This is a genomic window from Fibrobacter sp. (genome assembly GCA_017503015.1).
Classification (GTDB): Bacteria; Fibrobacterota; Fibrobacteria; order Fibrobacterales; family Fibrobacteraceae; genus Fibrobacter.
On sequence record JAFVTX010000008.1, the window covers coordinates 1 to 53,669 of the forward strand.

The 53,669-nt window shown below is 54.5% G+C and carries 40 protein-coding genes; 13 read left to right on the forward strand and 27 right to left on the reverse strand.

Features of this window, described 5'->3' with window-relative positions:
* Positions 1–300: 300 nt before the first annotated feature.
* A complete protein-coding gene (locus IKB43_01615) occupies positions 301–1,863 on the reverse strand; it encodes a hypothetical protein (GenBank protein MBR2468841.1) in 1,563 nt (520 codons plus the stop codon).
* A 153-nt stretch (positions 1,864–2,016) separates the two neighbouring features.
* Between IKB43_01615 and IKB43_01620 the strand changes: the two genes are divergently transcribed.
* A complete protein-coding gene (locus IKB43_01620) occupies positions 2,017–3,099 on the forward strand; it encodes a glycoside hydrolase family 5 protein (protein MBR2468842.1) in 1,083 nt (360 codons plus the stop codon).
* 56 nt (positions 3,100–3,155) lie between these two features.
* Here the strand turns inward: IKB43_01620 and IKB43_01625 are convergent, their stop codons facing one another.
* The 5 genes from IKB43_01625 to IKB43_01645 all read right to left on the reverse strand — a co-directional run bounded on the left by IKB43_01625 (position 3,156) and on the right by IKB43_01645 (position 11,047).
* Positions 3,156–5,111, reverse strand: a complete 1,956-nt coding sequence (locus IKB43_01625; protein ID MBR2468843.1) for a Gfo/Idh/MocA family oxidoreductase — start codon at positions 5,109–5,111, stop codon at positions 3,156–3,158.
* Between the two features lie 126 nt (positions 5,112–5,237).
* Positions 5,238–6,707, reverse strand: coding sequence for a sodium:solute symporter (locus tag IKB43_01630; protein MBR2468844.1), 1,470 nt, complete (start codon positions 6,705–6,707; stop codon positions 5,238–5,240).
* A 23-nt stretch (positions 6,708–6,730) separates the two neighbouring features.
* Positions 6,731–8,548 carry a sensor domain-containing diguanylate cyclase gene (locus tag IKB43_01635; GenBank protein ID MBR2468845.1) on the reverse strand — a complete coding sequence of 606 codons (1,818 nt, stop codon included), beginning with the start codon at positions 8,546–8,548 and terminating at the stop codon, positions 6,731–6,733.
* Between the two features lie 10 nt (positions 8,549–8,558).
* Positions 8,559–9,650: an LptF/LptG family permease gene (locus IKB43_01640; protein ID MBR2468846.1), complete on the reverse strand. Its 1,092-nt coding sequence runs from the start codon at positions 9,648–9,650 to the stop codon at positions 8,559–8,561.
* On the reverse strand, positions 9,647–11,047 hold the full coding sequence (locus IKB43_01645; GenBank protein ID MBR2468847.1) for an LptF/LptG family permease: 1,401 nt from the start codon (positions 11,045–11,047) through the stop codon (positions 9,647–9,649). Before IKB43_01645 ends, IKB43_01640 begins: the two co-directional genes overlap by 4 nt.
* Positions 11,048–11,111: 64 nt before the next feature.
* Here IKB43_01645 and bamD point away from each other — a divergent pair, with 64 nt between their 5' ends.
* Genes bamD through IKB43_01660 form a run of 3 tightly spaced genes read left to right on the forward strand, consistent with a single transcriptional unit; the run spans position 11,112 to position 14,718 of the window.
* The gene (gene bamD, locus IKB43_01650) at positions 11,112–11,960 is read left to right on the forward strand and encodes an outer membrane protein assembly factor BamD (GenBank protein ID MBR2468848.1); all 849 of its coding nucleotides are present in this window, start codon (positions 11,112–11,114) and stop codon (positions 11,958–11,960) included.
* 4 nt (positions 11,961–11,964) lie between these two features.
* Positions 11,965–13,095, forward strand: coding sequence for a hypothetical protein (locus IKB43_01655; GenBank protein MBR2468849.1), 1,131 nt, complete (start codon positions 11,965–11,967; stop codon positions 13,093–13,095).
* Between the two features lie 3 nt (positions 13,096–13,098).
* Positions 13,099–14,718 (forward strand): PHP domain-containing protein, encoded by a 1,620-nt coding sequence (locus IKB43_01660; protein ID MBR2468850.1) that lies wholly within the window; start codon positions 13,099–13,101, stop codon positions 14,716–14,718.
* Between the two features lie 29 nt (positions 14,719–14,747).
* Here the strand turns inward: IKB43_01660 and IKB43_01665 are convergent, their stop codons facing one another.
* From IKB43_01665 to IKB43_01675, 3 genes are all read right to left on the reverse strand, one after another.
* Positions 14,748–15,764: an SDR family oxidoreductase gene (locus IKB43_01665; GenBank protein ID MBR2468851.1), complete on the reverse strand. Its 1,017-nt coding sequence runs from the start codon at positions 15,762–15,764 to the stop codon at positions 14,748–14,750.
* A gap of 206 nt (positions 15,765–15,970) precedes the next feature.
* The gene (locus IKB43_01670; protein MBR2468852.1) at positions 15,971–17,146 is read right to left on the reverse strand and encodes an iron-containing alcohol dehydrogenase; all 1,176 of its coding nucleotides are present in this window, start codon (positions 17,144–17,146) and stop codon (positions 15,971–15,973) included.
* A 140-nt stretch (positions 17,147–17,286) separates the two neighbouring features.
* The gene (locus tag IKB43_01675; protein MBR2468853.1) at positions 17,287–18,201 is read right to left on the reverse strand and encodes an Rpn family recombination-promoting nuclease/putative transposase; all 915 of its coding nucleotides are present in this window, start codon (positions 18,199–18,201) and stop codon (positions 17,287–17,289) included.
* Positions 18,202–18,706: 505 nt separating this feature from the next.
* On the opposite strand from IKB43_01675, the gene IKB43_01680 reads away from it, so the two are divergent.
* Genes IKB43_01680 through IKB43_01690 form a run of 3 tightly spaced genes read left to right on the forward strand, consistent with a single transcriptional unit; the run spans position 18,707 to position 22,680 of the window.
* On the forward strand, positions 18,707–20,848 hold the full coding sequence (locus IKB43_01680) for an ATP-dependent RecD-like DNA helicase (GenBank protein ID MBR2468854.1): 2,142 nt from the start codon (positions 18,707–18,709) through the stop codon (positions 20,846–20,848).
* A 60-nt stretch (positions 20,849–20,908) separates the two neighbouring features.
* Complete coding sequence (locus IKB43_01685; GenBank protein MBR2468855.1) at positions 20,909–21,916, forward strand: MCE family protein; 1,008 nt, start codon at positions 20,909–20,911, stop codon at positions 21,914–21,916.
* Positions 21,910–22,680: a hypothetical protein gene (locus IKB43_01690; protein MBR2468856.1), complete on the forward strand. Its 771-nt coding sequence runs from the start codon at positions 21,910–21,912 to the stop codon at positions 22,678–22,680. The genes IKB43_01685 and IKB43_01690 overlap by 7 nt, the downstream gene beginning before the upstream one ends.
* Positions 22,681–22,744: 64 nt before the next feature.
* Here the strand turns inward: IKB43_01690 and IKB43_01695 are convergent, their stop codons facing one another.
* Genes IKB43_01695 through IKB43_01715 form a run of 5 tightly spaced genes read right to left on the reverse strand, consistent with a single transcriptional unit; the run spans position 22,745 to position 28,607 of the window.
* On the reverse strand, positions 22,745–23,638 hold the full coding sequence (locus IKB43_01695) for a hypothetical protein (protein MBR2468857.1): 894 nt from the start codon (positions 23,636–23,638) through the stop codon (positions 22,745–22,747).
* Between the two features lie 52 nt (positions 23,639–23,690).
* Positions 23,691–24,596: an orotidine-5'-phosphate decarboxylase gene (gene pyrF / locus IKB43_01700; protein ID MBR2468858.1), complete on the reverse strand. Its 906-nt coding sequence runs from the start codon at positions 24,594–24,596 to the stop codon at positions 23,691–23,693.
* Positions 24,596–25,855: an RNA methyltransferase gene (locus IKB43_01705; GenBank protein MBR2468859.1), complete on the reverse strand. Its 1,260-nt coding sequence runs from the start codon at positions 25,853–25,855 to the stop codon at positions 24,596–24,598. The genes pyrF and IKB43_01705 overlap by 1 nt, the downstream gene beginning before the upstream one ends.
* Positions 25,852–27,720, reverse strand: coding sequence for a 1-deoxy-D-xylulose-5-phosphate synthase (locus tag IKB43_01710; protein MBR2468860.1), 1,869 nt, complete (start codon positions 27,718–27,720; stop codon positions 25,852–25,854). The genes IKB43_01705 and IKB43_01710 overlap by 4 nt, the downstream gene beginning before the upstream one ends.
* Complete coding sequence (locus tag IKB43_01715; protein MBR2468861.1) at positions 27,720–28,607, reverse strand: polyprenyl synthetase family protein; 888 nt, start codon at positions 28,605–28,607, stop codon at positions 27,720–27,722. The genes IKB43_01710 and IKB43_01715 overlap by 1 nt, the downstream gene beginning before the upstream one ends.
* A gap of 144 nt (positions 28,608–28,751) precedes the next feature.
* Between IKB43_01715 and IKB43_01720 the strand changes: the two genes are divergently transcribed.
* Positions 28,752–31,118, forward strand: a complete 2,367-nt coding sequence (locus tag IKB43_01720; protein MBR2468862.1) for a sodium-translocating pyrophosphatase — start codon at positions 28,752–28,754, stop codon at positions 31,116–31,118.
* Between the two features lies 1 nt (position 31,119).
* Here the strand turns inward: IKB43_01720 and IKB43_01725 are convergent, their stop codons facing one another.
* The gene (locus IKB43_01725; protein ID MBR2468863.1) at positions 31,120–32,454 is read right to left on the reverse strand and encodes a GGDEF domain-containing protein; all 1,335 of its coding nucleotides are present in this window, start codon (positions 32,452–32,454) and stop codon (positions 31,120–31,122) included.
* A 60-nt stretch (positions 32,455–32,514) separates the two neighbouring features.
* Positions 32,515–33,594: a hypothetical protein gene (locus tag IKB43_01730; GenBank protein MBR2468864.1), complete on the reverse strand. Its 1,080-nt coding sequence runs from the start codon at positions 33,592–33,594 to the stop codon at positions 32,515–32,517.
* Positions 33,595–33,835: 241 nt separating this feature from the next.
* Between IKB43_01730 and IKB43_01735 the strand changes: the two genes are divergently transcribed.
* On the forward strand, positions 33,836–34,117 hold the full coding sequence (locus tag IKB43_01735; protein MBR2468865.1) for a hypothetical protein: 282 nt from the start codon (positions 33,836–33,838) through the stop codon (positions 34,115–34,117).
* Between the two features lie 36 nt (positions 34,118–34,153).
* Entirely contained in the window at positions 34,154–34,600 is a 447-nt protein-coding gene (locus IKB43_01740) for a c-type cytochrome (GenBank protein ID MBR2468866.1), read from the forward strand.
* Positions 34,601–34,634: 34 nt separating this feature from the next.
* Here IKB43_01740 and IKB43_01745 read toward each other — a convergent pair whose 3' ends face one another.
* Entirely contained in the window at positions 34,635–36,530 is a 1,896-nt protein-coding gene (locus tag IKB43_01745) for a hypothetical protein (GenBank protein MBR2468867.1), read from the reverse strand.
* Between the two features lie 453 nt (positions 36,531–36,983).
* Complete coding sequence (locus IKB43_01750) at positions 36,984–38,183, reverse strand: hypothetical protein (GenBank protein MBR2468868.1); 1,200 nt, start codon at positions 38,181–38,183, stop codon at positions 36,984–36,986.
* Positions 38,184–38,476: 293 nt separating this feature from the next.
* Here IKB43_01750 and IKB43_01755 point away from each other — a divergent pair, with 293 nt between their 5' ends.
* Positions 38,477–39,481, forward strand: a complete 1,005-nt coding sequence (locus IKB43_01755; GenBank protein MBR2468869.1) for a virulence RhuM family protein — start codon at positions 38,477–38,479, stop codon at positions 39,479–39,481.
* A gap of 493 nt (positions 39,482–39,974) precedes the next feature.
* Here the strand turns inward: IKB43_01755 and IKB43_01760 are convergent, their stop codons facing one another.
* The 8 genes from IKB43_01760 to IKB43_01795 form a co-directional block, all read right to left on the reverse strand.
* Positions 39,975–42,728, reverse strand: coding sequence for a DEAD/DEAH box helicase (locus tag IKB43_01760; GenBank protein MBR2468870.1), 2,754 nt, complete (start codon positions 42,726–42,728; stop codon positions 39,975–39,977).
* A gap of 7 nt (positions 42,729–42,735) precedes the next feature.
* Positions 42,736–44,514, reverse strand: coding sequence for an Ig-like domain-containing protein (locus IKB43_01765; GenBank protein MBR2468871.1), 1,779 nt, complete (start codon positions 44,512–44,514; stop codon positions 42,736–42,738).
* A gap of 31 nt (positions 44,515–44,545) precedes the next feature.
* On the reverse strand, positions 44,546–45,943 hold the full coding sequence (lepB, locus tag IKB43_01770) for a signal peptidase I (GenBank protein ID MBR2468872.1): 1,398 nt from the start codon (positions 45,941–45,943) through the stop codon (positions 44,546–44,548).
* A 19-nt stretch (positions 45,944–45,962) separates the two neighbouring features.
* Entirely contained in the window at positions 45,963–46,730 is a 768-nt protein-coding gene (locus IKB43_01775) for a response regulator transcription factor (protein MBR2468873.1), read from the reverse strand.
* On the reverse strand, positions 46,730–47,275 hold the full coding sequence (locus IKB43_01780) for a copper resistance protein NlpE N-terminal domain-containing protein (protein MBR2468874.1): 546 nt from the start codon (positions 47,273–47,275) through the stop codon (positions 46,730–46,732). The genes IKB43_01775 and IKB43_01780 overlap by 1 nt, the downstream gene beginning before the upstream one ends.
* A 28-nt stretch (positions 47,276–47,303) precedes the next feature.
* A complete protein-coding gene (locus tag IKB43_01785; GenBank protein MBR2468875.1) occupies positions 47,304–48,170 on the reverse strand; it encodes an SUMF1/EgtB/PvdO family nonheme iron enzyme in 867 nt (288 codons plus the stop codon).
* Between the two features lie 130 nt (positions 48,171–48,300).
* Entirely contained in the window at positions 48,301–51,714 is a 3,414-nt protein-coding gene (locus IKB43_01790) for a hypothetical protein (protein ID MBR2468876.1), read from the reverse strand.
* 10 nt (positions 51,715–51,724) lie between these two features.
* Positions 51,725–51,991, reverse strand: a complete 267-nt coding sequence (locus tag IKB43_01795) for an NUDIX domain-containing protein (protein MBR2468877.1) — start codon at positions 51,989–51,991, stop codon at positions 51,725–51,727.
* A gap of 171 nt (positions 51,992–52,162) precedes the next feature.
* On the opposite strand from IKB43_01795, the gene IKB43_01800 reads away from it, so the two are divergent.
* Complete coding sequence (locus IKB43_01800) at positions 52,163–52,708, forward strand: glutathione peroxidase (GenBank protein ID MBR2468878.1); 546 nt, start codon at positions 52,163–52,165, stop codon at positions 52,706–52,708.
* A gap of 8 nt (positions 52,709–52,716) precedes the next feature.
* Positions 52,717–53,148 carry a MarR family transcriptional regulator gene (locus tag IKB43_01805; protein ID MBR2468879.1) on the forward strand — a complete coding sequence of 144 codons (432 nt, stop codon included), beginning with the start codon at positions 52,717–52,719 and terminating at the stop codon, positions 53,146–53,148.
* On the opposite strand, the gene IKB43_01810 is transcribed toward IKB43_01805, so the two are convergent.
* The gene (locus IKB43_01810; protein ID MBR2468880.1) at positions 53,149–53,454 is read right to left on the reverse strand and encodes a type II toxin-antitoxin system RelB/DinJ family antitoxin; all 306 of its coding nucleotides are present in this window, start codon (positions 53,452–53,454) and stop codon (positions 53,149–53,151) included.
* Positions 53,455–53,669 lie beyond the last annotated feature (215 nt).

Genomic DNA, 53,669 nt, shown 5'->3' on the forward strand with positions numbered 1-53,669 from the left:
ATTCATTTTCAAAAATTTGGCTGCAACACATCGCGCAGTTTCGTCACTCAAAGTGGTAAAGACCTCCAGTATTCACCACTTTTCGTTCCTGCCTGCGCTCGGTTTCGCTCAAATTCTTTTTATCAAAGCAATTTTTAGAGGTGCCCTTTATTTATAAGTCTAGTTTCAAGAAATTGATCACGGGATAAACCTGTGATGACATTAAGGTCTAGGCGCGGGTAGACATCGTGATGACATTTTGGAAAAAGAAAGTCCCGCAGGTTTTACCTGCGGGACTTCTCTATCAAGAAGAATTGAAAACTAGAAGAAGATGAAGGCACCGAGGCTTGTCACGATGGCGTCTTTTTCAGCAAATCCGGAGAAGGGATTCTCCAGGAACTGCTTTGTGAAAGCGAGTTCTACGGCGGTCGGGCCGTATTCGAAGCGTGCGCCCAAGTTCACCGTTGTACCATTGGTGATGGTGGAAACAGTCTTTGTCTTTTCACCACCCAGTTCACGGTCGGAATACTCTGCGGCAGTCCATGTGTATTTGGCACCGCCGAATGCCATGAAGTACTTGCTGAGTTGGACTTCGCCCAGGATGTTGGGTTCGAAGACCAGCTGGGCATCTCGATGTCTGTCGCTAACGCCTTCAATATTGTCGTAGTTGTACATGGGCAAGAAGGTGTTCAAGCCCAGATACACGTTGGCATTTTCAGAGCTGAGGACCGCAGCACCCAGGGTGAACATCGGGACAATTGAAACATTGGCCAGAGTGTCAGACAGGGTAGTCTTGGTGGTGACTAGGTAGTTTTTGCCGTCTTTTACCTGAATTTCAGAGACGCTGTTCTTGTGCTTGTATTCGTTACGGATGCCTTCAACTCCTAAGGTCCAGTAGTAAACATCGCCACTGTAGGAAACGCCCAAGTAGCCTTGTGCAGCCCATGCATCATCTTCGATTTCGGAGTTGGGCTGATCGAGGAAGTGGTTTCCATAAGGAGTTGCATAATGTCCGCTTAACAAGATGTCGAAGGAGCCGAGGTTCAAGGAGAAATTGGCGCCCACAACAGAGCCTGCGGTGGAGGACTTTTCAGTTTCATCAGTGCCGTCGGCGTGGTCGGTCCAGCGCCAGGCTTTACCTAGGGAATAATCCAAAGATGCACCGAACTTCTGGAAGGCGATACCTGCAGTTAGGAGACCCATGTCGGCTTCGTCGTTATTATCAAAAGAAAGGAAATAGGTCCAGCTGTCACCGAAGGCGACTACGCCCTGTTGCTCGACGGGGTCGAAATAGGCCAGCTTGGAACCGAACATGAAATGGGGAATGCCCACATTTCCGCCGATGGTGGAGGCGGCGGCTTCGTTACCGACAGTGTTGTAGGCATTGCCATGAAGGATATCGCCCAGCTTGTTTACAGGAGCCTTTGCAACCTTGGAGGTATCCGTAGCGACGGAGTCCGTAACGGCCTTCGCGCTATCGACTACGGCCACCTGTTCAGGAGCCGCTATGGCGGAATCAGCTGGTGCGGCAGCAGCAGTCTCGGCTACTGTAGAGTCGGCGGCGGGTGCGGGTTCGGCTACGGCAACTGCAGAATCGGCAGGTGCCGGTGTCGCAGTGCTATCGGTGGCAACTTGGTCTGCAGCGGGTGCCGCGGTAGAGTCGGCCACTGTGGAGTCCGCTGCGGGAGCAGGTTCGGCTACGGCGACAGAATCGGTAGGAGCTGCCGCAGGGGCGGGCTCAGCTACGGGTGCGGTCGCAGGAGCGGGAGCCACTGCTGGTGCTGGTTGTGCTGCCGGTGTGGCTGCAGCGCTGGCGGGTGCATTTTGAGCCTGGACACGGGCTGCCAGGCCGAGGGCGATAAGCAAAAGGTGTTTCTTCTTCATAGTAACCTAAACATAGATAAATGGAGCGAAGAGCGGTTCAGAAAAGTGCAATTTTTTTGTAGACGCCTGTAAACAGAAAAGGTTTGGGCAGATTTATCTTTTTTTGGGAAAAAGTTTAATTTTATGTTCAATAGCTCACAAATGGAGTAAAATATGAGGATTTTCCAGTTAATCGGCACGATATCCCTTGGTGCATTCCTGCTTTTGGGATGCGATGGCGAAAATATTACAGAAGTTAGTCAGAAAGAGACCGATATCTCGCTTGCTGAAAGGGTCGGGCCGGTAAGCCAGTATGGCGAGCTTTTGGCGGGTCAGGTAGATGGGGTTGGGCGTATCTACGGCTCTTGTAATGGAATCGCGGCTGGCAAGGAAGTTCAAGTTCGTGGCATGAGCATGTTCTGGAGCGTTGCTGGTGTGGGTGCCGATTTCTACAACGAAGCGGCAATTGATGCCATGGTCAGGGATATGAAGATTGAAATCATCCGCCTCGCTATCGGAACCGAAGAAAACTGGGGTGTAGGTGGTTTCATGAAGGATCCCGATGCCCAGCGTGAGCTCATCAAAAATTCAGTGATGGCAGCTGTTAAGAACGATATCTATGTGATTATCGACTGGCATTCTCATACGGCAGTTGACCAACTAGAAGCGGCCAAGCAGTTCTTTGGCGAGATGGCGGAAGCCTATGGTGGATATAACAACGTCATTTTTGAAATATTCAACGAGCCCACCAAGCAGAGTTGGGATCAAGTTAGGGACTATGCGAACCAGATTGTAGACACTATCCGCGTACATTCGGACAACCTTGTCCTTGTGGGTAATCCTAATTGGGACCAGAGGCCCGATATGGCCATAGGCAAAGAGGTGGAAGACTCCAAGCACAATGTAGCCTACACCTTCCACTACTACGCTATGACGCATGGCAATTGGGAAATGGGCAATGCCAATAAAGCTATGAAAGCGGGTCTATCGATTTTTGTAAGTGAATGGGGTACGGGCACAGCTGACGGAAACGGAACACCAGGTGAAGCCGAAAACCAGAAATGGCAAGACTGGATGGATGCCAACAAGTTGTCTTCGGCCAACTGGTCTGCGGGCAACAAGAACGAAGGCACTGCGGCATTTACCCCGAACTCAACTCCGGAGTCCATAGAATTTACCGTTTCTGGTGAAATGGTCAAGGGCTTCTTTGCCAAGAATCCGGACAGCTACACGGCCTGCAAGTCCACAAAGAAATAAGTGATTAATGGAAAATAAAAAACTACTTCCGCGAGGAGGTAGTTTTTATTTTGAAGTTATTTCTTTTCGTAGCGCACGTAGGCAAATTTTTTGCTATCGGGGGCCCACGAGTTCACGTTGATGGTTCCCTGGCCGCCGAACAGCTTTAGAATCGTGCGGGGTTCGCTCCAGCCGGTCTTATCGCTGCCCGTCATCAGACGGATTTCCACATTCTTGTTGGGCACGTGTTCGCCGGGGCGCACGTCCCGTTCGTGGTAGGCCAGCATCACGACTTTCGTGCGGTCGGGCGAAATGTGAGGGAACCATGTGTTCCAATGGGCGTCTTGTGTCATCTGCGTCTGTTCGGAGCCGTCGGACCTCATGCGCCACGCCTGCATACGACCGCTGCGAACAGAATTGAACCAGATGTATTCTCCGTCGCAGTCGTATTCCGGTCCGTCGTTCAGGCCGAAAGCCGTCGTGAGCTGCGTCTCGTTCCCACCGGTAGTGGGAATGGTGTAAATGTCGTATTCTCCATCCCGTTCGGCGCAGTAGGCGAGCGTTTTTCCGTCGGCGGTAACGCCGTGGAGGTAGCTGGGAGCAAGGGGCGTCACCAGTTCCGGCATGCGTCCGTCAAAGAAAATCTTGTAGATGCGGGAAAGGCCGTCTTCTTTGGTGTGGTGGCTCACGAAAAGTCCCAAACCGTCGGGAGAGAGCACGTGGTCGTTGTTGCAGTTGTCCACAAAGTAGCTCGGAACTTCTGTCACCTCGCCGCTCTCGATGTCGATTTTGTAGATGCGGCCTTCGCTGTTGTAGGTGAGAAATTTTCCGTCGGCGCTCCAGTTGGGCGCTTCGATGACCTTGTCGAATTTCTTGAGAAGTTTTGATTCGCCGGTTTCGATGTCGAAAATTTCCAGGAAGGACTTGTCTCCGCTGCGGTCCCAGACTTCGCCCGGGCTGAGTTCGAAGGGGTAGCTCACTCCCCATGCGGCGCGGAGGTTGTCCATCTGCGTCATCATCTGCATGGTCTTGCTGTGAGGCATTTCGGGGCATTCCTTGAGGCCTTTCTCGAGGGCGGCCTTGCAGCCCAGCACCTCGTATTCGTAGCAGTTCTCGATGCGGGGCGGCCTCACGGATTCTACCAGATTCCCGGTCACGTCGAACAGCTGGATTTCTTCCATGTCGTTCAAGTTCTGCACCCGGATAAAGCCCGCTGTTCCGTAGATGACGCCCTCGTTTTTGAGCGGCGCTACCATGGAGGTCTTGAGATGCGCCACCTGGCCATTCGCATATACCAAATCAATCCAGTCCGTAGCATCTACGCCCGTGTGGAACTTGACGCACTTGGTTTTCGTCTGCACGATGTGATTTGCGACGCATTCCCCACCCGATGTCATTTCCGCACAGTCTCCACCTGATGTCATCCCCGCGGAGGCGGGGATCTCCTTGCAAATTTCCGGGTCAGTCAAAAAGATATCCGCGAACGTGAGGCTGTAAATGCCCAAGTCAAGCAACGCGCCGCCTGCAAGCTCCGGCTTTTGCAAGCGCTCGATATGCGAAAGTGGCATGGAAAAATCTGCCTCCACGCTTTCTACCTTGCCAATTTTCCCGGCCAGAATCCAATCCTTGACCATCTGCACGGCGGGCAAGAACCTTGTCCACATGGCCTCGCACAGGAACACGCCTTTTTCTTCGGCAAGAGCCACCACTTCTGATGCCATCAGGGCGTTGGCGGTAAATGCCTTTTCTACTAGCAAGTTCTTGTTGTGTTCCAGGCAAAGCAAGATGTTGTTGTAATGCTCGGAATGGGGAGTGGCCACATAGATCAAATCTACCGCAGGGTCCCGGGCAAGTTCCTCATAACTGCCGTAGGCATGCCCGAAACCATATTCGTCGGCAAATTTTTTCGCCTTGTCAAGTGAGCGCGATGCCACCGCATAGCATTCTACGCCCATGCCGCGTTTTTCGAGAGTCTTGACGGCAGCCGCCATCTTGGTGGCGATATGCCCACAACCGAGAATTGCAAACTTCATAAAGACCTCAAATTTGCTGGATTATTGTCCTACATTGCTCAATATAAGCATATTTTGTCAACAACAACATATCATTATTGAACAAAGCTGGATTCCCGTGTAAACACAAAACGCTAAATTCATAATTTAGCGACTTGCGCATTTACAGGGCACCAATTTCAGCAACAGCGCCACCAGAATGGTGGTGGTCATGCTGATAAAGGGCATCCAGGGCCAGCTGAAGATGCCGCCCAGCACCGCAGGCACGCCAAAGGCGGGAATCCCCTGGATAAGCACCAAACTGGCCATACCGCAAAGGACGGCCGCAATCACCTGCCAACTGCGTAGCCCCTTCACAAAGAAGGCGAGCAGGAACATGCCGAGAAGCGGCCCGGTAAAGAGTCCCGTAAAGAAGATGGCGTTCTTGAGGAGGCTGCCCTGCTGGGTGGCGGCAAACAGCGCAAAGAACACGCCCAGCACGCCCCAGACCACCGTCCAGATTTTCGCACGCTTGAGACCGCCAATCCCTTCGGATTCGCCCCAACCCAAAAAGTCGTGCTCCGAGGTGTTGCTGAGGGAATTGATTGCTCCCGAAAGGCTGCTCATAGCAGCCGCGCAAATGGCCGCCACAATGAGGCCGGTCACTCCCACCGGAAGCCCGTTCACGATAAAGTAGGGGAACACGTCGTTCTGCCCAAGGCCATCGGGCAAGGCCGCCACCTTTGAAATCTTGTAGTAAACGAACAGGGCGGCACCCACCCAGTAAAACAATATGGAAACAGCACAGCCAAGCACCATGGAGAGCACGCTGGAGCGGTTGGCCGCCTTCACGTCTTTGCAACTCAGGTAGCGCTGCACGAACTGCTGGTCGCAACCGCGAATGGCGATTTCTAGAACAGCATAGGCAAAGCCCGCCGACACCAAGGTCCGGGCGTTAGAAATATCGAAACTGGCATCCCACCACTTGGTCTTGCCCGCCTCGCTTGCAAGAGCGGCCATCTCGCCGAAACCGCCCACTGCATTGGCGATTAAAACAAGCACCAAGACGCCTCCGCCAAAGAACACGCAGAACTGCATCACGTCGGTCCAGATAACCGCCTTGATGCCGCCAAACCAGGTGTAGAAAATGGCCACCGCCGCAGACACCACAATGGCAAGCTTCAAGTCGATGTGCAAAATCTGGGCCAGCACCAGGGATGGCGCGTACAGCAGAATTCCCGTGCGGAGCAGAAGGTGCATGCAGTAGAACACTGCCGCCAGGCGGCGCACCGCCTTGGAACCGAAACGGACTTCGAAAAGTTCATAGGCACTGTTGATTCCGGATGTACGGAACCTGGGGATAAACACGAAGCCCACCACCACGATGCTGAGGAGCGCTCCTATCTGGAACATGAGGAAAGTCATGTTGTCGCCGTATACGTCGGCGGGAGCGCCCAAGAAGGTGGTGGCGCTTACAGAGGTAGCGATAAGGCTTATACCTACGGCAATCCAAGGCATGGACCCGCCACCGAACATGTATTCCTTGAGATTCTTGTTGCCCCGGGAAACCCAGAGGCCGATAAACAGGGAAACTAAAAGGTAAGCGGCGAGAACCGCCCAATCCAAAACAGTGAACAAAATCGCCCCCTAGTCAAGCGGCTCTAGGCCGTTTCTGTGTATTGGATAACCTGGTTACGGCCGCCTTCCTTGGCCTTGTACAGGGCCTGGTCCGCAAAGTTCACAGCCTTCATCATGTTGTCCTTGAATTCCGGAGTCACGAGGAACGCACCGATACTGATGCTTACCCGGAGAGGCGTGGCCTGGTGCACTTCGAATTCCAAATCCAGCACGGCCTTGCGGATGCGCTCCGCCGTTTCCATCATGCCTTCGGGCGTGGTATCTACAAGGCCCACCACAAGTTCTTCACCACCGTAGCGGGCCACCACGTCGATATCCTTGCGGACCTCCCTGAGCAGGGTCTTTGCAATCCCAATGATCACCATGTCGCCTACGCCGTGACCATAGGTATCGTTCACGCTCTTGAAATGGTCGATGTCCATCATCAGCACGCCGATATTGTACTGGCGTCTGTCGGCACGAATCTTTTCGGTGCGCAAGGCGTCGGGCAGGGTCCGCTTGTTCAAAAGGCCTGTCATGCCGTCGCGAGTAGCCTCGTCTTTCTTGGTCTCGTACTGGCTTGCCCTGGCGTAGGCAAAACCCGCCACTCCGGCAAAGGCCTTCAAAAGCTGCATTTCGTGTTCGGTGTAACGGCCGGAGGTTCTGCTCTCGAGGCAGATCGCCAGTTCCGCCTGACCCGCATTGTTGTCCGTAGAAATGGGCATCACGAACAGCTGGCGGAAATCCAAGTTCTTGTTTTCGCGGTTGTCTATACGGGGAATGTACTGGCTGGAGCTAGAACTGAAGAATCGCTCCACGGGGCGGTTCTGGAAAATCGCAAGAATCGCTAGGCCCTTGTCCGAAAGGGTGAACTTTTTATTCTGGAACTGCTCGCTATCAATACCGTCAACGCAAACCACATGGCCTTCACGTTCCTTGTGGGTATCCACCTGGTCCTGCTTATCCAGGGCCAAAAGCATCATGCGGTCGTATGGAATATTCTGCTTGACGTAGTCGAAAATCTGATTGTAAATGTCCTTGACGGACATGGTCTGGAAAAACTTGTGCTGGTAGCTGTACAGAATGCTGAACTGGTGCTGGCCGATAAAGTTTTTTGCCGAAACAAAGGACTTATAGTAGAGAGCAAATAGGGTGCTTGCGATGTGGGTAAGGGCCTGGACCGTCGATTGGTTGAAGGCGTTGGGGTACAGCGAATCTATCACCAGGGCACCAATGCGATTCTTGCCCTGGTCCAAAATCGGTACCGCAGCAAGGGACTTGATCATGGGATTGTCGATATAGTACAGCAGCGCCTTTCCGCCAGAAAGGTCGCCTTCCAGCAGGCGTTCCACGTCTATGTTGAAAAGCTGGCCGATAAGTCCAGAAGTTTCGGTCACTTTTACATCGGAAGCTATCTGGACGCTGGGGTCTGCACTATAGACCCGGATCCCCCATTCCTTGTTGCTGTTCAATGAAGAGAAAATGACCAAAGAGTGGACATTGGGAATGACCCTTTTTAGCCCGTGGAGCAAATCCGTCATGGACTTGTTCACGTCGGCATTTGCACGGGCCCAGACCTGGTTCACCTTCAGGGTAGAATTGGGTTCGTTGAATTCAGAAGATTCGTCCTTGATGGAGTTCCGGAGTTCCGGAGTCACCGCAGGGGCAAGGCCCGTGGCCCTCATGGCACGGGTCACCACCGGAAGGCTCGCCGTCTTGCTGCCAGGAATACGGGGCAGGTTAATATAACCGAGAGCTACAGCAATACCTGCCACAGGGATAAAGAACAGGAACATCCCTCCCTGGAATGCGGTGCCTAAAAAAAGCCCCGCCACAAAAAACAACACACATGCCACCAACATTCAAAAACCTCTACAGCCTAAACGAGCGGTACAACATGGTAGAAGCCAAAGCCCCGAACACCAGGTGGCTTATCCAGGCACCCATGAAGGGGGAAAGGGCTCCGTTCTCGCCCATTTTCAGTCCAATCCGTTCCAAGATATAATAGCTAAAAACAAGCAGCAGGCCAATGCCGAATTTCTGGGAAAGCCCTCCGGAGCGGGTATAACGGTGACAGAGGGCAGCACCGATCAAAAGCACAATCAAGTTCATCCAGTGAGCAGACCGCTTAAAGTACAGGGCTGTCTCCATGGCACGGGTGTCTTCGCCGGAGCGTTTTAACACCTCGATACGCTTGAGGACCATCTTGGAATCCATCTCATCGGGAACCTGCCGCTCGTTGATCAGGTCTTCGGGGCGGGTGCTGACCTTGTTCACCAGTTTTTCCTTGGTAAAGGGTAGCACCGTCACGGAGCCATCCTTATTGAAAATTCTCTGATGGCCCCGTTCAAAAAGCCAGTAGCCTATGCCTTCTTCTTCGGCCCAGGTCACGGTCTTGGCGTCAAAACGCTCCACCAGGTGCCCCTGGTCCCGCAAAAGCAGCACCACGTCGCGGCCCAGTTTCTTGTCGCCGGAATAATGCCTAAAGAACCAGCTGGCCCTTTCACTGTCGATAAAGGTAAAGTTGTTCTTTTCCTTGATTCGCGGGTTCTTCTTTTTCTGGGCGTTGGTCTCCATGATTTCCAGGCGCTTGTGATTCGCGTCGGGTAGCCAAAGTTCGCTCATCTCGTAGGCCCCCAGAGAGACCAATATGCCAAAAACAAATATGGGCATCAGCGTGCGGAAGGGGTTTTGGCCCGAACTCTGCATGGCGCTCATTTCCAGGTGGCGGGTCATGTTGCCCACAGAGGCAAGCACCGCAATAAAAAGGGCTACCGGCGTAATCAGGTAAAGAATATAGGGCAGGTAGCTGATGTAGTAATCGTACACCGACTGCACATCGCGGGCAAGCCAGGTCTTGATGTTGCCCACAAAATCAATCACCACGAACATAAAGATGGCGCCCACCACTACGATGAGGAACATCTTCAAGAAATTGCGTATGAGATAGCGGGAAAACTTCATCCGAACCTCTTCGTGAACTTCTTGAAGAACCCGCCCACGGCACGAACCGCCCTGAAAAACTTGGAATCTCCGGAGAAGCGGTCACGGACCATGGCCACCGTGATGAACACGCCAAAGGAGCCGATGATGATGTTGGAGGCCCACATGGCAAGCTCCGGCGAAATAATCAGGCGGTCCGCCAGGTTCTCGCCTCCAATCAGGCAAATCCAGTAAATGACAAAGAAGGCGAGGCTATAGAGGATGCCCGTGCCGATACCGCCCTTGCGGGCCATGATCCCGAGAGGGGCACCGATAAGCACAAAGATGAAACAGGCAAAGGAGGTGCTGAACTTCTTGTGGATTTCAACCAGATACTGGGCCTGGCGCTTTTCTTCCACTTCCATACGGCCTCGAAGGCGTTCCGTGGTACGCAGCACGCCCTGCTCCTGAGCTCGAACCCTCGGGAACATCCTGGAGCGGCGCAGGACATCGTCTTCAATGGCCTTGCGTGAACTGTCGGGAACAATACTGTCGCTTTCAACCAGACGGCATGTAGCCATAAGCGAGGATAGCCTTGTCTCCTTGGCGTAGTCCGCCAAAGAATCGTAATTGTGCTTGGCCTCTTCCACAACGTCCATCATCATTTCTACAGGCATTTCGCGGTCGCTTCGGTAACTGCGGCTCCGGCGTTCTAGACGGTCATCTACGTTTTCCATGGCCAGGTCCTGAGAATAGAACCTGATGCGGAAATAGTTTTCGGGATTATCCGGATCCACCATGTGGGTTTCGCCGCTCCGGAGCTTGAACATAAGGGTTGCGCCGTTGTCCACATAATCAAGAGTGGCACTGTCGGCGTAAACTATACGTGGGGCTCCGCGACGTTCCATTTCGTACACCTGAATCCCGTACAGCGTTCCCGACACCTGGTCGATGCGGCTCACCCACAGCTGTACATCGGGAAACTGGGTTATCAGGCGGCCTTCGTCGATAAACACGTGGGGTTTCTTTCTAGAAACGGCATTCATCAGTTCTACGGAACGGTGGTTCGCCTCGGGCAAAACCCAATTGTTGAACAGCACCATGAGTACCGCTATGAGCATAGCCACAAGCATCACCGGGCGCATCAACGACAAAGGGGACATTCCCGCCGCCTTTACCGCCGTAATCTCCTGGTCTCCGGAAAGCCTGCCAAAAGACATAAGGCAGGCCACCAGCACCGCCATGGGAATAGACAGCGAAAGCATCCAGGCCAGGTTCAGCACGAAAATTTCCAGAACCGTAGAAGCCGGGAGCCCCTTGGAAAGCACATTGTCCAGAATCTTTACCAGAAAGTCCACCACGAACAAAAACGTGATGCCGAAAAGAGCCGCCAAAAAGGGGCCTATCTGCTCTTTCAAGACATAACGGACTAAAATCATTTTTCCGGTGAATTTCTTTTTTCTAATTTGATAGCTGAAAGTTAGAATTAACCAAAGAAAAAAAATGAACCTTTTTCAAAAGTCAGCCCCAATACTCTGCCTTTTTGCCATGGCCATCGGGCTTGGCGCGTGTTCCTCGGACCGCGGGAAAGTAAGCCATGCGGAATTCTGCAAGAACAAGTACGTAGCGGCCGAAGAACTATTCAAGAAACAAAAATACGGCAGGGCCCAAGACAAGCTAGAAGAAATCCTCAGCCTCTGTGCGGGCACGGGCTACATGGAACAGAGCCAGTTCCTGCTGGCCGAAAGCTATTTCAACCTGGAAGAATGGATTGAAGCCCGTGGCGAGTACGGTTCCTTTGTCTTGAATTTCCCGGGCTCACCCTTTATCGAGACCGCAGAGTTCCGCAAGGCCATTTCCTCTTTCAACATAGAGTTCAAGGTGGCCCGAGACGAATCTAACACTACCACTGCCATGAGGGACTTTGAGCGCTACCTGTCCAACTACCCTGACTCCCCCCTTAGGGATTCTGTCAACTACTATTACGGGCTACTGGTGGAACGTATGGCCGAAAAGGAATTCCAGACCGCTCGGCTCTATTACCGCATGGACAAGTACCAGGCCGCCGTCATCTACCTCAAGGAATTCTTGGACACCTACAAGGTGAGCAAGCGCCGCAAGGACGCCTTCAAGATTATCGTGGATTCTTACATAGAGCTGGACCAGTTTGAACCCGCTCGCGATTACCTCACCATGATGCGGGGCGAATTCGCGGGTGACGACGACATGGAAAAGATCTTCAAGAAAAACGAAAAGAATATTGCTAGCGCCGAAAAAGATTTCGAAAAGCGCATGAAAAAAGATTCCAAGAAAAAGAAAGAAGACAAAGAAGACAAGGAAATGACAAACTAGCCTTATGGTTTCCCTTGCAAAAAAGATTCTGTGTCTTGCATTCGTGCTTACGGTGGCATCCCTTGCGGAAACCGAAAACAGCACGGACATCCACGACAATTCCAGAATCGCCCTGTTTTTGCAACCGGGAATTTCCTTTCTCAGCTTTGACCAGCGGGAATACTTTCAAGACGCCATCGACACCATCCATCACGAATTCTTGACACAGGCGCTAGACAAGCGGGACAGCGCCAACGTGGCCAAGCAGGACTTTCAGAAGGTGAACTTCTGCTTCCCGGTTTATGCAGGGCTACAGTTCCAGCTGCGGCAAGACCATTTCGTAAGCGTTGGCGCAGGCTACATTCACGACAACGAATCTGTCGTGCTTGTAGATCAAAACAACCGCTCCCACAACTACAGCTACACCATCCAGGGGTTCCCGCTTTTTCTAGAATACCGGTTCGCCATCCCCGTGAACCTGATGTCTCTCAGTAACGAAAGCCTTTTCAGTATCGCCCTGCGTTGGTACTGGACGCTCCCCCACACCGAAATCTATACCAGCTGGGGCAAGCTTGCCGCAGAGACCCCTTACTACGGCTCCGGATTCGGGCTCAGCATCGGCTACCTGCTGTTCAACTGGAAAAGCCTCTACGTTTATGGTGACCTGGGTTACAGCTACATTTCGGTCAAGTCCAAAAAACAGTATGCCGACATCGTGCCCGACGGCCCCGAAGAAAAGGCCAAATGGAACATCGGCGGAATCCAACTGCAAATCCGTGTGAGCTTTGGTGCCTGGAACAGGCCCGTGGTTATAGAAGACAGCACCGCCACGGCGGACACCACCGTTGTTGCAGGGGATAGCAGCAAAACTGTGGGTAAGGACGGCGCGACAGCCGATTCGGCAGGTGTAAAAAGCGCCACCGCCGCGAAGGACAGCTCGATTGCAAGCAAGGACGGTTCGGCTGCAGGCAAGGAAAGCGCGAACATCGGGGCAAAGGAAAGCGCCGTACCTTCAAGCGCCGAAAAGCAGCCGCCGGCTCCGGAGGCAAAACAGCCTGCAAGCGAGCCTGCAAAAGTGAACGAACAGGCAGCTCCACCCGCAAGCAAAAAAAGTGAACAACCTGCACGCCCAAGCGCCGAAGCTCGGCCGGAGTAGGCCATGAGCATACTGCCCGGCGAAAAGCTCCGCTACGCGGAAACACACTTCAAGTTCAGGTTGCCCTGGTCCCTGCTGTACAGGCCCTGGCCCGAAATTTTCACGGACGCACCGTTCCAGTTTGTGCCGGACAAAACGCCCCTGCTATGGATTGTGGTGCGGGACGCCCACCGGTTTCCAGTCGCCATCAAGAGCCTAGAAATTTCGATCCGGCGCCTAGGCGAAAACAGCCCCGACGAAACCCGGCGTTTTGACAACCTGGACCTGAAAGCGGACCAGCCTTTCCACTTTTTCCCCGTAGGAATCGGTGCGCTGGAACCCGGCCTCTACGAGATTTTCCCGAAGGTCGTTGCGTGTCGCAACGGCAAGGAACGAACCTTCCAGCGCTGGAACTTTCCGGGCCTGAAACCCTCGCCGCTGAAAATCCAGGTACTCCGGCACGAGCTTCCCAAACCCGAAGGATATGCCGTCGGCGAAATGCACTGCCACACCTACTACTCGGCAGACCACGTGGAATACGGCGCAAGTCCCGCCGTGATGCAGCAGGCGGCAGAGGCCGTAGGACTCGACTTCGTGAACTTCACGGACCACGCCTACGATTTCGCCTTTGCCGTCGAAGACTACACCAAAGAAGCTCCTTCGGCATCGGCACGTTTCCAAAACCTGAAAGACGAAATCGCTGCACTCCCCGCAAAGCCGCTCCTCATCGCCGGCGAAGAAATCTCCGCAGGCAACAGCAAGGGCGAAAACGTGCACATGACCGCCCTCGGGCCCGCCTCCTACCTGCCGGGCCTCGGCGACTGCGGCCGCTACTGGCTTTCCAACAGGCCCACGCTCCCCATCGGGCGCATCCTCGAAATGACGGACGCTCCCTGCTTTGCCGCACACCCCCTGCAGCAAATGGGCGCGCTTGAAAAATTCATCTTCCGGCGCGGCTACTGGAAAACCGCGGACCTGCACCTAGACGCAAAGCACCCCGTTCGCGGCATCCAGTTCTGGAACGGAATCCGCGACGAAGGATTTAAACTGGGTCGCGCCTGGTGGATCGACGAACTGGGCAAAGGAAACTTCCTACTCCCCATCGGCGGAAACGACGCCCACGGCGACCTGAACGACTCCACCTTCGTGCGCCTGCCCCTTTTCTCCCTGGGGAACAACCGTCACCACGTCTTCGGACGGGTACGGACTGCGGTTCTTGTAGGGGGAATCCTTCCCAACATTTGTCATCCTGAGCGGAGCGCAGCGGAGTCGAAGGATCCAGGCCCGCAGTTTCTTACCCAAGAAAAACTGAAAGCAGCCTTCGCAGGCGACAACTGCTACATCACCGACGGCCCCGCCCTCTGGTGGGATCGCGAGGTCGACTCCGTAAAATTCCACGCCCAAAGCACCCAGGACCTGGGCGGCGGATTCCGTTACATACGCATCTATGGCCGCCGCATTCTTGCAGGCGGCAAGTGGGCCACCAAAGAAGAAATTTGCCCCGAAAGCCTCGTGGCCGCAAGCCAGAACGAGACCATCACGGTTCACAGCTCAGGCTACGCCTACCTGCGGGCCGAATGCGAAACCGCCACGGGCCGTTTCGCCATGACCTCCGTTGCAAAATGCGTGTCCGACAATAAGTAAAACTTCATCGGCATACACGCCGATATTTTTTACTTGAAATTTTTCTTCGCTGCTTCCAGCGTTTCAATCACCTTGTCGCACCAGGCGTCAAATTCTGGGTCCTCTTTCTGGAATTCCGGATGGGCCAGCACATTTGCAATAGTGCGGCGGATTCCCTGATCAAAAAGGACCTCGGTACGAAACGTGGGCACGGCCCTCTTGAGTTTGGAATTGTCGAACACCACGGAATTCGCCTTGTCACCGATGAGGCTCCCCAGCAGGTCGTAATCGCTTACGTCCGCAAGGAACTGCGAAGACACATAATACGGCTTGAGTTCAACGCCCAGCGCATCAGCCACCGCCTTGTAAATCTGGTTCCAGGTGAGCGTTTCGTCACTTGTAATCTGGAACGATTCTCCGATGGCATGGACGTTCCCCATCAGGCCCACGAAACCCCTGGCAAAGTCGGTGTTGAACGTCATGGTCCAGAGGCTCGTGCCGTCACCGTGAATGATGACAGGTTTGCCCTCGAGCATGCGCTTTGCCACCTGCCAGCTGCCGTTCTTGCCGTGGACGCCCAGCGGGATGCTGCGCTCGTCGTAGGTGTGGCTCGGGCGCACGATCGTGATGGGGAAACCCACTTCGCGGTACTTACGCATCAGGAATTCCTCCCCCGCAATTTTGTTGCGGGAATATTCCCAGTAGGGGTTCGCAAGAGGCGTTCCTTCGGTAATGCGGTAATCCGAAAGCGGCTTCTGGTAGGCGCTGGCCGAACTGATGTACATGAACTGCTTGGTGCGGCCCTTGAACAGCCGGTAGTCGCGTTCCAACGCACTCGGGTGGAATACGATAAAATCGCAGACCACATCGAACTGCATGCCCTTGAGTTTATCTGCAACGGCAGCTTCGTCGTAGATGTCGGCATTGATGATTTCGACACCTTCGGGAATGTCTTCTGCGGGGCGGTTTCCGCGATTGAGCAGGTAAAGTTTCCAGCCCTGGGCCACCGCGAGCCGCGTGATGGCCATGCTGATGGTTCCTGTTCCGCCGATAAAGAGAGCGATCATAAAGAAGTGGTTAGTGGTTGGTGATTAGTGGTTAGGGCCGAAGGTCCGTGATTAGGATTCTGAAACTCGTCATGTTCGCGAAGGCGAACATCTGCTAGACAACTGTGAGCGGATCCTCACATTCGTGAGGATGACGAAAAAGGTTTTATTTTCATTTCTCACAACTGGCTCCTCATAACCCATCACACACTTCACACTACACATTTTTATAGCGTTGCGTGAGCCGCGATCTTGTAGATTTCGGTCACGTCCTTCGCCTTGAGCGGAACAAAGCCCCAGCCGTCACCCGGATTGAGTTTTTCCACCATCTTCGGGATGTCTTCTTCTTTAGCACCGAGTTCAGCGAAGTTGATGGGCATGCCGATGGAATGCAAGAACCGGCGGAAAGCCTTGATGCCTTCGAGGGCGGTGGCCTTCGGGTTTTCAAAATTCATCTCGCAGCCGAACACGCGGGTCGCCATCTGGGCAAAGCGCATCACGTTGTGGTCTACCACGTATTCCATCCAGGAGGGCATGATGACCGCAAGGCCCGCGCCATGGGCGCAGTCGTAAAGCGCCGAAAGTTCGTGCTCGATGGCGTGGCTGTTCCAGTCCTGACTGCGCCCGCAGCCCACAACACCGTTGTGGGCTACCGTCCCCGCCCACATGATGTTCGCACGCACCTGGTAGTTGGCGGGGTCGGCAATGGCGCGCGGGCCCTCCTTCACCATCGTGAGGAGCACCGCTTCGCACAGGCGGTCGGTGATTTCCACTTCCAGCGTGTTCGTGAAGTAGCGTTCAAAAACGTGGGCCATGATGTCGGTAATGCCGCAGGCCGTCTGGTAGGCAGGCAACGTGCAAAGGAGCGCCGGATTCTGCACCGCAAACTTCGGACGAATGTGCTCGCTGCTGGCACCCCGCTTGAGCATGCCGTCTTCCTTGGTCACCACGGAGTCGCCGCTACCCTCGGAACCGGCGGCCGCAATGGTCTGCACCACGCCTATGGGGAGCGCACATGCCGCCGAGGCCTTGCCCTCGTAAAAATCCCAGAAATCGCCCTCGTAAGGAACGCCCATGGCAATGGCCTTGGAACTGTCGATGGTAGAGCCGCCGCCCACCGCAAGGATAAAGTCGATGCCGTTCTGGCGGACAATCTCGATGCCCTTGTACACGAGCGAATCGTGCGGGTTCGGCTTCACGCCGCCAAGTTCCACATGGGGGATTCCTGCAGCGTCGAGGCTCGCCTTCACCCGGTCGATGAGGCCTGAACGCACGGCAGAACCGCCACCGTAGTGGATAAGCACCTTGGTGCCACCGTATTTTTTGACAAGCGCACCGCATTCATTTTCGCGGTCCATACCGAATACAAATTCTGTGGGGCTGTAAAAATTGAAATTTTCCATGTTTTCCTCTTTGTTTTTAATAATAATACAATGATTCTATGCCCAAAGTTGCCGTTTTTGGCCAAAATTCGTGTACAAAAAGAACCAAAAGCGACCCCTAACGGGGCCGCCTTGAATTTTTCGCACTAAATGCCTAGGGTCTATTTCCCTAGAATCTGTTCCTTGGAATACCCAAAGTAGGAAACGGCTTTTTCAAGAGAAATCGCGCCATCGGCCACCATCTTCCTGGCGGTTTCAAGCTTTTCCGCCTCGGCCTTTTGACGTTCTTCCGCTAGTTCTCTGCGGAACTCGTCTCCGGCACTCACAAAGCCGTACTTTTGTCCAATACTTACAAATGCCATATCCAGTTCCTTTAGAGCGTCTCTGCCTATATACTCCTTCAAATATACACTTATTTTTTCCAATATGCAAGTAGCTTCTTTGTGTGGCATCTTGCGCAGCGATTCCTTGAATCGGGGCAACAATTCAAGCAATTTGTCCTTGTCATATGCATACTTCATTGCCACGATACCCATTGCCGTTGCGGTATCTTCGCAAGCAAAACAGTCGCTGTCCGGAATATCCGCCATATTCACGAAGGCACAACGGAACGGAAGCACGACCCTCCGAAAGAATTCAGGGTAGCCATCTTCAAGGTGGCTTATGGGATTCCAGTTCGCCTTTCCGTTATAGAAAATAATCGCCATAGTAGGCAACCCGTCAAAAATGCGATTCCTGTCATAACGTTTCATCAAGGTCCGCACATAGCGGGCAACCTGATTAAGCGTATCAGGATCCTGTCCCGACTTGTGTTCCACCAGGATGCCCACAAGAACAGGTGCTCCTGTCGAGACATTCACGCGAAACGCAAGGTCCGCCTCGCCGGTGTCATCCACTTCGGAATAGGAATCGGGTATCCGGACCAGGGTGTCCAAGTTTACCGCATCAATAAATTCGCTGACATCGCGGTTTACCTTGGCTGAAAGTTCCAAGAGTAGCCTAAGACGGTCAACGTCGGCAAAAAGCCAGCGAAAAAAGGAATCGTGTTTACGTTTATTCGTATTTTTATCGTCCATAAATTCTCCATGACCATACGCGTTGAACGACCGCGCCGGCCGCTAAGGGTTGATCCCCAGTCTATACCGGGAATAAAAATTGTAGGTGATATGGAAAGGCGACCTGGTTCAGGTCGGCAAAGTCAAGGCAGCTTGCCTAGACCGAATGTAGCCAATATACAAAAGACCCTCGCTCAAAAGCCAGTCAAAAATCCTCATTTTTTGCCGTTTTTGGTCAAAATTCGTGTACAAAAAGAACCAAACCTTGACAAAATCCCCATAATTTTCTCTATTTTGGCACCGAATTTTTATGTTTAACCCTTAACGGAGAATCAATATGCCTTGCGGAAAGAAAAGAAAGCGCAGGAAGATTGCGACTCACAAGCGCAAAAAGCGCCGTCGTCGTGACCGTCACAAAAAGAAACTTCGCTAATCCGTTAGCATTTTTGTGATTTCCTAAAACGGGGTGCCAACACACTCCGTTTTTTCGTGTAACCCGACACCGCCACGGAGCCGAAAAAACCGAATGCAGATCCAGGGATCCATCAAGAACGTCACCTACCAGAACCCGGCCAACGGCTTTACCGTGCTGAAGGTGGTGATTTCTGATACGGGCAAGGTGGCGGTAGTCACCGGGAATTTTCCTGCACTCACTCCCGGCGAGAACCTGCGGTTTGAGGGCGAATGGGGCCGCCACCCCAAGTTCGGCGAGCAGTTCAAGGCCTCGGGTTTCGAAATCCTGAAAACAGGCGACGGCAACCTGCGGGACTACCTGGCCAGCGGGCTGTTCCGGGGCATCGGGCCCAAGACCGCCGAACGCCTGGTGGAGGCTTTTGGAGACGCCCTGCCAGAGGTGCTAGACTGCCACCCCGAAAGGCTCTCCGAGGTAAAAATCAAGGGTATCACTCCCAAGAAGATGGCGGAGTTCCTGGCCAGCTGGCAAGAGGCCCGCCTGAGCCGCGAAACCATGCTGTTCCTGTACAGCCACGGCATCGTGGGCAGTACCGCCAAGCGGCTGTGGAGCACCTACGGCGAAGACACCATCCCAAAGATCAAGGAGAACCCCTACCTGCTCTGCGAAGAGGTGTGGGGTATCGGGTTTGCAAGCGCCGACGAAATTGCCATGAAGCTGGGCCTACCGAAGGACAGTCCCATGCGGTTCCAGGCGGCGCTGCTCTACTCCCTGCAGGAATCGTCCTTCAACGAAGGTCACGTGTACCTGCCCAAGGACGCCCTGCTGGACCGCACCCTCAAGAACCTGCGGATAGACAACTTTGACGACGACGCGGTTCAAATTCTGATGGAGCAGTTCGAAGGCCTGTGCAAGAACGGGCGCATTACCCGCGTAGGCGACGACTGCTTTTACCCGTCTATGTTCCGGGCCGAAGATTCCGTGGCACGGAATATCGCGCTTCGGCTACAGCGGAACACGCTCCCCACCGAAGGTTTCGAGCAGTACCTGGTGAGCTGGGAGCGGGAACACAAGTTCAGTTTCGACCCGGTGCAAAGGCAGGCCATCCAGATGGCGCTGTCCCACAAGTTCTCCATCGTCACAGGCGGCCCCGGCACGGGAAAGACCACGATACTCAAGGGCATATTGCATCTTGCCAACCAGATGGGCGAATCCGTGCTGCTGGCTGCCCCAACGGGCCGTGCCGCCAAGCGCATGGAAAGCCTCTGCGGAGCGCCCGCGAAGACGCTGCACCGCCTTCTGGAAATGGACCCCGTGTCCAAGAAGTTCAACAGGAACGTAGGCAACCAGCTGCACTGCGACCTGTTGATTGTAGATGAATTCAGCATGGTGGACACCTGGCTTGCATCGTCATTGCTAGAAGCCGTGAGCCTTCGGGCACGAATCCTCTTGGTAGGAGACGCCGACCAGCTGCCAAGCGTAGGACCGGGCAACGTGCTGAACGACCTGCTGCAATGTCCGAAAATCCCGAGCGTGCGTCTGCAGCACATATTCCGGCAGGCCAGCGGCAACGACATCGCCGACAAGGCGGCCAAAATCAACCAGGGCATCATGCCTGCGCCTATCGACGGGCCCAACTTCCACTTTATGCCCTACGAGACTCCCGAGGAGGCCCTAGGCATATTGCAGCAACTGGTCACCACAGGCGTGCGCTCCAAGCTGGACATCGACCTGAAAAGCGACCTGCAGATTCTAGCCCCCATGCGCAAGGGCCCGCTGGGCGTGTTCGAGCTGAACCAGTTCCTGCAAAGGCTCATGAACGGCAGCGCCCAGAAATTCAAGATAGGCGGCACCGAATGGGGCGCTGGCGACCGGGTGATGCAGACCACCAACAACTACGACAAGAACGTGTTCAACGGTGACGTGGGAATTATCTTCAACGTCAAGAAGGACAAGTCCGCCATGACGGTCTTCTTTGACGACAAGACGGTGGACTACGAAGGCGATGAAATAGAAGACCTGCAGCTGGCCTACGCCTGCACCATCCACAAGAGCCAAGGCAGCGAATACCCCGCCGTCATCGTGATTCTAGACTCCAGCCACTACGTGATGCTCCAGCGGAACCTGCTTTATACGGCCATCACCCGCGCGAAAGGACACGTGTGGGTACTTTCCGCACCCGGAGCGTTCCACCAGGCCGTCCGCAACAACCGCAGCACCAGACGGTACACGAGGTTAAAAGAGAGATTGGGGTAAAAAAGGCCCTAAACTCTTTAGACTTCACTCGATTTTTCTTCTATTGCTATATTTTTTTTCATGAAACTCAAGCCCATCAAGCAGATAAACTGGATGGAGATGTCCGGCCTTTTGGTCGGTATCTTCTTTACGGTTGCCGTGATGGTATTCGGGCTTGTGCTCTATACGAAGCTTTTTACCAGCGGAATGATTGGTGTGGAGGAGTATAAGCTCCACAGTACCTTCGACAAGGCTTTGGGACTTAGGCCCGGCACCCGCGTGCAGATTAGCGGTGTAGATGTGGGTCAGATTTCGGACATGAAGATCGAGGGCGATGGCGTCTATATGGAATTCACCCTCCGCAAGCAATTCCAAAACTGGATTACCGACAGCGCCCAGGTGTACGCCATCCGCGACCAGAACGTGATTTCGGCCCGTGTGGTCAACATCGATGTCAAGCGCGGAAAGGGGCGTGTACTAGAAAACGGGGACTTTTTGCCGCCGGGCAAGGCACAGGATATCGAGACGGTGCTGGAGACGGCCAACGAACTGCTAGGCCGCGTGAACCAGCTTATCGATGCCGCCGATACCCTGGTGTCCATGGCCATGGATACGGGAACTACCATCGGCGCCCTGTTCGGCTCCCGCACCCTCTACGACAACCTGAACAGGCAGCTCTACCGCCTGGACGACATTACCCTCAGCGGCACAAGGGCAATACACAAGGTTTCGGACCTGATGGATACGCTGCAGCTATCTGTTCCGCCCCTCGTGAACCGGATGGACAACGTGATGAACAATGTCTCCGGAATGATGAACGACGTCTCAGGCATGATGAAAGAGCTGAAGCCCCTGCCCGGAAAGGTGGACGGGCTCATGGGCAAGCTTGAAGGAACGGTGGGTCGCGCGGACGACATGATTACCGAACTCGGAAAGATTACCGTCGGACTTTCGGATTTCATGGAATCTACGGAACAGACCCTGGAAAACGCGGACGAGCTAATGGAAGGCATTTCCAACATGTGGATTATCAACCGGAACATGCCTAACCGCGACAGCATTCCCTACATGGTGGAGACCTTATGGTAAATAGAATCTTCGCCCTGGCCCTGGTCCTTGTTTTTTCGGGAATGAGTTTCGCTTCCGAGTCTTCGACGCTGGCCTTTCGCGCCCAGAAGTCCATTGCCAACGGCAAATTCGCCAAAGGTTACGGCCAGCTGGAACGAGCTCTCCTTGCAAGCCGCAAGGAAGCCGATTTAGCCTCCGAAGGACGGGTCTTGCTGTCTATGGCGAGAGTCCGCATCATGAGTCTGGACCTGGACTTTGCGGATTCCCTACTGAAGGTGGTGCGTCCCGAAGCTCTAGACGATAATTCCGCATTGATGCTCAACCAGTCGAAAGTTGCCCTGGCCAACGCCCGGGAAAAATACGGCGACGCCGAAAAAATTTGTCGCTCCATTGACGACGGCAGCATCAAGAAACGAGACGAAGCCCTGAAGGCCGCCTACTATTCGGAATGCGCCATCGCCTACGCCGGAGCGGGCCACGAGGACGAAGCCAACGCCGCCCTCAAGATGACCGGCAAGAACAGCGACACGGACGGCGGCTTTTACGCCTACACTGCGGCAAAGGTCAAGAGGCTCCTGGGAGACTCCGAAGCCGAAAAACTATACAAGACGGCCGAAGAAAAATCCATCAAGAACAACTACACCTACATGACCGCCAATATCCTCTGGGAGCGTTCTTTGATCAAGGGTGTTCCGCAGAAAGAAAAAGACGACCTGCGGCTCCGCTGCAAGAACGCTTTTGAATTGATGGGACTCCCCAACAACGCCAAGCGCTGCGGGAAATAGGTATTAGGAAAGTCAGGCCGTAAGGCCGTGGTTAGTGGTTAGGACCGATGGTCTCAAGATGCTGCTAGTTGTTGGTCGTATCGGTTGCGGCGGCAGCGACAGTATCTGCTGCAACGGCATTAATTACCGTAGAATCAGTTTTCGTCGAATCCACCGCCGTAGAATCGGCAGGTTTCACCTCTTCGGGCTTTTTCAGCTGAAGCAGGTGGTTGTATGCCTGCGCTGGCGAAATCTTGCCGTCCGCAAACAAGTCGATAGTCTTTGACACGTCTTCATAAATCGCTGAATACTCATCTTTTTTCAAACCACGATAACCAAGAACACGGAATGCCTTATTGTGGAAGCTCTGCCGGAAATTTTTGAAGCTAGGTTGCATCACGTCATTTAGCACCGCTTCAAGGGCAATTTCTGTTTGCATTGTATCAAGCTCAAAGCTCCTGTACAATGTGCGAATGTGGTTAGGAATTTTTGGATCAGGATAATCGAAATAAGGCCGCATCACGTTAGCCGCTTCCGTTTTGTTGGGGTATGGACCATTATACAAGCGCAAAGCATAGGCAATGGCGATATTCCACCGCTCTGGGTAAACCCTCAACGCACGGCGCATTACTATAAAGTCGGATGTGTCCTTCGCATCTGTTGGAGTCACGCCACTCACAAAATAATATGGCGTGTAAAACAAACTGTCCAATTCCGTACAGAGATTCGCTACATGACTCAGGTAGGCATATTCCTTGCCGCTTAAGTAGCTTTCGCCAAGTTCCGTAAGTCCCTTAATCCAAAAAAGGCCTGCAACAGACGCGTCGTTACCCGCGGCGATATACTTGACATAATCGGCTTTCGGCAAGAAAGACTCGTCGAAATTAGTGTTGGGGAGCGGCTTCGCAAAATGGAAGGCCGCCGCAATGACCGCTATGGCTAATATGATGATGGCAAGGAAACGCATAGTTATTAACAAGTGTGTAGTGTGGAATGATCAATTACACATCACACATTTCACATTACACATCCTATAAGTTACAGGCCTCTGCGAGTTTTTCGAGGGCGTCGATGCAGTCGCTTGCGAAGTTCGCCGGGTTGCCGCTGCGCTGGTAGGCGAAGTTCAGACCGCTACTGCTGTTGAGCACGTGGAACTTGCGCTTGCCGCCGCCGTTGGCAATGGCGGTAAGTACCGTCTTGGCGTCGCCGCCCTGACCGCCGGGCACGCCAGGAATGGACACGCCCGGAATCAAGAAGGGAATCTCGTGCTTGTGGGCTACGGTGTAGGCCGTAATCTTTTCAAGCTCTTCGGGATGGGTAGCTCCGACGACTGCGCCCAGGTATCCGAAGTTTCCGTCCCATTCCATAATCTTGTCGGCTACGGAATAAAACGCTTCGGCCTTGTCCCGAGGGTCGTCGCTACGGACCACAGGCAGGTCCTGAAAATCGTGGGCGCCCTTGTTGCTCGTGCGGAGCAGCACGTAGGCGCCATGCTCGTCGGCGTTCGTTTCGGAACTGCGGATAAACGGCCCTACGGAATCGGCGCCCATCCAGGGAGAAACCGTGACGGCGTCCGCCTTGTAAACATCGTAGGCGGCGGTGGCGTAGGCGGCGCTGGACTTGCCGATGTCGCCGCGCTTGGCGTCGAGAATTACCGGAATACCGGCACTGCGGTAATCGGCAATCAGCTGCTGCAGTACCAGCATGGCCTGCACGCTCACGCATTCGTAGTAGGCACTGTTGGGCTTGACTACAGCCGGCTGCACACCCCGTTTCAGGGCGCATTCCAAAATTTCGGAATAGAAACGCTTGATCTTGTCTTCGGCAGAGCCATCAGGGCAGCAGGGGTCAATCAGCTTGAGCACAGGATCCATGCCCAGGCAAATCGGGTTTCCGCACTTGGCAATGCGTTCTTCTAAACGGGCCTGAAAGTTCATTACTTCAGCTCCTCTTGAATCTGGGCGGCCTCGTAGCTGAGAATGCCGTGAGCTACCGCCACGTTCAGGGATTCCAGTTCGCTGCTCATGGGAATCTTTACCGTCTCGTCGGCCAATTCGATAAAGTAGGGGTTGGTGCCCGCACCTTCGTTACCCACCAAGAAAGCCATCTTGCGGAGCTTGCGTTCCGGAATCTGGCGCAAGGACTGCTTGGCATGCAGGTCGGTCGCAATAATCGTGTATCCCTTGCTGCGCAAGAAATTAATCTGGTCAATCAAGTCCACGTCGAATTCGAAAGGAACACGGAGGAAAGTTCCCGACGAACCACGGACCACCTTCGGGTTGAAGGGGCTCACGGTACCGCGGCCAAGAATCATGCCGTCAGAACCGAAGCCGAGGCTCGTGCGGAACAGCGTTCCCAAGTTGCCCGGGTCCTGCACCGCATCCACAAGAGTCAGCACGCTGCGGCTAGATTCGTAGTTGGGCTTGGTATTTGCAATACGGCAGTGGGCGATAATGCCCTGGGGAGTTACCGTAGAGCTAATCTGCTTCATCTGGTCGGCAGGCATGTCATGGAGGGTGATCCCTGCCTCGTTGATGAGGTCCAGCAGAGTTTGGTCCTCGAAACCTTCGACGGCGTAAACGGCAATGACCAGCTCGCGATGGTTTTTTACCAGCTCGGTCACCACATGGACTCCTTCGCCCAAGAAACGGCCTTCGCGTTCGCGGCCCTTTTCTGTGGTGAGGGCCAGGAGCTTCTTGAACCAGGGCGGATTGCCGGCGGTTTCTTCTACGGTTTCCGCCTGGGCTACGCGGGCTTCCAGAACGGATTCGTCCAGGTTTTCGTCCTGGAAGGCGTCGGACTTTTGTTCCGGACGCTGGCGGTAAATGGGCCTGCTGGACTTTTCAAAACCGGCCTTGTCGTACCCGCGGAAAGGGCGGTCTCCATCGCGGCGGCGGTCATGACCAAACCTTTCGGAACGGCCGAAGGGCCTGTCGTCAAAACGGCGGGGACGGCGTTCGCGGTCAAAGGGCTTGCGCTCGCGGTCGAAACGGCGTTCCCCTGTGCGGCCTTCACGGAGGCTTCCGTCTTCGCGAAGTCCACGGGGGCGGTCCCCGCGGGGGCCACGGCCAAATTCCCTATCATCGCCGGTTCTTTCTTCGCGGCGGGGGCGGCGTTCATCACGGCTTTCGCTGACGCCGAACTTGCGGTCCAAAGTTTTCCTTATGGTACGCGGGGTCTTGTTTTCTTCGCTCATAGTTTTTCCATCAGTTGTTCGGCGACAGATTCGCCATCGATTTTCAAGAGTTTGTAAAGGTTCTTGATTTCACCTTGCTCCACGAAATTATCCGGGATTCCGAACCGGAAGAACTTCTTGCCTGAATATCCAAGATCTGCGGCGAGCTCCATCACGGCAGAGCCAAAGCCGCCTACTAAGGTGTTGTCCTCGAGAGTGACAATGGTGTCGTGACTTTCGAACAGGCTGCGATAACATTCGGTGTCCAGGGGCTTCACCAGACGGGCGTCCACGAGAGTGGGGTTATGCCCATGCTCGCGAAGAATCTTCGCCGTCTTCTTCAGTTCATTGGTCATGAACCCGGCGCCCAAAAGCAGAATGTCCTTGCCCTGTTCCAAGACCTTCGGGAGCTTCACATCTACTGTCGCAGGCGGCTCCAAAAGCTTCTCGGCAAGGGCAGTCCCGCGGGGGTAACGGATAGCCACAGGGCCTTCCATATCGATGGAAGCCTTCAGCATATCCCGAAGTTCGTTTTCATCGCTGGGCGCAAGAATGGTCATGCCCGGCACCGTGCGGAGGAACGACAGGTCAAAGGTCCCGTGATGGGTAGGCCCGTCGGCGCCCACGAGGCCTGCGCGGTCCAGCACGAACACCACGTGCAGTTTCTGCAGGGCCACGTCGTGCATAATCTGGTCGTAGGCCCGCTGCATAAAGCTGGAATAGATAGCCACCACCGGCACCACTCCGTCGCAGGCAAGGCCTGCGGCAAAGGTCACCGCATGCTCTTCGGCAATGCCCACATCTATCACCCGGTCGGGCAGTTCCTTGGCCACAATGTCCAGGCCGCAGCCCGTAGGCATGGCGGCCGTAATCCCGATAATGCGGTCATCCTTCTTGGCCAGTTCCAACAGGGTCTTTCCGAACACGCTGGTAAGAGATGGGTTCGGACTGCCCGGCGAAAGGGGGAGCCCGCTTTCGGGGTCGAAAGGTCCTGTGCCGTGGAACTTGGTGGGGTTCTTCTCGGCGGCGTTCAGCCCACGGCCCTTCTCGGTCAGAACATGGACCAGGCAAGGCCCCGGTTGGGACTTGACCCGCTCGAGAATCATGATCAGTTCGTTGATGTCGTGACCGTCGATAGGCCCGAAATAGCGGATACCCAGGTCTTCGAAGAAAGCCCCCGGCTTCACGGCGTTCTTCGCCGCGTTTTCCACCTGCAAGAACAAATCGCGGAACCTGCTCCCTAGCACACCTGGGAGCCTTGTCATGAGGCGGTCCAAATCGGAGCGCATCTTGTTGTAGACCGGGTCGGATATCACGCGGTTCAGGTACTTGCTGAACCCGCCCACATTGGGAGCGATGCTCATCTTGTTGTCGTTCAAGATGATGGTCATGTTCTGCTTCGAAATACCCGCGTTGTTCAGGGCCTCGTAAGCCATACCGCCGGTCATGGAGCCGTCACCGATGACAGCCACCACGTTGTTCTTGCGGTTAAAGTGGTTGCGGGCCACAGCAAAGCCAAGAGCCGCCGAAATGGAGGTGGTGGCATGTCCTGCGCCAAAGCAGTCGTACTCGCTTTCGCAGCGTTTCAAGAATCCAGAGATGCCGCCCTGCTGGCGGAGCGTGTCGAACCGGTCGTAGCGGCCCGTCAAAAGCTTGTGCACATAGGCCTGGTGCCCTACGTCCCAGACAATCTTGTCTTCGGGAGCGTTGAACACGTAATGGAGGGCGATGGTCAGTTCTACCACCCCGAGGCTAGACGCCAAGTGGCCGCCATGCTTGGCCACCTGACCAATGATGGTCTCGCGTACCTGGGACGCCAGGTTATAAAGTTCCTCCACAGAACAATGCTTGATGTCCTCGGGAGACTTTATGTCTTTCAGTTCCATTACTTAACCCGGGTGATAATGAATGCGGCTATGGCCCGAAGGATTTCGGTATCGCAGGAAAGGGAATCCAGAGACTTGATGGACTCTTCGAAGAGTTCCTTGGCCTTTTCCCTGGAGCGGTCAAGCCCCACCACAGAGGGGTAGGTGGCCTTGCCCTTCTCGATGTCGGAACCGGCATCCTTGCCCAGTTCTTCGGTAGTGGAGACAATGTCCAGGATATCGTCCACAATCTGGAACGCAAGGCCGATGGACTTGCCGTACTTGCGGATGACCTGGATATCGGCATCGCTTGCACCGGCAAGCATGGCGCCTACCTGCAAGGCCGCCTCGATAAGGGCCGCCGTCTTGTGGTAATGGATGTAGTCCACCGTTTCCAGGTCCACTTCCTTGCCTTCGCACTCGATGTCGATCATTTCGCCGCCGATAAGGCCGTAGGTGCTGAGCAGGTGGGCAAGGACTTCGATTGCACGGGCGTTTCCTGTCTTGCCCATGAGTTCAAAAGCGAGCACGCAAAGGGCATCTCCTGCCATTACGGCCGTAGCCTCGCCAAACTGCTTGTGGCTGGTGGGCTTTCCCCTGCGGAAGTCGTCGTTGTCGATACAGGGCAGGTCGTCGTGAATGAGGGAGAAGGTGTGGATCATCTCCAGAGCGACCATGGCGAGCTCAACGCCTTCGCCCTTGCCGCCGAACATGTCAAAAGTAGCCCTAACAAGGGCAGGACGCAGGCGCTTACCGCCCGCCAGCATAGAATAGCGCATGGCCTCGTGCAACCGGCAGGGCTGATCCGTCACCGGAGGGAGGTACTTGTCAAATAGGGCTTCCGCCTCTACAGAAATCTTGGACAGATAGTCCTGAGCAATAGCTGCTTCTTTTTCAATAGACTGCATACCCCCAAAGATACTTAAATCAGGGGGGCCCCCTATCCCGTTTTACCCCCATTTTATCCCCTTTTTCCCCGTTTCGTCATAAATAAATGGACCGAGTTGTGCTTTTTTCTTTTTTTGGAGATAGATTTCAAATAGGAGGTTCCCATGACTACGATTCCCAGTTTTTGGTTCCTTGTTCCTGTCGCGGCCCTGTTCGCCCTCGTTATGGCCTACCTGTTCTACAGGGCCATGAAAAAAGCTCCCGATGGCAACCGCAAAATGAAAGCCATCGCCCACTTTGTGCGGGTGGGGGCGTTTGCCTACCTGAGGCGCCAATACAAGACCGTCTCCATCGTCTTTACGGTGCTGTTCGCGGTGTTCGTGGTGCTCGCCATCATGGGCATCCAGAACCCCTTTGTGCCGGTGGCGTTCCTTACCGGCGGTTTCTTCAGCGGCCTGTGCGGTTTTCTGGGCATGAAGACCGCCACCTACGCAAGTTCCAGAACGGCCCAGGGCGCCATGAGCAGCCTGAACCGGGGGCTTGTCATCGCCTTCAGAAGCGGGGCCGTCATGGGCCTTGTGGTGGTGGGCTTTGGCCTGCTGGACATTTCGGCGTGGTTTATCTTGCTGAATTACATCTATGACCACAACGTGTTCGGTTTCGGCGCCGACATTGCAAACAAACTAGCACTAGGAGAATGGAGCGAGTCCTTCCTGCAAAATGACGCCTGGCTCCACGGCAAGATGGTAGAAATCACCACCACCATGCTGACCTTCGGCATGGGAGCCTCTTTGCAGGCGCTGTTCGCACGCGTGGGCGGAGGCATCTACACCAAGGCGGCCGACGTAGGCGCCGACCTGGTGGGCAAGGTAGAAGCGGGAATCCCCGAAGACGACCCGAGAAACCCGGCCACCATCGCCGACAACGTGGGCGACAACGTAGGAGACGTAGCCGGCATGGGAGCCGACCTCTACGAATCATACTGCGGGTCCATCTTGGCGACGGCGGCTCTGGGGGCGGCTCTCCCCGGAGGCCTCAACTACGTAATCGCCCCCATGGTGGTGGCGGCCATCGGTATCGTGCTTTCGGTGGTGGGCATTTTCATGGTCCGCACCAAGGAAGATGCCACCACCAAGAACCTTCTCCACTCCCTCCTGACAGGAACGCTGGGCTCATCTATCATGATCCTCATCGCCCTCTTTGTCATGGTGAAACTTGGATTTATCGGCATGGGAATTTTCGGGGCGGTGCTTTCGGGCCTTGCCGCCGGCGTGCTTATTGGGCAGTTTACGGAATACTACACCTCCGACGCCTACAAGCCTACCAGGGGCATCGCAGGGCAGGCTAGGCTTGGAGCCGCCACCACCATCATCGACGGCATTTCGGTAGGCATGTTCTCTACGGGGCTCCCTGTGGTGACCATCGTGATTGGCATCATCGCCGCATTTGGATGCGCTGGTGGTTTTGAAAACATGGCCATGGGACTTTACGGCGTAGGCTTTGCGGCCGTGGGCATGCTCAGCACCTTGGGAATTACCCTGGCTACAGATGCCTTTGGGCCTATTGCCGACAACGCCGGCGGAAACGCCGAAATGGCAGGGCTTGACGCCAGCGTGCGCGCCCGTACCGACGAACTGGACATGCTGGGGAACACCACTGCCGCCACCGGAAAGGGATTCGCCATCGGGTCTGCGGCCCTTACCGCCATGGCGCTGCTGGCCTCTTATGTCGAAGAAATCAAGATATGGATTGGCCACCTGGCTACATCGGCCAAGGGCCTCTGGAACGTAGGCAGCGTCACCTTCGCGAACCACAGCCAGGACCTGGTAAATGCGGTAGCCAACATAGACGGTGCAAAGATTCTCGACGGCGGAAACCGCGCCGTCTCTGCCAGCGGCGAGCTTATCGGCCTTGTGGCCAGCAAGGCGAACTACGTGGACTTCATGAACATCTACAACCTGAACCTCATGAACCCGCTGCTGCTGGGAGGCATCTTCATCGGTGCCATGATGGCCTTCGTGTTCTGTGCCCTCACCATCAAGGCGGTGGGCCGTGCCGCCAGCGCCATGGTCGAAGAAGTCCGTCGGCAGTTCAGGGAAATCCCCGGAATCATGGAGGGTACGGGCCAGCCGGATTACGCCCGCTGCGTGGAGATTTCCACCGTAGGCGCCCAGCACGAAATGGTCATCCCGTCGCTTCTGGCAGTTGTGGTTCCGGTGCTGGTGGGGCTCTTTATGGGCGTGGCCGGAGTGTTCGGCTTGCTGGTGGGCGGACTTGCGTGCGGTTTTGCCCTTGCCACCATGCTGAACAATGCAGGCGGCGCCTGGGATAACGCGAAGAAATTCGTGGAAAAAGGGAACTACGGCGGCAAGGGCTCCGATACACACAAGTCCGCCGTCGTCGGCGATACCGTGGGCGACCCCTTCAAGGATACCGCAGGTCCTTCCCTGAATATCCTCATCAAGCTCATGACTATGGTGAGCGTCGTCTTTGCAGGAGTGATCGTCCGCTTCGGCGGGTTCCTGTTCTAGCCTACCTGGATTCGGACTTCTTGAAGGTGGCGCTGGTCACACGGTTGCGGCCTGCCTGCTTGGAGGCATACAGGGCCTTGTCCGCACGGTCGAACAGGCGCTTGGGATCTTCGCCCGCAACCATTTCGGCGATACCGAAGGAGCAAGTAACCACCTGCTGCTTGATAAGCTGAGTCGTCTCGATGGCGTGACGGAGCTTTTCGGCCAGGAACTGGGCGTTCTGGATAGGCGTGTCGCCGCAGAGGATCACGAACTCTTCGCCACCCCAGCGGACCAGGGCGTCGGTGTTACGGATCTTGCCCTGGATAAGCTTGGTGAGGTTCACCAGCACCTCGTCGCCAACGTTGTGGCCCCAGGTGTCGTTCACGTCCTTGAAATGGTCGATATCCAGAATCACGAAGGAAACGGGGCTTCCGTTCTTTACCAGTTCCTCGTGTTCACGCATAAGCACGCTGCTGAAGCCCGCACGGTTCAGGCAACCCGTCAGCGGGTCTTCCTTGCTGGACTTCTCGTATTCGCTCTTCTCGATTTCCAGGGCCTTCAGGTTCTTTTCCAGTTCCTCGCGCTTTTTCTTGTTGGAAGCCCGTTCGCGGCTGTAGTCGAAGAAGCGGATAATCAAGATGATCAAGAAGGTCACGAACCAGATAGCGACGATGATGGTCACCAGGTCTGCCCAGGCAATCTTCTTGCCCTTGAAGCAGAGGCCGCGGATTTCCATAGTGCCGTAGCCCAGGGGAGCGTTGGTGCCCGTCTGGATTTCGATAAGGGGCACGTTGGACAGGTCCACGCGGGCCTTGTGCACGTTGATTTCGTTCTGGGCCACCCACCAGCCCGCCACGCGGAATTCCTGGGGTACGAACACCGCAGGGTAGGTTTCTTCTAGCGGGAAAAATTCCAGTTCGTTGAATTTCAGGGAGCTTTCGTCGCCTTCGCGGTAAATGGACGGATCGTAGCTGCGCATGTAGAGGCGCACCGTTCCCTCGCCGCGAGGCTTAATCCACACGAAAATGCTGTCGTAGTGGGAAAGGTCCAATCCTTTGGTCTGGCCATCTCCCAGCAAAATCTTGATACCCGCAAAGGGGTAAGCGTAGCCTTCCCGCAGTTCGTAGTCCACCACCACGGAAGAATCCGTACGGATCAGTTTGACTGCGGAATTACCGCCGTCGGCGGAGTCCGTCTGGGCGATAATGTAGGGGTAGTCGGAAAGGTTCAAGAAGACAATGTCGTTCAGCCCCTTGTGGTAAGCCGTAAGGGCGATAACCGTAGCGGCAAGGAGCACAAAAATCAGGATGTTCATCCTGAACAGGGCATATATCTTTTCCATCAACCAAGACATCTAAAAGATTCCGTTAAACTTGCTTTCAAAATAATACAAAACTATTGCGAAAACAAGAGTTTACCTGCTCAAAAAGCCTCCCAATCGGCCAACCGTGAAACGGAGGGTCTGTGCAAGCTCTTCTTGGGAGTGTGCGGAGGGGTGACCGTGGAGCGCGGTGTTCTCTGTCTGGACCAACTTGTACTCCAGGTCCTTGAAGCCCTTCGCCTGCTGGTCTTCGAAAACCTGTTGCACCGCAGGAGTCATGGCGTCGTTAGGCCAGGTTTTGGTAGATACCAGCAGGAACTTCACCCCGGGGTGCAGTTTGCGGAGCTTGGCGAGCAAGGCGTCGTAGGTCGCCTTGAAGGCGGCAGGATCCGCGTAGGGAGGATTGCCCTGAAAATCGTTGATGCCCACTAAAATCACGATGACCTGGGGGTGAAATGTCTCGAAATTCCAGAGTTCGGATTCCCCCTGTTCCGCCGCACCAAAGACGGTGTAGTCGTAGAGCCTGCTCAAAGGCCAGTCGGGCACAATCCCGTCGTAGTTGCGGACAAGGCCGCGGCCGCTCACCGCGTTAATCTGAAAGTCCGCCTTGTATCCGTCGGCCAGCAAAAAGGCGTAACTCTTGGAAGTATTGGTCTTTTCGAAAACGGTTCCGTCTTCGGGGCCGTTCGCCTCGTTGCCGTAACCTACACTGTAGGAATCCCCGATAAATTCGATGCGGCGGTTAGAAGCCTTGGGCTTCGGTCCGAACTTGCCTCCCTTGCCGAGGTCGATACTGTAGAGGTTGATCTTTCCCGGATTGGACTCGCTGACCTTGATCAGGCGGAACTGGTGGACGCCTTCGCTCTGGACTTTTACCTTGTGGGTTTCGCGGGCGTCGATGACGAAATACTCGGCGGTCTTGCCGTCGATATCCAGACGGTAGCGGGCCTCCCCTTCCAGGTCAAAGGAAAGTTCCTTCGTGGTAGCGGCAAACTGGACCATGACTCCGGGAGCGCTTGCGGTAAGGGCCTGGGACGAAACTTGCCAGCGGCCCGTCAAGAGAACGTTTTCCAACAGGGGATGATTCATAGGACCTCCGAAAGAGAAGGTGAAAAAGCCGAACGCCAAAAGCAAGAGGGCGGCAAAGGAGATGTGCGTTTTTTCCGTGTTCATTTGTGCTGAACAATATATAAAATGAGGGACAGGAGGGAAGGTGTGAGTTGTGAGTGGTGAGTGGTGAGTTCGTATGGTCGCGCCTTTGGCGCCAAATTATATACTGAAAACCCATGACTGATAACTGATAACTATAATCTATCATTTTGATGAAAATTATGTATTTGACTTTATGGATTTGCAAAGGTATATTAGGGGCATAAGAAACAAACAATTCAAAAAGAACAGGGAGTTCAAAAAAATGAAAAAGCTTTTGGTCATCTTCGCACTGGTCGCCGCAACATTCGCTTCTGCCGAAAATACGCGGGCAATCCCCAATCAATCGATCAATGTGACGAGAAATTGCAAGGCCATCGTAGAACAGGCTTGGGTGTTCGGCACTGCCGTTCCTGCCCGCTGCCAGGCCTTCAATCTAGACCAATCTAACAAGGCCCAGTCCACTGTTAAGCAGACCTCCTCACGAAACAGCGTCGCTATAAAAGTGTCGAAGCACCGCTCCTCTATCGCCGCCAAGCAAGGCTAGGCGTAAATCCTACCCCCTAATTACTATATTCTCCCCATGCGCCGTTCGTTTAGAACCCTGGGAATCGCCCTCTGTCTTGCAGGCTACGGCCTGGTTCTTGGCGATCCGGCACCTGCAGGAGACGCGCCTGAGCCCGGTTCTCCCGGAGACACCCTCACCAGAGAAGACAAGCGCATGGCCTACCTGGTCTACAAGCTCCTGGACAAAGACGGAAAAATCAAGGGCGCAAACCTGGAGCGTGGCAAAAAACTCTTTTACCAGAACTGCAGGGGCTGCCACAATATCGACGGCAGACGAATCAATTTCACGCCGATGGAGGCAAAGCCCACCTACCTGGGGCAAAGGGCCCGGGAAGACATGCCCACATTCTGGTACCAGATGAATTTCGGTGACGAGACCCGGGAGGGCATGGAACCGTTTTACGACGAGCTCACGCTGGACGAAATGGTAGATATCGCGGGCTACGCCCAGACGCTGCCCTAAAAACGCTTTCGACTAAATCCGAACTAAGTCCGAACTAGACGGATTTTTTCTGCATGACCTTGACTTCTTGGATAAAGGAGAGAAGCAAGGGATGGTTTTCTTCGCTGCCCACTTCTTGAATTTCGGCGTTGAAAGGCGCCTTGGACAGGTGCAGGGAATGCACGTAGAAGGTGATTTCCTTCATCTTGTCGCTGCGCTTGCCGGGGTCCTTCACCTGGGCGCCCAGCAGGGTTCCCGTCACCTTCGCATAGCGAAGCACCTTCACCAGATCAAAGGTATCCAGCTTGCGGTAGAGACTCCCGTACTTGGTGGCGTCCAGCGAAGACTGCATGGACGATTCGTCCTGACCGCCGCGGAGCTCGTAGTCCGGCGTGCCCGCCTCGTAGTGCGGGATACAGAAATCCTTGCGCCATTCTTCCGTAGGAGCCTTCTCTGCATTTTCCAGAGCGCGAGAGGCATTGGGGCAAAAACCGTAACTTTCCAGAATGCTGAACACGCCCTCTTCCCGCTCCGGCTTAATCAAAAAGCCATAACCCGGAATGAACTCTTCCACGTTTTCCATGAACTGCGGGAAAGCCGAAAGCTCGTTCAGCGCCTTGGCGTCGTCAATCTTCAGCAGGCGCACCGTGCGGACCCGGGCTCCATAGAAGGATCCGTTCCATTCGTCCAGAGCCGAAGACACGTTGTCAGGCGTCTTGACGCCGTTCCTAAAATGCTCGATTTCCGATTCCGGAAAACCGCTGCGGAGCCCCGAAAGGTAAGTCTCCTTGTCCAGGCTGAAACAGAGGAAGGTCTCGTCGTTCTTGGACACCGCGAGGGTCGAAAGCACGAACAGGATTCTCGGCGACGTGCCTACGGAGGCCACAATGTCAAAGTTCGGGAGCACCGAAACAGACGCCTCGGGCATGGGCATCACCGAAGTCTCCAGCCATTCCAGGCCGCTTGCGTTCAGCGCCACCTGCTCCACCTTGTGCACGCCCTTCTGCCCGGAGAGGGTAAAGTCCACAAGTCCCAGGAGCCACGCTTCCCGCAGGGGGCGGGGCAGGTTTTCCCAGCCCAGGTGGCGGCTCTTGTCCAGAATGCGGAAGGTGGGGTCCAGCACCCAAAAAATCTGGGCGGCGTCCTGCACAGAGGTAACCGTGGAGAGGTTCTTGAAAAGGCTCTTGCAGAGCATGCGGTCTTTCTGGAAACGGACGCACAGCCACCAGGAGAGAATGTCCTGATGCAGGCGGAAACTGTTCTTCTTCAAAAAGTCAAGGGCCTTTTCCGAGGGGTAAAGGTTCGTGCCCACCAGGGAAAGCCAGCGGTTCTGGGTCAAGAAACTGAAAATCAGGGTCAGCTCCGATTCGGCGGCGCTAGACCACAGCTTGGAAGCCGATGTAAAGGAATCCAGGCAGAGCTGCCGGCTGCGGCGGTGCAGGGTCCCGTTGCCGTTCACCTTCAGTTCGCCCCGCTGGGCAAGTCCCAGCACCTTGCAAACGTGCCAGTCCAAAAGCACGCTGTAACCCACGTGTGTGCCCTTGGAAGGGTCCACCGGTTCGGGAACGTAACGGATGTTCTCCTCGAAATTCCTGAAACCGTAATACACGACAGCGGCAGGCGTCGAAGAACGCCACACCAAAAACTGCTGGCAAAGGGAAATCAAGAACTTCTGGAGCTCGGCGCTCTTGGCCGCCGGCACAGAAAGACGCAGCTCGTTGTAAGAAAGCCCGCGGCTCCCGCTCAGATAAATCAGGTCCAGACAATGCCGCTGCCAGCTCTCCAATTTTTGACGGATAGACTGCATGCGTTCTTCGCTGGAATAAAAGGATACTACCTCCGACTGAATCAAGGCGTTGTTCAGCAGGCCCTTCTTGCCATATGCCGTGGCGTGGACCTCACGCAGCATGGGCTTGGACATTCCATCGAAAAATACAGACAAATCCATCATAGCGCATCCCCTGAAATAGGGACGCAAATCTAGCAAAAAAAGTGCCTGCCGTCAAAGGGCGTTCCCCGTCCTGGGGCCGGGTCGGGTGCTGCTCGCCTCTCGTCACCCCGGACCTGATCCGGGGTCGGCTCATCGAGCCTTGCGATGTGTCATCCTGAGCGAAGCCCGTCAGGGCGAAGTCGAAGGATCTATCGCAAGTCTCGCCACAAAGGTGCGACGCCCCCTAACGCAGACGCGAGTGTGTAATGTGTAGTGTGGGGTGTGGAATGATTGTTTATCGGCGGGTTAGTCAGAGTCCTTAACGCAACAGACAGAAGAATCAATCGGAGACAGTCGCATCCATCATCAGACGAGGGCCTAGCTGTTCAATACGATAGGAGTTATATGTTCGTTCTTTTTTCTTACTCATATAGGTTATCCTCGTTTTTTGATTTTGCAATCTAAATTCATCTCTTAGTTTTCATAAACATAGTCTCTCGTACATCTGACTCCTACTATGGATCTATGTTTCGAATCAGGTACATATTTTCCCGTAATTTCTGCACCCTTTCTAACGTATCCAAATTCACCAGTTTCTATAGAGAACTTCAACACTTGAGCATGAGTATCATTTTCTTGAAGATTTCCATCCAAAACAGAGGGCAAGAACCAGGATGCATAGTTATTTCTCAACAAAATAGATAGTCCGGCAGCATCAACGCCCCCAGAAGCCTTAGAGACCGACAAAGAACCTCTTCCGCCAACAATTCCTACAGCCCATTCTCTCTTATTCGTTATATGCCACCCCTCTGGACAAATGCCCCTATATTGCCTTCCGTAGTCGTCGGCATCCAATATGAAAGGACACTCGACCGTATTAGTTTTGTGATCATTACATGCATAAGGGAAACCCATAACACCTGCCCAGGTGTACTGTCCACCGTAGAAATTATCGCAATACCACTCATCATCATCGTAACAGAATTTTATTGTATCCCCCTCAATGATTTCATCACCTTCTTTTAGAAATTTCCCGTAATTCAGATTCTGCGCAAAGACTTCAATTTTCTGCCCATTAGACAAAGTAAGCGTTCTTGTCTTGTAGACCTGATGGTCTCTTGGATCCTCGAATTCTCCATAACTCAGCTCGCTGTTGAATACGCTGTCCATAACGGGATAGTTGCTGGAGGAACTAGGAACATATTCACTCGCAGGAATATAATAGTTGTTGGAACAAATATAATCTACCCACGATTGGCTTGCCCTATCCCAAACACTTTTTATGTAACCTTCTTTTGAGCAAGCCATATCTTCGGTACTAGTGCTGGATTTTTTTTCTATGCTAGAACTACTAGCCCCACTATCAGACAAACCTGAAAATGCAGTCTTGCCACTTGATGAAGACTTGCTAGACGTTGTTCTACTTGAAGAACCGGCTTCCTCAGCAGAGGATTCAATCTTTTTAGTAGAGCTACTTGATTCGTCATCGCAATCCTTACAGACCGAAGATGAAGAATCGACCGCTGCATTTTCATCCGGTCCGTTGCTAGAGGCAGACGACGAATCGTCGCAGCCCCAAAGGGCGAAGAATGCCGCCAACATAAAGATGGTTAGAGATTGCTTCCCCTGAAACAAGCTCAGGGTCGCAATGACACGCTGGAAAGACTTCTTCATAAGAACATCCCCGTCTATAGTTTATCTTGTGAAATATAGGTAATGCCCCTGCCAAAGTCCATACCCCCCCCATTGTAAAATTTGGGTAACAAATTGGGGGGGGTGGCACCGAAAACAGAACTCTCGGCGGAAACGGTTCTTACTTGTAAAACATCGAGGGAGAGATTTGTTTAAAAATTTGCCCTTTCCTGGTTCTGTTTTGTATATTACCCCGCGAAAGTCGTATTTCCATATCCCATAGCAGCCAAAATAGGCTGCGGGCTATGGAAATACGACTTTTTTTTGGAGGTAAAATGAGCAAAAAGGATAAAATTGAGATTCCCGACCAGGTCGGGAACGAAAACAGGGGCGAAATCGTGCTTTACCAGCCGGAAGGCGAAGTCCGGCTGGAAGTGCGTGTAGAAAACGAGACGGTGTGGCTTACGCAAGCACAGATGGCTGCGCTGTTCGAAAGAGAGCGTTCCGTCATCGCAAAGCATATCAAAAACGTATTCAAGGAGGGCGAACTGGATTCAAAAGTGGTATGTGCAAATTTTGCACATACCACTCCCCATGGCGCAATTAAAGGGAAAATGCAGATTTCTGAGGTCGTCCTGTACAACCTTGACGTAATCATCTCTGTCGGCTATCGCGTTAAATCTATTGCTGGCACGCGTTTTCGCCAGTGGGCAAATCACGTCCTTAAAGACTACATGCTCAATGGCTATGTCGTGAACCAGCGAAAGCTATCGACCGATTTGCAGATTGCGGACCGTCTGCACGAACAGCGGCAACTCATCGAGAGCCAGGGAACAGAAATCGCGGATGTCCGGAAGTCTATTGCCGAACAGGATTCCCGGCTTTCTGCAGTCGAACAACGTATAGACTTTTTCGTGAATGCGGCACAAACTCCAACGGGTGGAATTCTTACGACTGGAACGCGGTTTGACGGGTTTATACTGATTTCGGATCTTGTGAAAACCGCCAAAAAATCCGTAGTATTCATCGACCCGTATGCCACCGTCGAGGTGCTAAAATTCGCGGCCATGCGGGCGAAAGGTGTCTCGGCGACAATCTACTCCCCGAGAATTACACCCGAATTCCAAGCTGCAGCAGAATTGCACAAAAAGCAGTACCCAAATTTAGAACTGAAGACCATGCGCACGATTCACGACCGTTTTCTTCTGGTCGATGACACTGTATATCTTTTTGGCGCAAGTTTCAAGGACATGGGTAACGAGATGACGGCTTTCAGCGTGCTGGATTTTGTGACACCGGAGGAAGTCATCGAGAAAGTGAGGGAAAGCACGAAGGGGTAAAAAAACTTAGCGAAAGACTCTCGGCGGAAACTCGCAGGGACTAACAGTCACAAGAGTTTCCTCCTGCAGAAACGATTTTTGCCCAAAAAAAGTCTTGACCGCAAAGCACTTGTGAACCAGAGCCATTTTTTTTGTTTATTGACCGAGATGTGAGTTTCTCGAGTGAACAGTCGAACGAAGTGAGTCCCTGTGAACGAGAGATATTCACATCGAGGGAGAGATTTGTTGAAGGAAACGCCCGCCAAAATAATAGCGGATCCTCGCCTTGATTCGACTTCGCTCACCACAGGTCGCGAGGATGACGAGAAGGGTTGCGGGGTCTTAGGGGCAGAGCCCCTAGGAGAGGGGGTAGGCAAAGACTTGCCCCTGAAAATTGCTGGTATGAAAAGTATGGATCCCGTCGCTGCGCTCCAGGATGACAGCGGGCATGACATGGTGGGGCAAGGCTTTGCCGAGGGGGAGGCTTCCCCCGCCAAGGTAAAGAGGGAAAACTTTACAAAAGGGAATCCAGTTCTTCGGAGCTGGTGGCTACCTGCTGCTTGTTGTTCCAGATGCGCATGAAGGTCTTGCCGTAGGCCTCGTTCACCACGCGGTTGTCGAGAATCAGGATTTTTCCGGAGTCCGATTCCGTGCGGATAAGGCGGCCAAGGCCCTGGCGCAGTTCCATGTAGGCCTCGGGCACAAAGTAGCTCTTGAAGGTGTTTTCGCCCCGGGATTTCATGTCGGCGGAAATGCCCGCCACCAGCGGGTCCGAGGGGTTGGGGAACGGAAGCTTGGTAATGACCAAAAGTTTCAGCGCGTCGCCGGGGAAATCTACGCCCTCCCACAGGGTCTGGCAGCCAAGCAGGCAGGCGCCGCGGGACTTGCGGAACATGGACACGAGACCGTCCAGGGAACCATCTACGTGCTGGCACAGCAAAAGCTTGTTCTTGGCAGCAAAGGCAGGAGCCAGCGCCGCCTGGGCCTTCAGCATGGTGGAGACGCTGGTGAACAGCACCAGGGCGTTTTCGTCGGTCTTGGGCAAGACCTGCAAAAGGGTTTCGTTCAGGGCTTCGCCGAATTCCGCCGTAGAGGGCTTGGGCAGGTATTTCGTCACGATGACGGAGGTGCGGGAGTTGCGGGCCTGTTCGTCGGGGAACACCTTGAGGAAGGGCCGCTTACCAGGGCCGTCGCTGGACATGCCCATTTTCTGGACAAAGTAAGAAAGGTCGCCCTGCACCGCCAAGGTGGCGGAGGTGAACAGCGCCGACTTTATCCAGGGGTAGAATTTTTCCTTCCAGGTGTCGCCGGAATGGAGCGGGTAGGCATGCATCTTGAGGGTGTGGGGATTGAAGGGTTCTTCCAGGTAGAACACCCAATCATTTCGGCCCGCCTTGGTCAAGAATTCAAAATCCGTCATGAAACGGGACAGTTCTTCCATGGCGCCGCGGGCATCCTTCACCAGGCCCTTGGTCGCAGGCACTGCCGCAAGGGCGTCAAACAGCTTGTCGGCTTGGGATGCAGCCACCAGGAACTGGTCCACAAAGGGTTTGGGGTCGGCGTCGTATTCGGCGAGAATCCCGTTCCGGTAGATAAGTCCCGTCTTGTCCGTTTTCAGCTTGCCGATGCGTTTGCCGATTTTCATGAAGAATCGGTGCAGGCATTTTTCCGTCTCGTTCAGGGCGCCAATCAGTTCTTCGCAGGCGGCAAGGAGAGCCGTCTCCTCGGCAGGGATGCGGTTCTCGATTTCGGCTACGAGTCCATCTTTGTTGAGCCTGGAAGGCACCAGAGTCTTGACGGTGTTCCTGAAACCGAAGAAGGATACCAGCCTGCCCTGGGCCTGGTTGCTCACTTCGGGGAGGCGGTGGGCTTCGTCAAAGACGATGTGTTCGTAGGCGGGGAGCAGCGCAAAATCCAGTTTCAGATCCGCCATGAACAAAGCGTGGTTCACCAACAGCATGTTGGAAGCGGCCGCGCGGCGCTTGGCCACCATGGCGGGGCAATGGGAATAATGGGGACACTTTTCGCCTTCGCAGGTAGCGGCACTGCTCGAAAGCTTGGACCAGAGCACCCGATTGCGGTTGTGGTTGAAAGAGGTGCATTCGTTGATGTCGCCAGTAGTAGTCGTCTCTACCCAGGGGAGCAACGCCATAAAAGAATCCCGCTCGTCACTCTGCAAAAGGCCGGCGGAACATTCCAGCATCTGCTCGAACTTGCGCAGGCAAAGATAGTTGTCCCGGCCTTTCAGCATGGAGACCTTCAGACGGCCATCGAACAGCGGTTCGATCTGCGGGATGTCGTGATTCCAGAGCTGCTCCTGCAGGGCACGAGTAGCTGTGCTGATGACCACACGTTCGCCAGCCACCGCCTTGTTGGCGGCGGCCACCAGGTAGGCCATGGACTTTCCGGAGCCCGTAGGAGCCTCTATGACGCAGAGGCCGCCCTTGTACATGTTGCGTTCGGCGATGGCGGCGTATTCCGCCTGGTTCTTGCGGTAGGCAAATTCCGGAATCTGCTTGGAAAGAAGCCCGCCCTCGTCAAAAAATTCGGAGACCCGACGGCCCTTTGCAGGAACTGCGGCGCCCGACTCAGCCGCCACTTCGGGAATCTTGTAGCCCGGCTTGGAACCTGCGGCGACACCGGAGGCGTTTTCGGCTGTGGAATTGTCGGCCTTGGCAGCACTCCCGAAAAGAGCTTCCCAATGACTGCCTGCACCTACACGCACAAGAGCGTCCATGAGCCAACTGTCCATAGACGAAATTTTCTCGAAGGATTTTACGAACAGGTTTCCGCAGGCCTCTGCATCGGGGAGCGCCCTATGGGCGCGGCTCTGCTCAATCCCGAGGGCCTGCACCAGCGTATCCAGGCGATGGTTGGGAACATCCTGGAAGGCGATTCTTGAAAGGGTCAGGGAATCCCAAACGGGATGGTTTGCAAAGTCGATTCCCACCTTCTCGAAAGCGCCTTTCAAGAAGCGTGCGTCAAAGGAAGCATTGTGAGCCACGATGGGGCTGTCGCCGATAAAGCTCCGGATTTTTCCGGCCAAAGACGCAAAGTCCTCGGATTCGTCCAGCTCCTTCTGGGTGATTCCCGTAAGGCTCTCGATAAAAGGGCGCAGCTTGACCGTTGCCGGGCGGACCAGGTAATCTACGGATTCTGTCGCCTTGCCGTTTTCGAAACGCACCAGGGCGACTTCGATGATTTCGTCCTTGTCAAATTCAAGGCCCGTAGTTTCCAAATCGATGGCAATGAAAGTAGGAATGTTCATGAGAATCTCACTTTTTCGACAATGTCGGCAAATTGGGAATCAGCTTGTTCAAGTCGTTTTCGCCCTTGGATATCTTGAGCGTGTCGTTTGGCGCGCGCCAGGGCTTGCCGAAAGAGAAAGGCGAAAGCGCGCCCGCATCGGGCGTGTCGCGGCCTTCCTTGGGGTAGTAATATTCGATAAAGAAAGCGCCTTCTTCCAAATCCGGGAAGGTAAAGTTACCCGCGGCGTCGCACTTCGCGATTTGCGCCGCCTTGGTCTCGATGGAGGTGAGCCGCACCGCCACCTGGTCGTTTCCGCCAGGGACAGCTCCCTTGAGAGACGCGAGCTTCAGCTTGGACACCGCCTCTACGCGGGCCAGGCGCTTGTACTTGAGGGTAACCACCGTATCGCGCACGCCGTTGCTGTCGGCTGCCGCAAGGGTGGTGTCGTTATAGCCCTGCAAAACTTCGATAGCCACGTCGGTAGGCCATTCCTCGTCGCGCTTTACAAGCAGGCGGACAGGGTCTAGGGCCACCACGTTCAACTGCACCGTGTCCTTGTTGATGGCGGTGTAGAACGTCTGGGCCAGGGAATCTCCAAAGGGCTTGTCGTAAGAAATAATCAGCGAGTCGTGAGGGAACACCGCCTTGGTCCTGGAGGTAAACTTTGCCGCTACGATGCTTGGAGCGAGAGTGTCCTTCGCCATCTCCTGCCATTCCCATTCCACATAGTTGCGGAGCGTGTCCAGCGGGCGGAACAGGGAATCCTTCGCGCTGTTGCAGGCAAACTTGTAAACCGTTTCTTTCTTGGGCTTTTCGTTAAAGTAGAACTGCGGCTTTTTAGAAGAAGCACCCAAATAAACCTTGGAGGGGTACAGCTTTTTGCCATCGGTGTTGGAGGTAATGGAACAGTTGGCGGTATCCGTAAAGGCAGAATCAAAATAGACCGGCCGTGTAAAAGTGGCCTCCAGCACGTTTGCAAAAGGCTGGGTGACCGACTCCAACTCCAGATAGCTCGTGTCCTGGTCGCCCAGGGGAATCCAGAGGGTGTCCGCCGAAGTTTCCGTCAAGACCAGGTCCTGAATCCAGAAGCCTACCAATTCCGCCGACGGTTCGATTTTCTGGTTGCCGTTGGCGTCCAAGAATGCCGCTACGCGGTAACGGCCGGGCTTGAGGCCCGTCAGCTCAAAGTTTCCGGCGCTGTCCGCCAGAGTGGCAAAGAGGGGCGGCTCCTTCGCAAGCATGGGGAGCGAGTCCAGCTGTTTCGTGGTGGAGTCCCTGAACTTCTGCAGGTAGCGGATTCCTTCGCGTTCCGTACCCATCAAGAAAAGCCCGATACTCGGGTAGAGTTTCTTTTTCATCATGGAATCGTTCACCATGATGCGACCGGAGAGTTTCAACGAATCGATGTGGGCGCCCGTAGAGAACACCACCTGGAAAGGCTTCGCCAGAGAATTCCCTCGCAAATCCTTGATGCCCCCTGCAAAGGTCACCGTATAGGTAGTGCCCGTATCCAAAAGCCCGCGGGACGTGAGTTCCAGGGTCTTGCCGCTGACCTCGAAACGCATCTTCTTTTCGATAGGCGGCGAAATGGACACGGCGTTTCTCGGAATGCTGGGGTTAATCCATTCGTCGAATTCCAGCTTGATGTAAAGTTCGTTGGGATGGTTCGTCGTGCCCGGTGCAGGGTAAACCGCCGCAATTCTCGGCGGGAGCTTGTCTTCGGGCCCGCCGCCGGGCGCCACCTGGGTGGCACAGGACACAAGGAACACGCTCAGAACCGCACAGGCAATGGCCAGCGCAAGCATCCAAGAATATGTCCCGGCAAACTTTTTCATTTTAAATCAGGGGAATCACCTTGCCGATACGGCTCCAGCGGATACAGAAGGGAATGCGCCACCAGGTAAAGGGATTGCCCAGGGCGAATTTCTGGTCTTCGTTTTCGAAGGAGAAATAAATCACGAAAGCCTTGGCCCGGACATTCCGGAGGGACACAAAACCCCAGTAGCGGCTGTCGGCGGAATTGTCCCGGTTGTCGCCCATCATAAAGAACTGGGGCGTCTTGACGGTATAGCTTTCGATGGGATTGCCATCTACCAGCAGACGGCGGTGAATCGAAAGCTGCGGCACAGGGGCCGACAGGGTGTCTCCGGCAATTCCTTCTACCGTAGAGGCTCCGTCCTGGGGAGCGTCCACTTCCAGAGTTTCTACCACGCCGGCGGTATCTTCGGCGGTGCGGTTCTCAAGGGCCACGTTTCCTTCCAAGTCGCGAAGCACCGAAGCGTCAAACCCGATGTAGCTCACCTGTCGGGTCAAGCCGCCCTTGGCGTGGGGGTCCAGCATGGGCAAGAACCCGATTCTCGAAAGTTCCTTGAAATAGGCAAAACTCATGGCTCCGTAAATCGTGTCGCCCTGCACCAGGTGCTGCTGCAGTACGGTACGGTTGTAACGCAACATGTCGTTTATCAAGAGGCTGCGGTCGTTTTCTACCGGAATAAAGAAATTCTTGAATTCGTAGTTGTTGTTTTCGACGCTGTCCTGCCAGAGTGAAATGTCCAGCTCCACGTGGCTGTCGGGATTTTCTTGCAGAATCAGGGAACGGAGCCACCAGAGTTTTTCCAGCGGCAGGGAATCCACGTAGAACACGTCGCCTACCGAGGGCACCACGAAGGTTTCCCGCTCATCCTTGGGAGACTTGGTCCGGAAGGTAGAAGTGTACTTGCCGTGACCCGGGAGCGTGTCTTGCCGGACTCCGTTCAGGTAAAGCACGCCCTGGTGAACCGCCAGGGTGTCTCCGCTTACGCCCACGCAACGCTTGATGTAGTCCTTGGGGCCATCCGCATAGTGAACCAGGTGGGGCTGGCCTTCTTCGGGTTCGTGATCCCAGTAGAAGTTGCCGAACATGAGGGCGTTAAACAGATGGGTGTAACGCCCGGGATTGTTGTCGGGGTATTCGGGCTCGCCCGGGTAGCGGAAAATCACCACGTCACCTTTCTTGGGCAGGGTATATCCCGGGAAATGCTGGTTGCTAAAGGGAATGGGAGAGCCGTAGGTGAACTTGAGGCCCAGCAGAAAATCTCCGGTGCGCAGGGAATCTTCCATAGAACCGCTGGGAATCTGGAACGCCTGAATCACGTACTGGATTACAATCAGCGCAAGCACTACCGGGACGATAATTTCCCGCGTGAGGCCCTTCAAAAACTTCTTTGGCGAAAACTGTTTCGGTGTATTGTCCATATAATTCTCGACAGGGACGCTAGAGGCTGCGGACCCTCCTCACAAAATTCCTGCTCACCAGCAGCTGGGTGCGTTCCTTGTCCCGCAAAATGACGTTCAGGCGGCTCATGTCCGACTTGCGGATTTCAGCGATGTAGTCGATGGCCACCAGATGGGCTCGGTGAATCCGCACGAACTGGGCGGGGTCCAGCTTTTTTTCCAAATCCACCAGCGGCGTATCGATGACGTACTGGTTGGTGGGAGTATAGACCGTAGTGTATTTTTCTTCGCTGTGGAAACGGATAATTTCATCGACGTTCACCAGCAAAATCCTGTCGCCGATTTTCACCTGCAAGCGCTGCAAGTAATTGTTTGCCGAACCCATCATCTGCCTAAAGGCATCCCAGGAGAAATTTTCGGGAAGCTGGTTTTCGCTGGCCGTCTGGGCAAGGCGTTTCCGCAGTTTCTCGACGGTCTTTTCTAGCCGGGAGGCTTCTACGGGTTTCAGCAGGTAATCCACCGTATTCTCTTCGTAGGCCCGCAGGGCAAAATTGTCGTAGGCCGTGGTGAACACGATCAGGGGCATGTCCTCTTCCAGGGATTTCAAGGCCTGGAATGCATCCATGTCCGTAAGCTGGATATCCAGGAACACCACGTCGGGCAAAAGTTCCTCGATTTTTTCGATGGCCTCGGCGCCAGACGACGCCTCTCCCGCAATCTCGATTTCTGAAGCGTATGGCTCCAGCAGGGAACGCATGCGCACGCGGGCCAGCGGTTCGTCATCTACAATCAGGGCCTTGCACTGCATCAGTTTTCTCCTTGAGCGCTGGAGGTGTCGGCGACTTTAGGCGTATCGGCTTCTTTGGTCAGGGCGGTGTCGGCAATTTTGGATGTATCGGCGCCGGCCGTTTTCCGCAAGGGGTTGATGTAAATGCGGATTAGTTCCGCCTTGAATCCGTCCTGGTCCTTATAGACCGTACCCGCTCCCGTGAGCAGCGCCAGAGAGCCGTAGGAGCCCTGCTGGAAACGGTAACGGACTTTTCCTTCGGAAAGTTCCATAGACAGCCTGTCGCCATCAAAGGTGAAACGGCCCGAAAGGGTGTCCGTCTTCACGGAATCAGGAGTAGAGCCCCTGACGATATTCTGGATGAACACGACGGAGCTGTCCTCTTTCAGTTCCGCCTTGACCACATTGCCCTTGCAGTTGTCACAAGGGAGCCTGCCGGAATAAAAACCGACAACCCCTTCGGGGACTTCAATCTTTTTCAAGGGCGGCAGCGGGGCCTGTTCTTCTTTGGAACAGCCCAAAAGCACAAACAGCCCTAACAGGAGAATCCAGCTAGAAATCTTCATGGGCTAAAATCTAAAAAATTTACGGAAATTATTTTGCGGAACGGGCAACTCGGAAGCCCAAAGCATGGCCCTTGTACAGCGGGGCCTTCTTGTCGCGCTCGCTAGAAGCCATAGCCGAGGCCTTGTCGCTCCAGCCGCCACCGCGCACCACGCGGTTCGTGCCTGTTTCTGCCCCCGTGGGGTCTGTCTGGTCCTTGTTCTCGTAAGTGCCATACCAGTCGTTCACCCATTCGGCCACGTTACCGCCCATGTCGAAGAGACCGTATTCGTTGGGAGTGTATAGCCCTACCGCTACGGGGCCTTTACTTTGTGCGTAATAGGCGTAATTCTTTGCCTCATCCGTACCCCAATAATAAGTGGTAGTCGTGCCACCGCGGGCCGCCACTTCCCATTCGTTTTCGGTAGGCAGGCGAACAGCTCCCTTGGCGGAATAATCGATGGTCAAATCTTTCAGGTAAGACTCGTCACCTACGGAGGTGTAAACATAGGCGGTGTCACGACCCAGCAGTTTAGAGTAGGCGTTACAGAAAAGCACCGCCTCGTACCAGTTCACGTTTTCCACCGGGAAATCTTCGCCGTCATTTGCCTGCTGGGGAACGCTCCCCATGACCTTGAAATAGGCGTCACGGGTCACTTCGGTTGTTGCGATTTCAAAGCCCGAAATGGAATAGGTGGCCGTTCCACGGGTGACGTCCGTGGCTGGAATTTCGGCCCATTCCACAAGGGCTGCCCAGGCGGAATCTTCCACCGCACCGTCGGAGGATTCGGGAGCGACTGAACCCGAAGAACCGTTGCTGCCAGAAGACTTGACAGTGCCTGCATCCTCGTCGGGGAACTGGGGGGCGAAAGTCTCTTCGCCACCGCTTGCCGAACAGGCCGCAAGGAAAGCGGCCATCAAAAAAGCGAATGTCGCCTCAAAGACAAAATTTGTTACTAATCTCATAACCCTAACCTCAGACCTTCAAACCTACAACCTAATCACTAACCACGGCCTTACGGCCTAACCACTAACCACTTTCAACGTGTCACTTCACCACTCCGATGCGGTATAATTTCTGCTTGGTCTTGCCGGAGCTGAACTTCACCTGCAGCCGGACCGTATAGACATCGCTGCCCAAAGCTTTCAGGTCCAGATTTTCGAACTGGTTCCGACCCGCCTCTACGCCGGACATTTTCTGCTGATAGACGCAGTAGCCCGTAATGTCGTAGATTTCAAGCGTTACCGTCTTGGCGGCATTCCCGATTTCAAAGCGGGCCTTGGCGTTTCCACCCCGCACAGGGTTCGGGTACACGAAAAATTCCTTAATTTCGTCCTTCAGTTTGGCTGCCGCAGGTTCGCCAAGCCGAGAAGCGTCAAAGTAGCCCGTCCTTTCGTTTCCGCCGGCAGGGAGCGTCCACGCCGCCGGAGATTCCACCGCCTTGCCGCTTGCCTTTTTCAAACGGAACGCCGAAAGGCTATTCCTATGTAGGGCGTAAATTTCAGGACCTGCGGACTTTGCGTCGGGAATGGCGTCAGCCACGAAGATGCTCATGGGCTTCAGCTGTTTTACGGACTCCACATATTCAAAGCTGCCTGCCGCCAGGGGGAATCCGTCTTTTTCTGTAAGAGCCTTGCCCTTGCCCGTATAGGCGTACACCAGGCCGTCGTTACTGGGCACGAGAATTTCGGGAGTATCGTCACCGTTCACATCTACAAGCACAGGGTCGCTGAAAAATCCGTATATCGGAGACCCGCGGGAGATCGTCACCGGGAACCCTGCGATGGGGAGGCCCGAACGGTCCAGCGCATACACGAGGTTGTTCCCCAAGAAAACGATTTCGGGATACTTGTCTCCGTTGATGTCACCGATGGCAATACCGGAGGTCTCGTCCTTCAGGCCGCTGGTGCCTGCGGCTCCGCGCTTGTAGGTCTTGGTCCAGAGAGTTTTGAGGGCGCCCTTGCTTTCGTCAAAATTCAAGCTTGCCACAGTCCCGCGACTGCCCACGGCGATGATTTCGCTTGCGCCGTCCCGGTCCATGTCGGTACAGGCAATGCGGAATTTTTCGCCGGACTTGCCCTCTAGTTTCTTGGGCCCGCGAGAGGTAAACACAGAGCCGTCATCAGACACGTAGGCAAACAGGTCGTCGCTGCTCTTGGACAATTTACCGCAATAGGCCATGTCCGTAAAGACCTTTGCCGAAGACTTTTCCGAAATCTTGAATCCCTGAACAGGAGCGAAGGTCTTTGCGTCATAAATCAGCGCTCCTTCGCGGCTGGCAATCCAGATTTGTCCATCGTGAATCACGGGCCCCGCCGTCGCAGAATCCACCGGAATTTCATCTTGTATGGGGAGGCCACCTACAAAGCGGGTCCTTACCAGTTTATTCCTGTGCAGGCTATACACATTCTTGCCGTCGCTGGCCATGCCCACCAGCGGGCTATGGCTTGCGCCCACGCGGTACAGCGGAACCTCGACCTTCGCGCTGTCGCGGGTCAGGGATTTTTGCACAATCGCGGTGTCCGCCACGAACAGCGTATCGCCTAAAGCATTGAACGCCTGCAGGGTTCCGTCTTCGGCGCCCACCACAACAATCTTTTGCCCGGCCTGTTCCGGGTCATCAACGAACACGGCGCCACGCACCGCCGAATTCAGGCCCACGTTCCGCGGGAACTTGCTCCCCTCAATACTGCCGTCGTCAATACTGATGGTTACGCTGATTACAGGTGCCGCAAAGTTCACCACGCTGTCGCCCATGAAGGCGTTAGAAGTTTTCTCCTTGCGGGCGTCTTTCGGCACGTTCACCGTAATCTTGATTCCGGTGTAACCGCCCTGGGCCGTCATGGTGTTGGCATAGCCCGTAGTGCCAATGGTCTTGACCGTATCGAATTTCTGCTTGGAATCCTTCGCGGGCACCCGCAGGTGGGGCAACAGGTCCGTGCCGCTGCCGTAATCGTAGGTGTCTTCGCCCAGGGCGTTCTTGAAGGACTTGCCGATGCTGAGAATCCCGTCGGATTCTACGAGGGACATTCCAAACTGGTGGTCCCGCAGGGTGTCTCCGCCCCAGAAGTTCGCTATGCCGTACTGCAAGGATTCCCGCAGGTGCCATTCGTTCACCTTCCAGACGGCAATTCCGCTGGCCGGGAGCCCCGCGTCAAAGGAACTGGGCGCGAGAATAAAACCGCTCAACTGCTTCTTGTTCTGGCTGCATTTGCCCTTCACGCACACGCTGTCTTCAAAAAGCTTGGAGATGCTGTCCACAGGAACTGTAACCTTTTTCTCTTCGGTCTGTTCGCCTGCATTCTGGACATATCCCACTTCTACCGAGCCGTCCTTGTTCCAGCTGCGCTGGCGGTTTTCGATGAGCAGGTATTCGCTCCCGCTCAGGGGCACTTTCACGATTTCGGTACCGAGGCCGCTACCGGCGGCGGCGATTTCCACCGTCACGGGCTTCCCTGCCGTAGGCCGAACCTCTTTTACCTTTCCCCAGCCCATGTAGAGCCTGTCCCAAGCCGCAGGCAGTGCCGGCAAGAATCCGTTACCGGCGTTGTAGCCAGCAAAATCCATCAGGTCGAAATAGCCCAGACGGCTGATTCCCTTCACCACGTCGTAAGTGTTGGGGAGCCCCAGTTCACGACCCACCTGGTTTGTGATAATCCCGTTGATGCCCCAGTTCAGGCCGTCTTGCGATGCCGTCTCAGACACCACCATGATAGAACGCAGGGTATCCGTAGCGCCCGCATCTGCGCCCTTCAGCAAAAGAGCCGTCGTCACCGTATCGCCGCTCTCGCCCACGCCCATCACGGGCTTCACGTTTTCGTTCTTGGCGGAATCGGGCATCAGGTACATCCAGGCATCCTTATCCACGTAAATGTCCAAAAAATCTCCCGGCGTGTCGGCATTGCGGGTTCCCATGCTGCCGCCATCCAGCAAGCGGCTCGCCCCAGCGTGAGCAATCATGTAGGAGCGTTTTACGTTCGGGTTCTTGGAAAGGGGTATCTTGAAGGGCGAATCCTTGGAAGAATGGGCCTTGGCCACCGCATCGTAAATAAAGTTCAGGTAAAGGCGACTGCGGTCCTCGTCGTATTCCGCCGTCTTTTCGCCCTTGCTCTTGCCGGTACGGTTATAGCCCATAATGGGCTTGTCCAAAGTGTACAGGGAATTTTCAGGAAACACCCGTGCACGCACCGCCAGCTTACCTCCGCTAGCCGCCTGGTAATAGGCATTCACAAACTCAAAATGCCTGAGCCAATAATTTGGATTGGCACGCACTCCCGAGGGATCCAGCTTGTAATTCACCTTGGTGTCGGAATTGAACTGGCCGTTTCCCGTGGTGAGGGAATTGTCCGGCTGCTCTTCCTTGAAATCCACCAGCAGCACGAACACTTCCAGGGTGTCCGCCGCCTGCGCAAAAGACAAAAGGCCTACAACAAATGCAAAGAAAACCGCATTCAACTTCATAGGCTACAATTTACAAAAAAGCTCTCTCTTGAGCCCAAAAATTTCTGTTTTCGCCCACGTTTACGTCGATGGCGAGTTCTTCTTTTAGTTCGCGGGCGAGGGCCTGCTGCGGGGTTTCGCCGGGTTCCACCTTGCCGCCCGGGAATTCCCAGCCGTCCTTGTAGTCGCCGTACCCGCGCTGCGTGGCAAAAAACCGAACGCCTGGCGTGCGAGGCGCAGCCGGATTCCCGAAAGGATCCGCGCAAATGATGCCTGCCACGACTTCTATGCGTTTCATGGGCGTAAAAATAGAAAAATCGCGAGAAAAATCATTTTTTTGCTTAAACCTATTGACTTTTGGCAATAAATTTTATAAAATTTAATTGTATACAATCAAATACGGCGAAACAAAATGCAATGAAATGCGGTGCAACCAAGCGCCGACATTCATAAAAAACGGAGGCTCATTATGGCAACCATCTACGATTTCACGCTCACCGACGGCAAGGGCAACCAGGTCCCGCTCGCAAACTTCAAGGGCAAGGTGATGCTCATCGTGAACACCGCGACCGGCTGCGGTTTTACCCCGCATTACAAGCCTATCGAACAGATGTATTCCGACTTCCACGACAAGGGCTTCGAAGTCATCGACATTCCCTGCAACCAGTTCAAGGGCCAGACCCCCGGCACCGACGACGAAATCCACGAATTCTGCACGCTCAACTACGGCACCGAATTCCCGCAAATGAAAAAGTCCGACGTGAATGGCCCCGACGAGCTGCCGCTCTACACCTACCTGAAATCGCAGAAGGGTTTCGAAGGCTTCGGCTTTGGCGTGAAGGCCGCCGCCATGGCAGTACTCCTCAAGAGCATCGACAAGGATTACAAGAATAATCCCGACATCAAGTGGAACTTCACCAAGTTCGTCGTGGACCGCGAAGGCAACGTTGTCGCGCGCTTCGAACCCACCGCCGACATGGACGCCGTGCGCGCCTGCGTAGAAAAACTGCTCTAGGAGATGCCGTGAACTGCCCCCAGTTAAAACTCGAAAACCAGCTGTGCTTCCCGCTGTATGCCGCATCCAAGGAGATTACGCGCCGTTACGCCCCGTACCTGGAGCCGCTCGACCTCACGTACACGCAGTACATTGTGATGCTCGTGCTGTGGGAAGAAAAGAAGTGTAACGTCTCGGAACTCGGCAAAAAACTGTTTCTCGATTCCGGGACGCTCACCCCGCTCCTGAAAAAGCTCGAGGCTAAGGGCTATGTCCAGCGTACCCGCGAACAGAGTGACGAGCGCTGCCTCTCGGTAAGCCTCACCGCCGAAGGCGAATCGCTCAAGCGCAAGGCCGCAAGCGTCCCCAAGTCCATGGCCAGCTGCGTCAACCTCTCCGACACCGAAGCCAAGACGCTGTACACCCTACTGTACAAGGTATTGGAAGGCTTTGGGGGGTGATCATTTTTTTCGGGCTGCTCTTGCGGCCTTGATCTCGGCCTCGATTTCCTCTTCGCTCATCCCGGCGGTTCCGTTCTTGTGAGCCTCGTCGTTGAGCGCATACAGGGCTTGCATCAGCCGACTGTTGTCTTGCGTGGTGGCAGAAGGGATTTCGTTCACGTTGAACGGAAGTCCCCTCTCAATGATAGCCCGCTTGAAGAAAATACGGACCGCGGTCGGAATGTCCATCCCGAGCCTTTCGAACAGGTCGCTCACCTCGTTCTTGAGATTATCGTCTACACGGATTTGTAGAATTGACATCGCCATATGCGCCTCGCAGTTGATACAACTACAAAATATAGTATAAACAACGTGTAAAAGCAACTGTTTTTCATTTTTGCCGTGACCATCACTGAAAAAGGTTGACACTTTTTAGGTGATTTTACTGACCGGGTTGACAGTTTCTCTGACTTGGTTTACACCTTTTCCCCGGTATATCGATCCCGGTTGACAGTTCAACCGACTTGGTTGTCACTGCCGAC

Excerpts from the sequence above, each read along its gene's own strand:
- IKB43_01670 (MBR2468852.1), bottom strand. The coding sequence starts at position 17,146 with ATGGAAAATTTCAATTTTTACAGCCCCACAGAATTTGTATTCGGTATG.
- IKB43_01800 (MBR2468878.1), top strand. The coding sequence starts at position 52,163 with ATGGCAACCATCTACGATTTCACGCTCACCGACGGCAAGGGCAACCAG.
- IKB43_01705 (MBR2468859.1), bottom strand. The coding sequence starts at position 25,855 with ATGAGCGAAGAAAACAAGACCCCGCGTACCATAAGGAAAACTTTGGAC.
- IKB43_01750 (MBR2468868.1), bottom strand. The coding sequence starts at position 38,183 with ATGAAGAAGTCTTTCCAGCGTGTCATTGCGACCCTGAGCTTGTTTCAG.
- IKB43_01660 (MBR2468850.1), top strand. The coding sequence starts at position 13,099 with ATGAGCATACTGCCCGGCGAAAAGCTCCGCTACGCGGAAACACACTTC.
- IKB43_01765 (MBR2468871.1), bottom strand. The coding sequence starts at position 44,514 with ATGCTTGCGCTGGCCATTGCCTGTGCGGTTCTGAGCGTGTTCCTTGTG.
- bamD (MBR2468848.1), top strand. The coding sequence starts at position 11,112 with ATGAACCTTTTTCAAAAGTCAGCCCCAATACTCTGCCTTTTTGCCATG.
- IKB43_01720 (MBR2468862.1), top strand. The coding sequence starts at position 28,752 with ATGACTACGATTCCCAGTTTTTGGTTCCTTGTTCCTGTCGCGGCCCTG.
- lepB (MBR2468872.1), bottom strand. The coding sequence starts at position 45,943 with ATGGACAATACACCGAAACAGTTTTCGCCAAAGAAGTTTTTGAAGGGC.
- IKB43_01740 (MBR2468866.1), top strand. The coding sequence starts at position 34,154 with ATGCGCCGTTCGTTTAGAACCCTGGGAATCGCCCTCTGTCTTGCAGGC.
- IKB43_01640 (MBR2468846.1), bottom strand. The coding sequence starts at position 9,650 with ATGAAGTTTTCCCGCTATCTCATACGCAATTTCTTGAAGATGTTCCTC.
- IKB43_01615 (MBR2468841.1), bottom strand. The coding sequence starts at position 1,863 with ATGAAGAAGAAACACCTTTTGCTTATCGCCCTCGGCCTGGCAGCCCGT.
- IKB43_01680 (MBR2468854.1), top strand. The coding sequence starts at position 18,707 with ATGCAGATCCAGGGATCCATCAAGAACGTCACCTACCAGAACCCGGCC.
- IKB43_01665 (MBR2468851.1), bottom strand. The coding sequence starts at position 15,764 with ATGATCGCTCTCTTTATCGGCGGAACAGGAACCATCAGCATGGCCATC.
- IKB43_01635 (MBR2468845.1), bottom strand. The coding sequence starts at position 8,548 with ATGTTGGTGGCATGTGTGTTGTTTTTTGTGGCGGGGCTTTTTTTAGGC.
- IKB43_01645 (MBR2468847.1), bottom strand. The coding sequence starts at position 11,047 with ATGATTTTAGTCCGTTATGTCTTGAAAGAGCAGATAGGCCCCTTTTTG.
- IKB43_01625 (MBR2468843.1), bottom strand. The coding sequence starts at position 5,111 with ATGAAGTTTGCAATTCTCGGTTGTGGGCATATCGCCACCAAGATGGCG.
- IKB43_01795 (MBR2468877.1), bottom strand. The coding sequence starts at position 51,991 with ATGAAACGCATAGAAGTCGTGGCAGGCATCATTTGCGCGGATCCTTTC.
- IKB43_01785 (MBR2468875.1), bottom strand. The coding sequence starts at position 48,170 with ATGGCCGCTTTCCTTGCGGCCTGTTCGGCAAGCGGTGGCGAAGAGACT.
- IKB43_01730 (MBR2468864.1), bottom strand. The coding sequence starts at position 33,594 with ATGAACACGGAAAAAACGCACATCTCCTTTGCCGCCCTCTTGCTTTTG.
- IKB43_01810 (MBR2468880.1), bottom strand. The coding sequence starts at position 53,454 with ATGGCGATGTCAATTCTACAAATCCGTGTAGACGATAATCTCAAGAAC.
- IKB43_01685 (MBR2468855.1), top strand. The coding sequence starts at position 20,909 with ATGAAACTCAAGCCCATCAAGCAGATAAACTGGATGGAGATGTCCGGC.
- IKB43_01675 (MBR2468853.1), bottom strand. The coding sequence starts at position 18,201 with ATGGACGATAAAAATACGAATAAACGTAAACACGATTCCTTTTTTCGC.
- IKB43_01745 (MBR2468867.1), bottom strand. The coding sequence starts at position 36,530 with ATGATGGATTTGTCTGTATTTTTCGATGGAATGTCCAAGCCCATGCTG.
- IKB43_01790 (MBR2468876.1), bottom strand. The coding sequence starts at position 51,714 with ATGAAGTTGAATGCGGTTTTCTTTGCATTTGTTGTAGGCCTTTTGTCT.
- IKB43_01780 (MBR2468874.1), bottom strand. The coding sequence starts at position 47,275 with ATGAAGATTTCTAGCTGGATTCTCCTGTTAGGGCTGTTTGTGCTTTTG.
- IKB43_01715 (MBR2468861.1), bottom strand. The coding sequence starts at position 28,607 with ATGCAGTCTATTGAAAAAGAAGCAGCTATTGCTCAGGACTATCTGTCC.
- IKB43_01755 (MBR2468869.1), top strand. The coding sequence starts at position 38,477 with ATGAGCAAAAAGGATAAAATTGAGATTCCCGACCAGGTCGGGAACGAA.
- IKB43_01775 (MBR2468873.1), bottom strand. The coding sequence starts at position 46,730 with ATGCAGTGCAAGGCCCTGATTGTAGATGACGAACCGCTGGCCCGCGTG.
- IKB43_01690 (MBR2468856.1), top strand. The coding sequence starts at position 21,910 with ATGGTAAATAGAATCTTCGCCCTGGCCCTGGTCCTTGTTTTTTCGGGA.
- IKB43_01655 (MBR2468849.1), top strand. The coding sequence starts at position 11,965 with ATGGTTTCCCTTGCAAAAAAGATTCTGTGTCTTGCATTCGTGCTTACG.
- IKB43_01620 (MBR2468842.1), top strand. The coding sequence starts at position 2,017 with ATGAGGATTTTCCAGTTAATCGGCACGATATCCCTTGGTGCATTCCTG.
- IKB43_01760 (MBR2468870.1), bottom strand. The coding sequence starts at position 42,728 with ATGAACATTCCTACTTTCATTGCCATCGATTTGGAAACTACGGGCCTT.
- pyrF (MBR2468858.1), bottom strand. The coding sequence starts at position 24,596 with ATGAACTTTCAGGCCCGTTTAGAAGAACGCATTGCCAAGTGCGGAAAC.
- IKB43_01710 (MBR2468860.1), bottom strand. The coding sequence starts at position 27,720 with ATGGAACTGAAAGACATAAAGTCTCCCGAGGACATCAAGCATTGTTCT.
- IKB43_01725 (MBR2468863.1), bottom strand. The coding sequence starts at position 32,454 with ATGTCTTGGTTGATGGAAAAGATATATGCCCTGTTCAGGATGAACATC.
- IKB43_01735 (MBR2468865.1), top strand. The coding sequence starts at position 33,836 with ATGAAAAAGCTTTTGGTCATCTTCGCACTGGTCGCCGCAACATTCGCT.